The organism is Sphingobium lactosutens DS20, from assembly GCF_000445105.1.
Classification (GTDB): domain Bacteria; phylum Pseudomonadota; class Alphaproteobacteria; order Sphingomonadales; family Sphingomonadaceae; genus Sphingobium; species Sphingobium lactosutens.
In genome coordinates this window covers 57,391-114,466 of record NZ_ATDP01000092.1, presented here as the reverse complement: position 1 = coordinate 114,466, position 57,076 = coordinate 57,391, and the positions used below count along the sequence as shown (strand labels likewise).

At 64.1% G+C, this 57,076-nt stretch carries 50 protein-coding genes and 1 tRNA gene (2 of these 51 running past the window's edge); 19 read left to right on the top strand and 32 right to left on the bottom strand.

Going from position 1 to position 57,076, the window contains the following annotated elements; genetic code table 11:
* The 3 genes in view from RLDS_RS42395 to crtY are tightly spaced (each overlapping or abutting the next) and all read right to left on the bottom strand, a layout consistent with a single transcriptional unit that may run on beyond the window.
* Nucleotides 1–220, bottom strand: partial view of an LOG family protein gene (locus RLDS_RS42395; RefSeq protein ID WP_021226493.1) — the start only. The gene continues 362 nt to the left of window position 1, outside the view; only the first 220 of its 582 coding nucleotides appear in the window; its start codon is at nt 218–220; its stop codon lies beyond the left edge, outside the window.
* Nucleotides 221–1,708, bottom strand: a complete 1,488-nt coding sequence (locus RLDS_RS42390; protein WP_021226492.1) for a phytoene desaturase — start codon at nt 1,706–1,708, stop codon at nt 221–223.
* Nucleotides 1,708–2,853, bottom strand: a complete 1,146-nt coding sequence (gene crtY, locus RLDS_RS42385) for a lycopene beta-cyclase CrtY (protein WP_021226491.1) — start codon at nt 2,851–2,853, stop codon at nt 1,708–1,710. The genes RLDS_RS42390 and crtY overlap by 1 nt, the downstream gene beginning before the upstream one ends.
* A gap of 88 nt (nt 2,854–2,941) precedes the next feature.
* On the opposite strand from crtY, the gene RLDS_RS42380 reads away from it, so the two are divergent.
* On the top strand, nt 2,942–3,214 hold the full coding sequence (locus RLDS_RS42380; protein WP_021226490.1) for a metal/formaldehyde-sensitive transcriptional repressor: 273 nt from the start codon (nt 2,942–2,944) through the stop codon (nt 3,212–3,214).
* Entirely contained in the window at nt 3,211–4,191 is a 981-nt protein-coding gene (gene dmeF / locus RLDS_RS42375) for a CDF family Co(II)/Ni(II) efflux transporter DmeF (RefSeq protein WP_021226489.1), read from the top strand. Before RLDS_RS42380 ends, dmeF begins: the two co-directional genes overlap by 4 nt.
* Nucleotides 4,192–4,200: 9 nt before the next feature.
* On the opposite strand, the gene RLDS_RS42370 is transcribed toward dmeF, so the two are convergent.
* The 5 genes from RLDS_RS42370 to RLDS_RS42350 form a co-directional block, all read right to left on the bottom strand.
* Nucleotides 4,201–4,629, bottom strand: a complete 429-nt coding sequence (locus tag RLDS_RS42370; RefSeq protein ID WP_021226488.1) for a TIGR01244 family sulfur transferase — start codon at nt 4,627–4,629, stop codon at nt 4,201–4,203.
* A 593-nt stretch (nt 4,630–5,222) separates the two neighbouring features.
* Nucleotides 5,223–6,995 (bottom strand): DNA helicase RecQ, encoded by a 1,773-nt coding sequence (recQ, locus tag RLDS_RS42365; protein ID WP_021226487.1) that lies wholly within the window; start codon nt 6,993–6,995, stop codon nt 5,223–5,225.
* Nucleotides 6,996–7,093: 98 nt separating this feature from the next.
* Nucleotides 7,094–8,608, bottom strand: coding sequence for an RNA polymerase factor sigma-54 (gene rpoN, locus RLDS_RS42360; protein WP_021226486.1), 1,515 nt, complete (start codon nt 8,606–8,608; stop codon nt 7,094–7,096).
* 45 nt (nt 8,609–8,653) lie between these two features.
* Complete coding sequence (lptB, locus tag RLDS_RS42355; protein ID WP_021226485.1) at nt 8,654–9,439, bottom strand: LPS export ABC transporter ATP-binding protein; 786 nt, start codon at nt 9,437–9,439, stop codon at nt 8,654–8,656.
* Between the two features lie 109 nt (nt 9,440–9,548).
* The gene (locus RLDS_RS42350) at nt 9,549–10,022 is read right to left on the bottom strand and encodes an Lrp/AsnC family transcriptional regulator (RefSeq protein ID WP_021226484.1); all 474 of its coding nucleotides are present in this window, start codon (nt 10,020–10,022) and stop codon (nt 9,549–9,551) included.
* A gap of 94 nt (nt 10,023–10,116) precedes the next feature.
* Between RLDS_RS42350 and phhA the strand changes: the two genes are divergently transcribed.
* Nucleotides 10,117–10,986, top strand: coding sequence for a phenylalanine 4-monooxygenase (gene phhA, locus RLDS_RS42345; RefSeq protein ID WP_021226483.1), 870 nt, complete (start codon nt 10,117–10,119; stop codon nt 10,984–10,986).
* Nucleotides 10,983–12,050, top strand: a complete 1,068-nt coding sequence (gene hppD / locus RLDS_RS42340; RefSeq protein WP_021226482.1) for a 4-hydroxyphenylpyruvate dioxygenase — start codon at nt 10,983–10,985, stop codon at nt 12,048–12,050. The genes phhA and hppD overlap by 4 nt, the downstream gene beginning before the upstream one ends.
* A 148-nt stretch (nt 12,051–12,198) precedes the next feature.
* On the opposite strand, the gene RLDS_RS42335 is transcribed toward hppD, so the two are convergent.
* The 6 genes from RLDS_RS42335 to araD1 all read right to left on the bottom strand — a co-directional run bounded on the left by RLDS_RS42335 (nt 12,199) and on the right by araD1 (nt 21,386).
* Nucleotides 12,199–15,024 carry a TonB-dependent receptor gene (locus tag RLDS_RS42335; RefSeq protein WP_021226481.1) on the bottom strand — a complete coding sequence of 942 codons (2,826 nt, stop codon included), beginning with the start codon at nt 15,022–15,024 and terminating at the stop codon, nt 12,199–12,201.
* A 254-nt stretch (nt 15,025–15,278) separates the two neighbouring features.
* A complete protein-coding gene (locus tag RLDS_RS42330; RefSeq protein ID WP_021226480.1) occupies nt 15,279–16,706 on the bottom strand; it encodes a glycoside hydrolase family 43 protein in 1,428 nt (475 codons plus the stop codon).
* 34 nt (nt 16,707–16,740) lie between these two features.
* Nucleotides 16,741–17,781, bottom strand: coding sequence for an arabinan endo-1,5-alpha-L-arabinosidase (locus tag RLDS_RS42325; RefSeq protein ID WP_021226479.1), 1,041 nt, complete (start codon nt 17,779–17,781; stop codon nt 16,741–16,743).
* Between the two features lie 93 nt (nt 17,782–17,874).
* On the bottom strand, nt 17,875–19,440 hold the full coding sequence (locus tag RLDS_RS42320) for an alpha-N-arabinofuranosidase (RefSeq protein ID WP_021226478.1): 1,566 nt from the start codon (nt 19,438–19,440) through the stop codon (nt 17,875–17,877).
* A 21-nt stretch (nt 19,441–19,461) separates the two neighbouring features.
* Entirely contained in the window at nt 19,462–20,388 is a 927-nt protein-coding gene (locus RLDS_RS42315) for a Gfo/Idh/MocA family protein (protein ID WP_021226477.1), read from the bottom strand.
* A 5-nt stretch (nt 20,389–20,393) separates the two neighbouring features.
* Complete coding sequence (gene araD1, locus RLDS_RS42310; RefSeq protein WP_021226476.1) at nt 20,394–21,386, bottom strand: AraD1 family protein; 993 nt, start codon at nt 21,384–21,386, stop codon at nt 20,394–20,396.
* 183 nt (nt 21,387–21,569) lie between these two features.
* Between araD1 and RLDS_RS42305 the strand changes: the two genes are divergently transcribed.
* Nucleotides 21,570–22,334, top strand: coding sequence for a FadR/GntR family transcriptional regulator (locus tag RLDS_RS42305; protein ID WP_021226475.1), 765 nt, complete (start codon nt 21,570–21,572; stop codon nt 22,332–22,334).
* Nucleotides 22,335–22,422: 88 nt separating this feature from the next.
* Here RLDS_RS42305 and RLDS_RS42300 read toward each other — a convergent pair whose 3' ends face one another.
* Nucleotides 22,423–23,730 carry a sugar MFS transporter gene (locus RLDS_RS42300; protein ID WP_021226474.1) on the bottom strand — a complete coding sequence of 436 codons (1,308 nt, stop codon included), beginning with the start codon at nt 23,728–23,730 and terminating at the stop codon, nt 22,423–22,425.
* 124 nt (nt 23,731–23,854) lie between these two features.
* On the opposite strand from RLDS_RS42300, the gene RLDS_RS42295 reads away from it, so the two are divergent.
* The 4 genes from RLDS_RS42295 (at nt 23,855) to RLDS_RS42285 (ending at nt 27,049) form a co-directional block, all read left to right on the top strand.
* On the top strand, nt 23,855–25,003 hold the full coding sequence (locus tag RLDS_RS42295) for an aldose epimerase family protein (RefSeq protein ID WP_021226473.1): 1,149 nt from the start codon (nt 23,855–23,857) through the stop codon (nt 25,001–25,003).
* Entirely contained in the window at nt 25,003–25,860 is an 858-nt protein-coding gene (locus tag RLDS_RS42290; protein WP_021226472.1) for an SMP-30/gluconolactonase/LRE family protein, read from the top strand. Before RLDS_RS42295 ends, RLDS_RS42290 begins: the two co-directional genes overlap by 1 nt.
* A gap of 350 nt (nt 25,861–26,210) precedes the next feature.
* Nucleotides 26,211–26,372 (top strand): hypothetical protein, encoded by a 162-nt coding sequence (locus RLDS_RS56300; RefSeq protein ID WP_021226471.1) that lies wholly within the window; start codon nt 26,211–26,213, stop codon nt 26,370–26,372.
* A gap of 83 nt (nt 26,373–26,455) precedes the next feature.
* On the top strand, nt 26,456–27,049 hold the full coding sequence (locus RLDS_RS42285; protein WP_031298315.1) for a nitroreductase family protein: 594 nt from the start codon (nt 26,456–26,458) through the stop codon (nt 27,047–27,049).
* Nucleotides 27,050–27,092: 43 nt separating this feature from the next.
* Here the strand turns inward: RLDS_RS42285 and RLDS_RS42280 are convergent, their stop codons facing one another.
* The 9 genes from RLDS_RS42280 to RLDS_RS42240 all read right to left on the bottom strand — a co-directional run bounded on the left by RLDS_RS42280 (nt 27,093) and on the right by RLDS_RS42240 (nt 38,582).
* The gene (locus tag RLDS_RS42280; RefSeq protein WP_021226469.1) at nt 27,093–28,499 is read right to left on the bottom strand and encodes an efflux transporter outer membrane subunit; all 1,407 of its coding nucleotides are present in this window, start codon (nt 28,497–28,499) and stop codon (nt 27,093–27,095) included.
* Nucleotides 28,500–28,510: 11 nt separating this feature from the next.
* Nucleotides 28,511–31,696 carry an efflux RND transporter permease subunit gene (locus tag RLDS_RS42275; RefSeq protein ID WP_021226468.1) on the bottom strand — a complete coding sequence of 1,062 codons (3,186 nt, stop codon included), beginning with the start codon at nt 31,694–31,696 and terminating at the stop codon, nt 28,511–28,513.
* Between the two features lie 87 nt (nt 31,697–31,783).
* Nucleotides 31,784–33,046 (bottom strand): efflux RND transporter periplasmic adaptor subunit, encoded by a 1,263-nt coding sequence (locus RLDS_RS42270; protein ID WP_021226467.1) that lies wholly within the window; start codon nt 33,044–33,046, stop codon nt 31,784–31,786.
* Nucleotides 33,043–33,435 (bottom strand): hypothetical protein, encoded by a 393-nt coding sequence (locus tag RLDS_RS42265; RefSeq protein WP_021226466.1) that lies wholly within the window; start codon nt 33,433–33,435, stop codon nt 33,043–33,045. Before RLDS_RS42265 ends, RLDS_RS42270 begins: the two co-directional genes overlap by 4 nt.
* Before the next feature lie 374 nt (nt 33,436–33,809).
* Nucleotides 33,810–34,418, bottom strand: coding sequence for a TetR/AcrR family transcriptional regulator (locus RLDS_RS42260; RefSeq protein WP_021226465.1), 609 nt, complete (start codon nt 34,416–34,418; stop codon nt 33,810–33,812).
* A 111-nt stretch (nt 34,419–34,529) separates the two neighbouring features.
* The gene (locus RLDS_RS42255) at nt 34,530–35,267 is read right to left on the bottom strand and encodes a peptidase (RefSeq protein WP_031298313.1); all 738 of its coding nucleotides are present in this window, start codon (nt 35,265–35,267) and stop codon (nt 34,530–34,532) included.
* Between the two features lie 76 nt (nt 35,268–35,343).
* Nucleotides 35,344–36,216, bottom strand: coding sequence for a transglutaminase family protein (locus RLDS_RS42250; RefSeq protein WP_021226463.1), 873 nt, complete (start codon nt 36,214–36,216; stop codon nt 35,344–35,346).
* Nucleotides 36,217–36,235: 19 nt separating this feature from the next.
* Entirely contained in the window at nt 36,236–37,168 is a 933-nt protein-coding gene (locus tag RLDS_RS42245; protein WP_021226462.1) for an alpha-E domain-containing protein, read from the bottom strand.
* A 4-nt stretch (nt 37,169–37,172) separates the two neighbouring features.
* Nucleotides 37,173–38,582: a circularly permuted type 2 ATP-grasp protein gene (locus RLDS_RS42240; protein ID WP_031298311.1), complete on the bottom strand. Its 1,410-nt coding sequence runs from the start codon at nt 38,580–38,582 to the stop codon at nt 37,173–37,175.
* Between the two features lie 274 nt (nt 38,583–38,856).
* Between RLDS_RS42240 and RLDS_RS42235 the strand changes: the two genes are divergently transcribed.
* A tRNA-Met gene (locus tag RLDS_RS42235) sits at nt 38,857–38,933 on the top strand.
* Between the two features lie 96 nt (nt 38,934–39,029).
* Nucleotides 39,030–40,256, top strand: a complete 1,227-nt coding sequence (locus RLDS_RS42230) for an NAD(P)/FAD-dependent oxidoreductase (protein WP_021226460.1) — start codon at nt 39,030–39,032, stop codon at nt 40,254–40,256.
* A 185-nt stretch (nt 40,257–40,441) separates the two neighbouring features.
* Here the strand turns inward: RLDS_RS42230 and RLDS_RS54580 are convergent, their stop codons facing one another.
* Nucleotides 40,442–41,533, bottom strand: coding sequence for an aromatic ring-hydroxylating dioxygenase subunit alpha (locus RLDS_RS54580; RefSeq protein ID WP_084514827.1), 1,092 nt, complete (start codon nt 41,531–41,533; stop codon nt 40,442–40,444).
* 343 nt (nt 41,534–41,876) lie between these two features.
* On the opposite strand from RLDS_RS54580, the gene RLDS_RS55360 reads away from it, so the two are divergent.
* Nucleotides 41,877–42,683: a helix-turn-helix transcriptional regulator gene (locus tag RLDS_RS55360; RefSeq protein ID WP_152528059.1), complete on the top strand. Its 807-nt coding sequence runs from the start codon at nt 41,877–41,879 to the stop codon at nt 42,681–42,683.
* A 100-nt stretch (nt 42,684–42,783) separates the two neighbouring features.
* Here the strand turns inward: RLDS_RS55360 and smc are convergent, their stop codons facing one another.
* From smc to RLDS_RS42205, 4 genes are all read right to left on the bottom strand, one after another.
* Entirely contained in the window at nt 42,784–46,227 is a 3,444-nt protein-coding gene (gene smc / locus RLDS_RS42220; protein ID WP_021226458.1) for a chromosome segregation protein SMC, read from the bottom strand.
* Between the two features lie 74 nt (nt 46,228–46,301).
* Nucleotides 46,302–47,033 carry a DsbA family protein gene (locus RLDS_RS42215; protein WP_021226457.1) on the bottom strand — a complete coding sequence of 244 codons (732 nt, stop codon included), beginning with the start codon at nt 47,031–47,033 and terminating at the stop codon, nt 46,302–46,304.
* Between the two features lie 42 nt (nt 47,034–47,075).
* Nucleotides 47,076–47,741 (bottom strand): thioredoxin domain-containing protein, encoded by a 666-nt coding sequence (locus RLDS_RS42210; RefSeq protein ID WP_021226456.1) that lies wholly within the window; start codon nt 47,739–47,741, stop codon nt 47,076–47,078.
* 55 nt (nt 47,742–47,796) lie between these two features.
* Nucleotides 47,797–48,339: a DUF721 domain-containing protein gene (locus tag RLDS_RS42205; RefSeq protein WP_021226455.1), complete on the bottom strand. Its 543-nt coding sequence runs from the start codon at nt 48,337–48,339 to the stop codon at nt 47,797–47,799.
* A gap of 26 nt (nt 48,340–48,365) precedes the next feature.
* On the opposite strand from RLDS_RS42205, the gene RLDS_RS42200 reads away from it, so the two are divergent.
* From RLDS_RS42200 to RLDS_RS42185, 4 genes are read left to right on the top strand one after another with little or no spacing between them, the layout of a single operon-like run.
* Complete coding sequence (locus RLDS_RS42200) at nt 48,366–49,436, top strand: A/G-specific adenine glycosylase (protein ID WP_021226454.1); 1,071 nt, start codon at nt 48,366–48,368, stop codon at nt 49,434–49,436.
* A complete protein-coding gene (gene nudC / locus RLDS_RS42195; protein WP_021226453.1) occupies nt 49,414–50,331 on the top strand; it encodes an NAD(+) diphosphatase in 918 nt (305 codons plus the stop codon). The genes RLDS_RS42200 and nudC overlap by 23 nt, the downstream gene beginning before the upstream one ends.
* Nucleotides 50,332–50,374: 43 nt before the next feature.
* On the top strand, nt 50,375–51,721 hold the full coding sequence (locus RLDS_RS42190) for a TldD/PmbA family protein (RefSeq protein WP_021226452.1): 1,347 nt from the start codon (nt 50,375–50,377) through the stop codon (nt 51,719–51,721).
* Nucleotides 51,708–52,505 (top strand): inositol monophosphatase family protein, encoded by a 798-nt coding sequence (locus RLDS_RS42185; RefSeq protein WP_021226451.1) that lies wholly within the window; start codon nt 51,708–51,710, stop codon nt 52,503–52,505. The genes RLDS_RS42190 and RLDS_RS42185 overlap by 14 nt, the downstream gene beginning before the upstream one ends.
* On the opposite strand, the gene RLDS_RS42180 is transcribed toward RLDS_RS42185, so the two are convergent.
* Together RLDS_RS42180 and purD are read right to left on the bottom strand one after the other, a co-directional pair.
* Complete coding sequence (locus RLDS_RS42180; RefSeq protein WP_021226450.1) at nt 52,502–53,065, bottom strand: hypothetical protein; 564 nt, start codon at nt 53,063–53,065, stop codon at nt 52,502–52,504. The two genes, RLDS_RS42185 and RLDS_RS42180, sit on opposite strands and share 4 nt — an antisense overlap.
* Nucleotides 53,066–53,132: 67 nt before the next feature.
* Nucleotides 53,133–54,416, bottom strand: a complete 1,284-nt coding sequence (purD, locus tag RLDS_RS42175; protein ID WP_031298307.1) for a phosphoribosylamine--glycine ligase — start codon at nt 54,414–54,416, stop codon at nt 53,133–53,135.
* Between the two features lie 7 nt (nt 54,417–54,423).
* Here purD and xseA point away from each other — a divergent pair, with 7 nt between their 5' ends.
* From xseA to RLDS_RS42160, 3 genes are read left to right on the top strand one after another with little or no spacing between them, the layout of a single operon-like run.
* Entirely contained in the window at nt 54,424–55,905 is a 1,482-nt protein-coding gene (xseA, locus tag RLDS_RS42170; protein ID WP_031298306.1) for an exodeoxyribonuclease VII large subunit, read from the top strand.
* 23 nt (nt 55,906–55,928) lie between these two features.
* A complete protein-coding gene (locus RLDS_RS42165) occupies nt 55,929–56,141 on the top strand; it encodes a DUF2093 domain-containing protein (RefSeq protein WP_021226447.1) in 213 nt (70 codons plus the stop codon).
* Nucleotides 56,138–56,989 (top strand): M23 family metallopeptidase, encoded by an 852-nt coding sequence (locus RLDS_RS42160; protein ID WP_021226446.1) that lies wholly within the window; start codon nt 56,138–56,140, stop codon nt 56,987–56,989. The genes RLDS_RS42165 and RLDS_RS42160 overlap by 4 nt, the downstream gene beginning before the upstream one ends.
* A gap of 6 nt (nt 56,990–56,995) precedes the next feature.
* Here the strand turns inward: RLDS_RS42160 and RLDS_RS42155 are convergent, their stop codons facing one another.
* Nucleotides 56,996–57,076: the final stretch of a hypothetical protein gene (locus RLDS_RS42155; protein ID WP_408021114.1), read on the bottom strand. Its footprint extends 420 nt past the window's final position; only the last 81 of its 501 coding nucleotides appear in the window; its start codon lies off the right edge, out of view; it ends in the stop codon at nt 56,996–56,998.

The following is a 57,076-nucleotide window of genomic DNA, read 5'->3' as shown; positions in this document are numbered from 1 at the left end:
CGACTTCCGCGCCGACCAGCGCTTCGGGAATCACCCCGATCACTTCGCCGCCCGCCTCCAGCGCCGCGTCCGCCACCGCGCCCATCAGGCCCAGCCTTCCGCCGCCATAGACGACGCCGATGCCCCGCTGCGCCAATGTGCGGCCGACATGGCGCGCCGCGTCGATAAAGGTGAGGTCGGCCGGGGTGGCCGACCCGCAATAGACTGCCAGTCTTTTCATTTAGGTCCTGCTCAAGTCATCCAGCATCAGCGCGGCGGTCGCCTTGGCGCTGCCCACCACGCCGGGGATGCCCGCGCCGGGATGGGTGCCGGCCCCTACCAGATAGAGGTTGGGAATGACATCGTCGCGATTATGCGCGCGGAAGAAGGCGCTTTGGGTCAGCAAGGGCTCCAGGCTGAAGGCGCTGCCCATATGGGCGGCAAGATCCCGGCCGAAGTCACGCGGCGTATAGTGGAACTGGGTGACGATGCGCGATCGGATGTCGGGGATCAGGCGATGCTGGATCTCGTCCAATATCCTTTCGGAATAGGCCGCGCCGAACTGATCCCAGTCGATCGGCAGTTTTCCCATATGGGGCACCGGCGCGAGGGCGTAAAAAGTCGAATGGCCATCGGGCGCCATCGAGGGATCGGTGACGGTCGGGTGGTGCAGATAGAGCGAGAAATCCTGCGGCAGCACGCCATGATCGTAAATATCGGTCAGCAACCCTTCGTAGCGCGGACCAAACAGGATCATATGATGCGGGATGCCCGGCCAGCTGCCCTTGATCCCGAAATGCAGCACGAACAGGCTGGGCGACCAGCGCTTCGCCGCCAGCTTTTCGCCCTGCTTCTGCCCGCGCGGATGATGGGCGAGCAAGTCGCGATAGCTGTGCATAAGGTCAGCGTTGGAGGCGACCGCATCGGCCTCGCCGCGCCAGCCCGATGCGGTGTGCACCGCCGTTGCCTTGTCGCCATAGGTTTCGATCCGCGTGACCGGATCACCCAGGCGAAGCATGCCGCCCAGCCGTTCGAAATGGGTGGCCATGCCCTGCACCAGGCGATTGGTGCCGCCTTTCGCAAACCAGACCCCGCCGTCTTTCTCCAGCTTGTGGATGAGGGCATAGATCGAGCTGGTTTTCATCGGATTGCCGCCGACCAGCAGGGTGTGGAAGGACAGTGCCTCGCGCAGCTTCTCATTCTTCACATAGGACGCGACGATCGAATAGACCGATCGCCAGGCCTGATGCTTGGCGAGCGCAGGCGCAGCCTTCACCATCGACGCGAAATCGAGGAAGGCAACATGGCCAAGCTTGCGATAGCCCTCTTCATACACACCGGCGGCATAATCGCAGAAGCGCTCATAGCCAGCGACATCGCCCGGATCGAGCTTGGCGATCTCGGCCCGAAGCGCGGGTTCGTCGTTGGAATAATCGAAATTGGTACCGTCGCGCCAGTTAAGCCGATAGAAAGGGGACACCGGCATCAGCGTGACGTCCTGCGCCATGTCATGGCCCGACAGCCGCCAGAGTTCGGCAAGGCAATCGGGATCGGTGATGACGGTCGGCCCCGCGTCGAAAGTGAAGCCGGCCTTTTCCCACATATAGGCGCGGCCGCCTGGGCGATCGCGCGCTTCCACCAAGGTGGTCTGGACGCCGGCCGACTGGAGGCGGATGGCAAGGGCGAGGCCGCCAAAGCCCGCACCGATGACGATCGCGGTTCGGGACATCAGGCGGGCGGGTTCAGCAAGGTGCGCATGGCGCTCCTTATGGGGACGGGCGGCTTGCCGCACAAGATGCGCAAACGGTCAGCCATGGTTGACTGGCCGGCATAGAATCTCTGGATGAGCGCGGGGCTGAGGCGGTAGAAGCGCGAGAATATCCGCCAGCGCTCCTCGGGCCGGGCTGCGCCGAACAGCATCTTGCCCAACATGCGGTAATAGCTGCCATCTCGCCAATGCGCCTTGGCATAGGCGCGAGTGGCGGCAGGCAGGCCGTCCAGCGGTTGACGGGCCAGCCAGAGCGCGAAGCGGACGGCGTCGGGCAAGGAATAGCCGGTCATTGGCTGGAACAGGCCGGCGCGCACGCCCGCGCGCGCGACGGGGTCGGATGCCGGCCAGTAGCGATCAAAATCGCCGCCATGGACGACCGGAAGCACGCCGTCTTCCCGATGGATGCTCTGGGCGGCCCATCCCTTCGCTTTGGCATAGGCGGCGATGCGATCGTCCAGCGCTGTGCCGTCGAGATCGGGCGTGTCGCTATAATAAGTGTCTTCGACGAAGATGGTGCGATCATCCCAGGGGAGCAGGTAGACGAAGCGGTAGCCGTCCATTTGATCGACGCTGGCGTCCATGATGACGGGCCGTGCGACGCCGTGCGGCGCAGCGCAGCGTAGCGCGTGCCCGACGAATTTCTGCCATCCGCAGCGCAGCGCGGCCAGGTCGCCTGGCCCGCGTGCGTCGAGCACCGCCTGTGCATGGATCGTGCGGCCATCGACCAGCGTGACATGATCGGGCGCAAGGGTTTGAACCGTCGCTCCCGCGAGCAGCCGATCGCCCAGCATCTTGCGTAGATGGACAGCGAAGGCGACGGAAGTCAGGCTGTTATAAGGGGTGGCCAGGTCGCGCTTGAAACCCGGGAAGACGACGGCATGGCCCTGTGCCCAGCGATGGGCGACCATGGGGTCCACCAGCCAGCGATCCTGCGGGGCGACGTCGCCGTCGAAGAAAGACCAGATATGATTGCCTCCCGGCTCTGCGTCGCGTTCGATCAGCAGCACGCGAAGTTCCGGCCTCAGGGCGGCCAGCGCGAGCGCAGCCAGGCCGCCGGCAAGGCCGCCGCCGATGATTGCGAGGTCACAGTCGATGGAATGCATAGGCCCCTCATAGGGGCTGGAGCGCGGCTGCGATAGCGTCCCTTCCGCCCCTTGTCGCAAAAGCGGATATAATATAGGGGGGTATAGTATGCATATTGTGGAAGACAGGGAAAAGCTGCTTGCGCGGACGCGTCGGATTGCGGGTCAGGTCGCGGCTGTCGAGCGGCAATTGGCGGGCGACGCCGATTGTTCGCAGACGTTGCAGCTGGTCGCGTCCGTCCGCGGCGCCGTCGGCAGTTTGATGGAAGAACTGATCGAACAGCATATGCGCGCGCATGTCGCGCGACCGGGGCTGAGCGACGCTGCCCGCGCGGCGGCGGCCGAAGAGATGCTGGCGCTTATCCGCCGCTACGGGAAATGATGATGCACGGCGATCACCATCACGACCATCACCATGACCACGCACATGATCATGACGCGCCGCCGCCTCTGCCCACCGCGACGCCGGGGGAGGCGGAGGAAAGCCATTATTTCGACCATATTTATCTGAGCGCGGGGCATGATCGTAACGCGCGGCGCACCATGTGGGTGGTGTGGCTGACCGCCGCGACGATGGTGGTGGAGATTGCCTTCGGCTGGCTCACAGGATCGATGGCGTTGCTGGCCGATGGATTTCACATGGCGACCCATGCCGGCGCGCTGGCGGTGGCGGCGGCGGCCTATGGCTATGCACGCCGCCACGCCCGCAATCCGCGCTTCACCTTTGGCACGGGCAAGGTTGGCGACCTGTCGGGTTTCGCGTCCGCTTTGCTGCTGGGCGTCACCGCCCTGTTCATCGCGGTCGAATCGATGCTGCGCTTCTTTGAGCCGGTGCAGGTGGCGTTCGGCGAAGCGACGCTGGTGGCGGTCATCGGCCTGGTCATCAACATCGCGAGCGCGCTGCTGCTGGGGCATGACCATAGCCATGCCGATGGGGACGCGCACGGCCATGTCCATGCGGACAATAATATGCGCGCGGCCTATATCCATGTGCTGACCGATGCGCTGACCTCGGTGCTGGCGATCGCGGCGCTACTGGCCGGGCGCTATATGGGTTGGTGGTGGCTGGACCCGGCGGTCGGCCTGCTGGGCGCGGTGGTCATTGCCCGCTGGGCCTGGGGGCTGATGCAGGACACGGCCGCGATCCTGCTCGATACCGCCGAGCCGGCGCTGATGGCGCGGCTGCGGCTGGAGGCAGAGGCCGAAGGGGCGATAATCCGCGACCTGCATGTCTGGCGGATCGGCCCGCATGCCCATGCCGCGATCCTGAGCCTTGCGCCGGGCGCCGATGGCGCAGCGGTGCGCGCGCGGATCAAGGCGCTGCCGCGCATGGAGCATGTTACGGTGGAGTGCGGATGAACCGCCCGCTTATTGCGGCTTGAGCGCGTCCATGATCTGGCGCACCGGGCTGATGTCATAGCCTGCCGCGGCCGCCTGCGCCGCCAGAACGTCGGGATGATCGCCCGCCCGCGCGCGGGTCAGCGCCCAGAGCAGCGTGCTGCGCGTGCCCGACCGGCAATAGGCCAGCATCTTGCCATCGCCGGTCTGGTCGAGCGCCTGCGCCATGCCATCAAGCTGCCAGGGGGCAAAGCCGCCATGGGCGACCGGCACGGCGACATAGGCGATGCCGGCGTCCTTCGCCGCTGCCTCGATCTCCGCGCCGTTGACCTGCCCCGGCTCCTCATCGTCGGGGCGGTTGTTGACGATGAGGGTGACGCCCTGCGCCTTCGCCTGAGCGACGTCCGCGATGCTGATCTGCGGGGATACGAGGATGCGGTCGGTCAATGGGCGGAACATGGGCGTCTCCTTTGCGGCTGAGCCATGCGACGCGGCGGGCGGGGTTGCAAGGGGGGAGTGTGCGATACGACTGAGAATGCGGCATAGTGATCAAAGCTTGTTCTTCAGCCGCCATTTGTTCATTTATATTGGATGCTACGCGCACTCGCAGGTCTCGTAACTTTAACTTTGATGACAGCAGGGAGCGTTGCTTACCCTGCAACCAAGTTAAAGCTTGCTCCGAAAGCAGTCGAGGCCTGTTTGGCGAAGGGTGGATCGGTGGTAAAGGTCGGGCTTACACAAGCTGAGGCTTGTATAAGAAACTTTCCTGACCGAGGTAAAAGATGCACCGGACCGTCCGACTGCGAAGGTGAGTGTCGATACTGGGATGATACCCGACCTCCGCCTCTGACGAATAAGTCTAGGCGCCATGGCCGGGTTCAGCCATCTCGAATGCCGGACATCGGAGCGAAGGTGTCAGGACAATGTCAGTGGACTTCTGATCCCTCCGGATGCCGCGCCACTGTCGTAGACGGCCGAGTTCAGGATCGTTTCTGCGCGGATTGAATTTGTGATCGCCAACGGGAGTCCACCTTCCCCCTTTGCGGCCCCCCTCACAAAAACGGCCGGATCGCCGCGAGAAACGCGTCGCCCCAGGCGTCGAGCTTTTTCTGGCCGACGCCGCTGATGTGGCTCATGTCGCGGATGCTCGACGGGCGCTGTTCGGCCATTTCGCGCAGGGTCGAATCGTGGAAGATGACATAGGGCGGCACGCCCGCCTCCTGCGCCAGTTCGCGGCGGCAGGCTCGCAGGGCATCGAACAGCGGATCGCCGACGGGGTTGGCGTCGCCGCCTGAACGGGCGTTGCGGCGGCGCTTTTCGCGTTTGGGGGGCAGGAGGATGCGGACCTCCTCCTCGCCGCGCAGGATGGGCCGCGCGTTGGGGCCAAGCATCAGGCCGCCATGCTCGGTCGTCTCCAGCGCGTCGCGGACCAGCAGCGCGCGCGAGACCGGGCGGAGCAGCGCGGTTTCCTCGCCATCGACGATGCCGTGGACCGAGATGCGGTCATGCCCGCGCTCGCGCACCTTGTCGTTGGGGGCGCCGGTCAGCACCGCCTCGATATGGCCCGCGCCGAAGCTCTGCCCGGTGCGATAGACGGCGGAAAGATATTTGCGCGCTGTTTGGGTGGCGTCGATGCTGGCGGGGGGGACGAGGCAATTGTCGCAATTGCCGCAGGTCGGCGGCGGGCTTTCGCCGAAGTGGCGCAGTAGGATGGCGCGGCGGCAGGTGGCGGTTTCGACGAGCGCGCCCAGCGCGGCGATGCGGGTGCGCTCCCCCTGCTGGCGGGCGGGTTCGAGTTCGGCGATCCGCATCCGGGCGCGGGCGAAATCCTCCGCCCCCCAGAAAAGATGCGCGACCGCTGGTTCGCCATCGCGACCGGCGCGGCCCGATTCCTGATAATAGCCCTCGATCGACTTGGGCAGGCCGGCATGCGCGACGAAGCGCACGTCGGGCTTGTCGATGCCCATGCCAAAGGCGACGGTGGCGACCATTACCATATCCTCGCTGGCGATGAAGGCGGCCTGGTTGGCGGCGCGGGTCGCCGGGTCCATGCCGGCATGATAGGCGCGCACGGCTCGCCCGCCGCGCCCCAGCGTCTCGGCGAGTTTTTCGGTCGCGGCGCGGGTCTGGGCATAGACGACGCCGGGGCCGGGGTGCTGGGCGAGAAGGTCGGCCAGCTGGCGCGTCAGCCCCTCGCGTGGGTGGACGGCGTAGCGGATATTGGGCCGGTCGAAGCCCGAGATGATGAGGCCGTCTTCGGGAATGCCGAGCTGGACCAGAATGTCGGCGCGGGTATGCGCGTCCGCCGTCGCGGTGAGGGCAAGGCGCGGGACGTGGGGAAATTCGTCGAGCAACGGCCGCAGCAGCCGATAGTCCGGTCGGAAATCATGGCCCCATTCGGACACGCAATGGGCTTCGTCGATCGCGAAAAGCGCGATCTTTGCCGAACGGAGCAGGTTGCGGAAATTTTCCTGGCTGGCGCGTTCGGGCGCGACATAGAGCAGGTCAAGATCGCCACCGCGCAACCGGTCCTGGGTTTCGCGCCAGTCTTGGTCCACGCTGGTCAGGCTGGCGGCGCGCAGGCCCACCGCATTGGCGGCGCGCAGCTGGTCGTGCATCAGGGCGATAAGCGGTGACACGACGATGCAGCAGCCATCCAGCGCGGCGGCGGGAAGCTGGTAGCAAAGCGATTTGCCCGCACCCGTGGGCATGATGGCCAGTGTCGGGCGGCCCGCCATGACGCGATCCACCACCTGTTCCTGAACTCCGCGAAAGGCGGTGAACCCGAAAATATCGTGGAGAAGCGTGGGGATGTCGCGCGCCATGGCGCGGCCTTAGCGACTGGGGAAGGCAAGGGCTAGAGCGCAGCGCGGGGGAAGGCCGGAATGTCCGCCGGGCGCGGGCGCGAGCTCTCAGGAAATGGTCAGGCGGCCTTGCCTTTGAGCGCCTTTTGCCGGCGGCGCTGCACAGACGATCCGATGCCCATGGCTTCGCGATATTTGGCTACCGTGCGGCGGGCAATGTCCATGCCCTTTGCCCGCAGCATGTCGACCAGCGTGTCGTCGGACAGGATCGCCTGCGGGTCTTCGGCGGAAATCAGCGCCTTGATGTGGCTTTTGACCGCTTCGGCCGACACCGCGCCGTCGCCGCTCGAGGCCGCCACGCCGCTGGTGAAGAAATATTTGAGTTCGTACAGCCCGCGCGGGCAGGAAAGATATTTGTTCGTTGTGACGCGGCTGACGGTGCTTTCGTGCATGCCGATCGCGTCGGCCACGGCCTTCAGCGTCAGGGGCTTCAAATGCGCGACGCCCTTTTGGAAGAACCCCTCCTGCTGGCGCAGGATTTCGCTCGCCACCTTGATGATCGTCTTCTGTCGCTGATCGAGCGCCTTCACCAGCCAGTTGGCGCTGGCCAGGCAGTCGGCGAGCCAGGCCTTGCTGTCCTTGTCCTGCTTGCCGGTCGACAGTTCGACATAATAGCTGCGGTTGATCAGCACGCGGGGCAGGGTGGCGCTGTTGATCTCTATCGCCCAGCCGTCGCTGGCCGGGCGAATGAAGAGGTCGGGCGTCACCGGCGCGGCGGTGGAAGAGGAAAAGCGCAAGCCAGGCTTGGGATCATAGCCGCGCAATTCGGCGATCATGTCGGCCATATCCTCTTCGTCCACACCGCAGATGCGGCGCAGCTGGGGCAGCGCGCCCTTGGCCAAAAGGTCCAGATTGACGAGCAGCCGCGCCATGCACGGATCGTGGCGATCCGCCTCCTTCGCTTGCAGCGCCAGGCATTCGGCCAGCGATCGCGCGCCAACGCCCGTGGGATCAAAGCCATGGATGACGTCCAGCACCCGCTCCACCTGATGAAGCGGCACGCCCAGGCCATGGGCGGTCGTCAGCAGGTTCGCTTCCAGATAGCCCGCTTCGTCGATCTGGCCGATCAGCTGCGACGCGATCAACAGGTCCATCCCCGCCAAAGCGGCGCGTGCCTGATCCATCAGATGCTCCTGCAAGCTGATATCGGGGGCAGCGAAGCTGTCGAAATCGGGAGCATCGTCGGCATAGCCGCCGCCAAGGGGTTCCACACCGCCGCTGGCGCCCATTGCCGACGCGATCCGGTCGCCCGGACCATCGTCTATGAAGGTTTCCGCACCATGATCGACGTCCAGCGGGCTGTCGGCCGCGCCAAGGCCCTGCGCGATCAGATCGTCGCTGGCCCCGCTTTCGGCCGCAAGCGCCGGGGCCTCGACAGCGCGGTCAATGCCGTCGGCCGGGATGGGCGCATCATCCGCGCCGGTGTCGAGCAGCGGGTTTTTTTCCAGTTCGCTTGCGACAAAGGCGTCGAGTTCCAGGTTGGACAGCGCCAGAAGCTTGATCGCCTGCTGCAATTGCGGCGTCATCACCAGAGACTGGCTCTGGCGAATGTCGAGGCGCGGCCCCAGCGCCATCAGCCGGGCGCCCGATCAACAAAGAGAGGCCGCCCCCGACCCATCTTACAACTGGAAATTTTCGCCCAGATACAGGCGACGGACTTCGGTGTTGGCGACCAGTTCGGTGGGATTGCCGGCAAACAGCACCTGACCGCCATAGATGATGCAGGCGCGATCGACGATTTCCAGCGTCTCGCGCACATTATGGTCGGTGATGAGCACGCCGATACCCCGGTTCTTGAGGTCCTTTACCAGATCGCGAATGTCGGCAATCGACAGGGGGTCGATACCGGCAAAGGGTTCGTCTAGCAGCACGATCGAGGGGTTGGCTGCCAGCGCGCGGGCGATTTCGCAGCGCCGACGCTCGCCGCCCGACAGCGCCATGGCCGATGAATCGCGCAGCCGGGTGAGGCCGAATTCATCGAGCAGCTGTTCCAGTCGCGCCGCCCGCGCCGCCTTGTCCGGTTCGGCCAGTTCCAGCACCGCGCCGATATTCTGCGCGACGCTCAGGCCCCGGAAAATCGACGTTTCCTGTGGCAGATAACCCAGGCCCAGGATCGCGCGGCGATACATGGGCAGGCCGGTGATATCCTGACCGTCCAGCACGATGCGGCCGCGATCGGGGCGGACCAGCCCCATGACCGAATAGAAACAGGTCGTCTTGCCTGCGCCATTGGGACCGAGCAGACCGACCACTTCGCCCTTGCCCACGGTCAAGGACACGTCGGACAGCACCACGCGCTTGTCGTAGCTTTTGGCGATCGAGATGACGGACAGGCCATCGCCCACTTCCTGCGGGGCGAGGGGGTGGGCCGGGGTCGGCCGGTCCTGAACGGTCACGTCATGCATCCTGTCATCCTTGGCGAGCCATGGGTTCGCGCGCATAGATTGGCAGTCCTCGCGCGGCTGGCAAGCTTTGTGCATGGTAACAGGATGGGAGCAAGAGTAAAATCCCGGCTCAGCGGATCGGCAAGGCTGTCTCATATTTGGTCGTCGACAGCGCAAATTGCGACGATGCGCCGGCGACCGACGGATGTTTGAGCAAGGTGCGCATCAGGAAATGTTCATAGTCCGCGACGTCGGACGCGACGACGCGCAGCAGATAATCCCATTCGCCCGACATCGAATAGCATTCCATCACCTGTTCGTGGGCGCGCACGAAATCCTCAAACGCGGCAATGGCTTCGGCGGAAAATTCCTTCATCCGGACATGGCACAGCACGATGACGCCTTGCCCCAGCGCGCTGGGATCGGCGATCCACACCGCGCGGCGCAACAGGCCCTGATCCTGCATCGCGCGGACGCGCCGCCAGCAGGACGGGCCGGTGCTGCCGACCCGTTCGGCGAGTTCCGCGTTGCTGAGCGTCGCGTCGCGCTGCAATTCCGAAAGAATACGGCGGTCTAGCAAGTCCAGGCTGGATAAATTCGTCATGCGATTGGCATATCACGAAAAAGGCTTTCAGTCAGGCCGAACGTGGTCGGGATTTTGAAAAGCATTTTCGCGCGTCATTTGCGATGATCATCATATGGAGAGGGACGCCCAAAATCCGCCCGCCGGCGCGGCAGCCGACTGGACAATTTTGCAGGATTGGACCGCCTATGGCGCGGGCGATCACGCCATGTGGGACCGGCTGTTCGAACGACAGGCGGCGATGCTGGAGGGGCGGGTGGTCCCGGAATTTCTCCAAGGCCTCGACATTTTGCGCATGGACCGCCCGGGCATACCCGAATTTGCCGCGCTCAATGAGCGGCTTCGCGCAGCGACAGGCTGGGAAGTGATCGCGGTGCCGGGACTAGTGCCCGATCGTGTCTTCTTCGATCATCTCGCCAACCGGCGTTTCCCGGCCGGGCGGTTCATCCGTACGCCCGAACAGGAGGATTATCTCCAGGAACCGGATATTTTTCATGACGTCTTCGGTCATGTCCCGCTGCTCGCCAATCCGGTCTTCGCCGACTATATGCAGGCTTATGGACGCGGTGGCCTGCGCGCGGACGGAATGGGCGCGATCGCGAAGCTCGCGCGGCTTTACTGGTATACGGTCGAATTTGGTCTGATCCAGACCGATGCCGGCCTGCGCCTTTATGGGGCGGGAATCGTGTCGTCCAACGCGGAATCGCATTTCGCGCTGGAGGACCCGTCGCCCAACCGCATCGGCTTTGACCTGCGGCGGATCATGCGCACCCGCTATCGCATCGACGATTTCCAGCAGAGCTATTTCGTCATCGACAGTTTCGAACAATTGCTGGAGCAGACGACGCAAACGGACTTCGCGCCGCTTTACGCCGATCTGGCCGCGCTGCCCGATCACGACACCGACACCATCGCGCCTGAGGATCGCGTGCTGACACGCGGAACCCAGGCCTATGCCCGACAGAAGGAAGAGGAGCCTTTATGACCGCCACCATGCTGGACCAGCAATCCGACATCGCGTCCGCCAACCCGCTAGGCCTTAACGGGTTCGAATTTGTCGAATTCACCTCGCCCGATCCCGAAGCGATGGCTGCGCAGTTCGAGGCGCTGGGCTTCACCGCGACGCATCGCCACCCGACCAAGAATATCACCCGCTACAAGCAGGGGCGCATCAACCTGATGCTGAACCGCGACGATGCCGGGCGCGTCGCGGCCTTTCGCGGGGTGCATGGTCCGTCCGCCAGCGCCATGGCCTTCCGCGTCGCCGATCCGCAGGCGGCGCTTGCCTGGGCGCTCGACCATGGGGCCAAGGCGACGGAAGAGGATGACACGGTGATCGAAGGGATCGGCGGCGCCTATCTCTACTTCATTAAGGATGGCGAGGACCTTTATGCCAATTGGGCGGAGATGCCCGGCTGGCGTGAGAAAGAGGCGGCCAACAGTGTCGGGCTGGAACTGCTCGATCACCTAACCCACAATGTCCGGCGCGGCCAGATGCGCGTCTGGAGCGAATTCTACCGCACGCTCTTCAATTTCGAGGAGCAGAAATTCTTCGACATCAAGGGGAAGGCGACCGGCCTCACCAGCCAGGCGATGATCGCGCCCGACCGTGCAATCCGTATTCCCTTGAATGAAAGCCAGGACGACAAGAGCCAGATCGAGGAGTTTATCCGCGACTATCATGGCGAAGGCATCCAGCATCTCGCGCTCACCACCGACAATATCTATGAGACGGTGGAAAAGCTGCGGGCGCGCGGCGTGCGACTGCAGGACACGATCGAAACCTATTATGAACTGGTCGACAAGCGCGTGCCGGGCCATGGCGAGGATCTGGAACGCCTGCGCCGCAACCGCATCCTCATCGACGGCGATGTAGAGAGCGAGGGCATATTGCTCCAGATTTTCACCGAAAATATGTTCGGTCCGATCTTCTTCGAGATTATCCAGCGCAAGGGCAATGAGGGCTTTGGCAACGGCAATTTTCAGGCCCTGTTCGAAAGCATCGAACTGGACCAGATTCGCCGCGGCGTCATCAGCGTCGATAGCTGACGCATGCGGTTCCCGCGCTGCATGGCGCGGGAGCGTGCTGCGCTGTTCTAACAAATAAAATGGCGGCCGGTTCGGGATTGGAGAAAATCCCGGTCCGACCGCCATTGGAGCAAAGCGCGATGAGGAGACACCGCGCTTTGCCGGGCACTCAGTCGAATTTAAAGCGGACACCTACGGCAAAGGTGCGATCGATCAGCAGCGTGTTGCTGTTGAATTCAGTTGGATTGCCGACATCCCCGAATTTGTAATAGTCCTGCTGCTTGGCCTTAGTCAGGTTAACGGCATCAAAGGTGATGCCGATGTCGTCATTGACGTTCCAAGTCAGCTGGAAATCCAGGCTTTTTTCCGGTGCGCGCCAGAAGCCAATCGGGTTGGCGAATGATCGGGCTTCGTTACGCTGCAGGAAGCCTTTGCGCCAGATATAGGACAGGCGCGCGCCGATCGGGCCATTATCATAGGCTAGGGTCGCATTATATGACAGCTTGGATACGCCGAAGAAGGCGGATTTGGTGGTGCCGGTGATTTCGCCAGCGTTGTTGACGACCGGGATGGTCTGTTCGGAATCCAGGATCGTCGCGCTGCCAGTAAAGCCGAGGCCGTCAAGCACACCGGGCAGATAGGACGGGAAATAGGTCAGCCCCAATTCTACGCCCTTGAGAGTACCGTCAGACGCATTTTCCGGACGGGTAATATTGAAAATTTCAGTATAGGTTTCGTTGCGCGGAAGATAATTGTCCGGGATGAATTCACGGGCTGTCAACGGTACGACAAGGCCGTCGATCTTTCGCTGGAACGCTGTCACATAGATCGCGCTATTGCGTTCGAAATACCATTCGAGTGCCAAGTCGATATTCTTCGAATGGGTGGCCCGAAGATTGGCATTGCCCGCAGTGCCCGTGCCAAACCCGACGCGCGACAGGTCGCCGCCCAGAACAGGGTTCGGATTGAGATCGCCAAAGGCGGGACGGCGCAGTGTTTCACCATAGTTGAAGCGAACGCGCAGATTATCGGTGATATTGTAGCGCGCGGTGAAGGACGGCAGGAATTTCTCCGACCCCGTCGAAACCGTGGTCCGGGCGAAATCATCGCCCCGATCGAAATAGTCATACAAGGTGTCGATCGCGACGAAGCGTACGCCGGCCTGCAGCTGGAGTGGTCGTCCGAAAAGCTCCAACTCCCCATCTGCAAGGATATAGGCGGCAAGGTTGGATTCGTTAATGCTGAACACGCGCCCGAACGTCATCTGATCCGACAGCAGAAGGCCCGGCTCGACGGCGCGATACAGCTGGCGAACGGCATCCTTGTTCATGCTGCGCGGATCGGCCAAGACCCAGCTGGTAGGAATGTCGGCGCGGCCGTCGAAGAAGCCGCTATTGGTAAACGGAGTGCCTTCGCCAAAAGCATTCAGGGGCACACCCAGCCCTCCCGCGCCCTGGTCGCGAACGAAGCTGTCGGCCTTGCGATCATCATAGCGGAAGCCCGCCTTGATGCGGCGCAGGAAGCCGTCATCCCACTTATACTCGCCATCAAGCATGAAGGTAAGCGCGCTGCCGGTATTCTTGGTGCCGCTGTCGAACAAATTGCCTACGGTCCACTGACTTGCGTCCGTCAGGACCTCCTGATTGCCGAAGCTGTAAGCGGGCAAGCCACCCCCGGCGTTGAAATCGACATCCAGATCAAGCGGACCGCGATCGGTGCGGATGGCGAAGAAGGAGGTTTCGTTCTTGCTGTCCTGATAGGCGACGTCGGCGGAAATCTTCCCTTGGGATCCGACGTCCCATTTCGCGTTCACGGCATAGACGTAGCTATCCGTGCGATTGGTTGCCATGTCGCCGCTGTTGAAGCCGGCGACCGAACCCATCCGTCGCGACTTGATGATGTTCGTGCCGTCATACAATTCGAAGCTGTTCGCTACGTCGGCCGGCAGGTCGCCCCACCAGTCGGCGAAGCTGAAATGCAGGCTGTTGAACGTTTCGCCGCGAAAGCCGGTGTAGAAAATTTCGGCAGTATAGACCGAGCTGTCGTTGGGCGCCCATTGCAGCGCGGCGTTGATCGATGGCCGCTCGCGCTTGCCATAGAGGTCCGATGCGATGACGGCGTCTCGCGAGAGATAATAGGGGGTTTCGACGCCATTGATATTGAGCGTCGATCCCGGCGCGATGGGCAAGCCGGCATCGAGGCCCGGTGTCCAGTTTTGGTTGCGATCCCCCGGGAAGATGCGCTGCAATGGGGTGAGGCCCGATCCCTCTGGCGGATTTTCCGTGGCGAAGGGCACCATCGCGCCCGCCTGGAGATTCTGGTTGCGATATTCTGCGCGGGTGAAGCTGGCATTCACCAGAATGCCGATGTCGCCAATCCCGGTTTCCCAGCGATCGCTGACCAGCAGCGCCACATTGGGATTCACCTTGTCCGCCAGCTCGGAATAAATGCCGCGCGCCAAACCGGAGATGGTGAAGCCGTCAAAGTCGAGCGGACGACGCGTCTGCACGTCGATCTGGCCCGCCAGGCCGGTTTCCAGCTGGTCGGCCGAACGCGTCTTATAGACGTCGACGCGGCTGACGAGGTTGGCCGAAATGTCCTGAAGCGCGAAGGACGTGCCGGCTGCCGTGAAGATATTGCGGCCGTTGAGGGTGGTGAGCGGATCAGTGAGGCCGCGGATGGTAATCGTTGCCGCCTCGCCACCTGCGCGATCGGTGACCTGGATACCGGTCACGCGCTGAAGCGCTTCGACAACATTATTGTCAGGCAGTTTGCCGACATCTTCGGACACGATCGAATCGACGATCTGGGTCGATTCCTTGCGGACGTTGAGCGCGCCCACGATCGAGGCGCGCACGCCGGTCACGACGATTTCGTTGACCTCGTCCTCTGCCTGCGGCGTAGCGTTTGCAGAAGCGGTCTGCGCCTGCGCAGCGCCTGCCAGCATCAGCGCGACCATCGAACTGGAACCGAAAATGAAGGGCTTCAAGGCCATCGAACAATCCTCCCCGGGGGCTGGCGCATACGCCATGCCTGAGCTTCAATTACTCCGACTAATTATTGCTCCGACAAATGGAGCGCAAGCGGAAAGTTGGTCGGCCGCGCAACTCAAGCCCGGGTTGTGACATATATGCTGCATTTTTTGGGAACGGTCGGCCCCATGGGTCGCAGAAATGGACAAGAAAGGGCAAGCGACACGGATGAGTCGCCAGCCCTTAGGACCATCATTTTGTCAGACTTTGTCGGGCGTCAATCCGCCCGCCAATAGGCGCCGCTGTCGCGACTTCCCACCAGCACAACCCGCCCGTCGACCATCCCGATGGCCTTGCCCGGAGCGGCGACGGCGGCGAACCGCAGCAATCCCTGCCCCTTTTCCTCCAGCCGCACAAACTGGCTGCGCAGCGAAAAGTCCGCACTTTTGCTGTCTGGCTGCAAGGTGACGGTGCCGTCCTTGCCGGCGACCAGATAATGGTCGGGCATCAGGATGGGCGAGAGCATGACGCTGTCCTTCCCCGCGCGACCCTTCGTCTGGCGAAACTGCGTCTGCGCCAATGAGGGGTTGCCGCCGACCAGTCGCGCGCCGTCATGCGCCAGCAGGGCGGCTGGATTGGCGGCGGACACGAATCGTTCGGGCAGGGGGCCGTTGCCGACCGGAACGCCGAAGTCGGGCGTACCGTCGGCTGTGTAATAGAGGCGCTGGACACGGGTGTGGCGGTCCGGGTTGAACAGGGGATCGCCCTTGATCGCCTCATAGTCGCGGCCGTGATAGACCAATATGTCGCGGCCCTGTTCGTCGACCGTGAAGCTGTTATGGCCGGGCCCGTAGACGCTGGTCTGGGCGTTGGTGACGAACACCGGTTGCTTGGACTTGGTCCAGCTTTTGGGGTCCATCAGATCGGCATTTTCGTCGGCGCTCAGCAGCCCCAGGCAGTAGCGCGCATCGGTCGCGCTGGCCGAATAGGTCATGAACAGGCGGCCGTTGCGATGAAGGATGGCAGGCGCTTCGGCGACCTTGTACCCGCGCACTTCCCAGTCGAGCGTCGGGACGGTGAGCCGCGCGGGCTGCGCACTGAACGTCAGCGGCGTCTTCATCGGCGCGATATAGAGATTGGAATTGGTGTCGATGCCGGGTTCGCGCTGCGCCCAGGCCATGTAGCGCACGCCCTTGTGCACGAAGATCGTGGAATCGAGATTGAAGCTGTCCCACGGCGTCTGCAATTCGCCCAAGACGCGCCATTTGCCGGTCATGGGGTCGGCCCCGTCGCATACCACGGCATAGGTGCGGATGCGGAATACATCGTCCCCGCCGCCGCTTGGGCCAGCGGCGAAATACATATACCAGACGCCGTCAATCTGTTGCAGTTCTGGCGCCCAGAGGAAGCCGGAGCGTGGCCCGTTGGCCTCATGCCGCCACAGCACCGCTTCCTTGGCGGTAGCGAGGCCTGCGATCGTCTTTGAGCGGCGCAGCACCAACCGGTCATATTCGGGAACCGAGCCGGTCATGTAATAATAGCCGTCCTCGTGGCGGAAGATCTGCGCATCTGCGCGGTTCTTGACCAGCGGATTGACCGGCACGGGCGCTCCCGCGTCGGCCTTGGCCGCGCGCACCACGGCCGGAGCGGCCGACAGGGCAGCAGCGCTGCCGATGAAGCCGCGACGGGACAGGGCGAAAGACATCAGGAACTCTCCAGTTAAGTCAGACTAATAAGGATCAATATTGCGCCACGGGCCAGCCGTCAGCCCCCCATGTCACCGGCGCTATGCGGAGCGTCGGCGCGCCATCGGCCTGCTTGTCATAGGCGTGATAGACGACATAGTCTCTGCCGTCCTCGTCATGCAGCCAGCCGGCATGTCCGGGGCCGCGCCAGCGCTGCTGTTCCTGCAAGTCGGCGCGCAGGAAGATGGTGCCGCCCCCTTCCATCAGCTTGCTGCCATCCTTGCCCAGATAGGGGCCGGTGATTGTCTTCGATCGGCCGATGACCGTGTAATAGGTGCTGTTCACGCCCTTGCAGCAATAATCATAGCTGACCATCAGCCAGTAATAGCCGCCATGGTCAATGATGAAGGGAGCCTCCACCGGGGCGGGGCCGCCGGCCGGCGCCGGGCGGCGGGCAATGCTGATGGGCGTGGCCTTCGGGTCCATGGGCTTGCCGGTCGCCGGGTCCAGTTCGAACAGCTTGATGCCACCCCAGAAACTGCCCAGCGTCAGCCAATGGCGGCCATCCCGGTCGATGATGAAATTGGGGTCGATGGCGTTATAGTCATCGTCCTTGGTCGACATGACCACCATGCCCTCGTCGCGCCATCCATAATCTGGTGAGGCGCGGTCCAGCGTCTTTGACGTAGCCAGGCCGATCGCCGAGCGGTTGGAACCAAAGGTGGAAACGGAATAATAGAGCCGGTAGCGGCCATCGACGAAGCTGATGTCGGGCGCCCACATGCCGTTGCTGCCGGGGATCGCCTCGCTGGCCCAGGCTGGCAGGGCGGTGAAAACGGGATCGCCGGCCTCCCAGTTTACTAAGTCCGTCGACATACGCGTTTCGATCAGGCGCTTGCCATGGCCCGTGCTGAATACATGATAGGTGTCGCCTTCGCGGATGATGACCGGGTCATGGGTGGGGACCAGATCGCCTGCCAGGCGGCTGTTGAGCGACGCCTGGGCGGGCTGCGCCGCCGGCTGTTGCGCCACGGCGGGCAGCGCGGCTGCGACCAGGGCAATGCCGGTCAAGGCAGAGATGATCCGTCGGGTCATAGTGACCTCTCCATTGGTAGCCGGCGTGCTCACGGCACTGGCCGGAAAGGGATGGAGCGGGCGGCGATTCCACCCTCCGCCCGCTCCAAACTGTCATTGCAGGTCGAGCACCACGACCGACTTGGGCGGCAGGGTGACGCTGAGCGTCCCGCCGCTGACCTGCGCCCCGGTGAAGGGGGCGGGCTTGATGGCTTCGGGTGCATCGAAGCTGTTGTGCGCATTCATCGCCGACGCCGTCAGGATGCGGCCGGACACGGTTGCCGCGTTGAGGCCATCCAGCTTGACGGTGACAGTGTTGGGCTGATTGGGGTCCAGGTTGGACAGGCCCACATGCACCCTGCCGTCCTTGCCGCGCACCGCCGAACCGCTCACCGCCGGCATGGTGAACTGCCCCTTGCCATACCAGGGCGTGTCAAGCTCGATCGGCAGCACGGTCGCGTCCTGCCAGGGCTTGTACATTTCAAACACATGATAGGTGGGGGTGAGCACCATCTTGTTGCCGTCGGTCAGGATCATCGCCTGAAGCACGTTCACCATCTGGGCGATGGCGGTCATGCGCACGCGGTCGGCATGTTTGGCGAAGATGTCGAGATGGACCGATGCGACCAGCGCGTCGCGCAGCGTATTTTGCTGCCGCAGGAAGCCGGGATGGGTGCCGGGGTCCTGCGCATACCAGGTGCCCCATTCGTCGACAGCCAGGAAGACGCGCTTCTTGGGATCATATTTGTCCATGATCGCGACATGCTTGGTGATAAGCTCGTCGATATGGACGGCTTTGGCCAGCGTATCGGCCCATTCGGCTTCGCCGAAATTGACCGGATCGGCCTTGGGGGGCCAGCCGCCCTGGGGCAGGGTGTAGTAATGCAGCGACAGGGCGTCCAGCTGATCGCCCGCAACCCGCATCATGGTTTCGGTCCAGCTATAATCGTCGGAATTGGCGCCGGCCGCGATTTTGAGGATTTTCGTGTCGCGCGGAGCCTTGATGAAGGTGGCGTAGCGGCGTGTCACGTCGGCGGCATATTCGGCGCGCATATTGCCGCCGCAGCCCCATAGTTCGTTACCGATGCCGAAATAGGGCACAGCATAGGGTTGCTTGTGCCCATTCTTCGCGCGCTCATCCGCCAGGGTGCCGGCGGGCGCGGTCATATATTCGACCCACTCGGCCATTTCCTGCGGCGTGCCGTTGCCGACATTGCCCGCGACATAGGCTTCCGCGCCGACCTGGCGCAGCAGTTCGAAAAATTCGTCGGTGCCCACGCTGTTGGGTTCGGTCACGCCGCCCCAATGGGTGTTGACCTTGACCGGGCGCTTCGCCTTGGGACCGACGCCTTCGCGCCAGTGATATTCGTCGGCGAAACAGCCGCCGGGCCAGCGGATGACGGGAACGGACAGGTTTCGCAGTGCCGCGACGACGTCGTTGCGAAAGCCGTTGGTGTTGGGGATGGATTTGTCATTGCCGACCCACAGGCCGCCATAGATGCCATTGCCAAGATGTTCGGCAAATTGGGTGAAGATCCGCCGGTCATAGACCGGGCCGGGCGTGTCGGCGTGGATGGTCGCGCTGGTCGGCGTGCCGTCGGTGTCGGCGACGGCCGAGGCCGCCAGCGCGCTGGTCGCCAGTAGCAGCGCGGCGGTCGCGCGGCGCAAATAACTGATCATGTCGGTCCTCTCCTGTTGCAATCAGTCGTGAAAAGGGTCGGTGGTTTCGCGGCGGCCGCGCAGGAAAGCGTCGGCGACGAGGCGGAGCGGCGCTGTATCGACGTCGCTGCGGCCGCCCCGGATCAACGTGGCGAATCGGCTATAGAGTCCGGCATATTCGATATCGTCGCCATGTTCGGTGCCGGTGGGCAGGGTCAGCACCGCGCCGCCTTGGCTGAGGCGGAGCGTGCCGGCGTCGGTTTCCACCACGATGTCCCAGCTTTGCGGGCCGGTCTGCCGCCAGTCCAGATCCATATGAATCGGCGCGCCGGCCGTGTCGCGAAAGACCAGATCGGCCGCGATCGGGGCGGCGCGGTTTTCCGGCAGCACCAATGTCGCGTCCTTTAGGAAGAAGGGGCGCGGCAGGATATGGGTGACGATGGAGAGGGCGTTGATGCCCGGATCGAAAACGCCGAGCCCGCCCGGCTGCCAGATCCATGCCTGCCCCGGATGCCAGACGCGCACATCCTCCCGCCAGATGATCGAAACCTTGTCGATGCGACGCTCGGCCAGCCAGGCGCGCGCGGGGGCGACGCCGGCGGCAAAGCGGCTGTGCCAGGCGGCGAACAATGTGGCGCCGACCTTGTCGGCCTGGGTCTTCAGCGCTTCCACTTCAGCGAGCGTGGCGCCGGGCGGCTTTTCGAGGAACACATGCGCGCCGCGACCCAGCGCCTGCGCGGCCAGATCATAGCGGACCTGCGGCGGGGTGCAGAGCGCGACCGCATCCACCGCCGGCCCCTGTGCCAGCAAGGCGTCCAGGCTGGCGTGATGGGGCACGCCGGGCAGGCCCGCATCATGCGGGCTGACGGTCGCGGCCAGGCTGAACGCGCCATTTCCCCGGATCGCCGGCACATGCTGGTCGCGCGCGATCTTGCCGATGCCGACGATGGCGATGCGGATCGGGTCCATGGGGATCAGAGCGTCTTGACGGCGACCTGGACAGGTGCAGCGCGCGTGAGCGCGTTGCGAACGGGCAGCGTGAAGGGCGCGGCGAGGATTTCGAACACGTCGCCTTCCTGGCAGGTCACGCCATCGCTGAAGGACAGGGTGGCGGTGCCGAAGAAATGGACATGGACGTCACCAGCCCGGCGGAACAGGTCATATTTGAAGTGATGATGTTCCAGATTGGCAAAGTTGTGCGACATATTGCCTTCGCCCGAAAGGAAGGGCTTTTCCCAGATCACCTCGCCATCGCGCAGGATGCGGCTTGATCCTTCGATATGTTCGGGTGGCGCGCCGACCAGCAATTCCGGACCCAGCGAGGCCTGGCGCAGCTTGCTATGGGCAAGCCAGAGATAATTATGCCGTTCGGTGACATGGTCGGAAAACTCATTGGCGAGCGCCAGCCCCAATCGATAGGGCGTGCCGTCTTCGCCGATCAGGTAGATGCCGGCCAGTTCCGGTTCCTCGCCACCATCCTGGGCAAAGGCGGGCATGGTGAAGGGCGCGCCGGGATCGACCAGTTGCGACCCGTCGCCCTTGTAGAACCATTCGGGCTGTTGCCCGACCTCGCCGGCCGCCGGCTTTCCGCCTTCCAGTCCTTCCAGGAACATGCGCATGGAATCGGTCTGCTTTTCCGCTGCGGCCGCTTCCCGGTGCATCTTGTCGCGACCTTCGGCCGATCCGAGATGGGTAAGGCCGGTTCCGGTCATCAGCACATGCGCGCCGTCGTCATGGTCGATCGGAGCCAGCAGGCGCCCTGCTTCATATTCCGCCGAAATGTCGATCGCACTGCCCTGACCGGCATTCGCCACCGCCTGCGCCAGGTCGATTCCCTGGGCGATCGCGTGGAGCGCCAGTGCGCGAATGCTGGTGAAGCCCGGAACGAAACAGGCGGTATCACCTTGCGCCGCGATGACGGCGCGCTCGCCCGAATCCGAACGATGCTGCAACAGACGCAATGACATGAAGCTCTCCTCCCGCGCGCCCTGCCGGCGCTGGTCCCGACCAAATAGCTGCTGCCCGAGCGACGCAACGCCGCCCGCGCAATGAAACTGAATTACTCCGACATATTGCAAGGCGATGGCAAAGGCAATGATTGTATTTTACAGCAAACTATGCCTCAAAGGATCGAGGTGGGAGGAGCCCGAATGGTGAAGCAAAGTCCGTCGTTGCAAGCGGAAGAGGCGGTTGGCAACGGCAGGGACCGGGCGACGCGAGGGCCGGGTCGACGGCTGCACGGCGCGATCGCCCACAAGCTGGGCACGGCGATCTTGTCAGGGCAGTATCAGCCCGGAGATACGCTGTCTGGCGAAGTCGCCTTCGCCGAAGAACTGGAAGTGTCGCGCAGCGCCTATCGTGAGGCGATTCAGGTGCTGACTGCCAAGGGGCTGGTGGAAAGCCGGCCCAAGGCGGGCACGCGCGTCCTGCCGCGCACGCGCTGGAACCTGCTGGACCCCGATGTCCTCGCCTGGGCCTTTGCTGGGGAGCCGGACATTCAGTTCGTGCGCGACCTGTTCGAATTGCGCGCCATCGTCGAACCGGCCGCGGCACGGCTGGCGGCGCAGCGGCGTGACAAGGATGACCTCAAGCTCATGAAGGAGGCGCTTGCCGCGATGCGTCGTCATACGCTGGCGACCGAGGCGGGGCGCGCGGCCGACCGGGATTTTCACAATGCGATCCTCAATGCGACGCGTAACGATGCGTTGCTGGTGCTGACCGCCAGCATCGGTGCGGCGGTCAACTGGACCACCCAGTTCAAGCAGCGCGCCCGCGCCCTGCCGCGCAATCCCATTCCCGACCATGTCCGCGTCTATGATGCCATCGTCGCGGGCGACCCGCAGGCCGCGGCAGAGGCGATGGGCGTGCTCGTCGATCTCGCGCTGGAAGACACGGCCAGCGCGATGGAGCGATAGAAGCGCAGAAAGCGGGACGAAAAAAGGGCCGGCGCATAGTCCTCGCGCCGGCCCTTTTTCCTGTCCGATGGTGCGACCCCTCGGCTCGTTACGCCTCGATTTGCTGGTCCGGCAGCGCGTTGGTCGTTTTTGACCCCCACAGCGCATAAAAGAGTACATAGAGTTCGCAGGCTGCGGTCAGCAGGAAGCTGGTCTGCAGGCCATAATGGTCGGCCAGCCAACCCTGCACCACCACCAGCGCACCGCCGGCAATCGCCATGATGAGCAGGCCCGATCCTTCCTCGGTCAGGGGACCCAGCCCCTTGATACCGAGCGTGAAGATGGTCGGGAACATGATGGAGTGGAACAGGCCAACCAGGATCAGCGACCACATGGCGATGGGGCCGGTGGTGAAGACGGTAACCAGCATCACGATGAACGCGCCGATCGAGAAGGCGGCCAGGACATGGCCGGCATCAAAGCGCTGCATGATCGCGGAGCCGGCGAAGCGGCCGACCATCATGCCGCCCCAGAGGAAGGTCAGATAGTTGCCGGCCTGCTCATGCGTCAGGTTGGCGATCTGCGGCTGGCTGACGAAGTTGATGAACAGGTTGGCAACCCCGATTTCCGCGATCAGGTAGATGAAGATCGCGGGAATGCCGAACACCAGGTTGCGGTGCTTCCACAGCGAATGCTTCTTGCGCTCTTCCTTGTTGTGGCGCTGCGTCGCATTGCCCATGGCGGGCAGGGGAAAGCGGGCAATCACCACGGCCAGCACGGTCAGCACGATCGCCACCAGCACATAAGGCAGGATGACCGACTGCGCATCGGCCAGCCGCTCGGCCTGGGTGAGGACAACCTCGCCCTGCGCGGTGCCCCCCTTTGACCGGCCCAGGATCAGATAGGCCCCGAACATCGGCGCCAGCATCGTGCCCGCCGAATTCATCGCCTGCACAAGGTTGAGGCGCGAGGAGGCGGTTTCCGGCTTGCCGACGACCGCGACATAGGGGTTGGCCGCGACCTGCAACAGCGTGATGCCGCTGGCGATCACGAACAGCATGACCAGCGTCACACCATAGGATGGGATAGACGCCGCCAGTGTCATGCCCAGCGCGCCCGCCGCCATGATGAGCAAGCCGATCACCATCGACTTTTGATAGCCCACCCGTTCGATCAACTTGGCCGACGGAATGGAGGCGAAGAAATAGGCAATGAACCAGACTGATTCGATCAGCGTCGTCTGGGTGTAGCTTAGATCGAACACGCTGCGCAGATGCGGCAGCAGCGTGTTGTTGATGACGGTGATGAAGCCCCACATGAAGAAGAGGCTGGCAAGCAGCGCGAGGGCGGGGCCGTAGCGCGTGCCGGGATTATGCGTTGCGGCCGGCGCAGCGCCAGACGAGATCGGTCCTGCCATTCATCCTTCTCCAGTGCAGTTCCAGGCGGCGGGCGACCGATCAAGGGTTGCGCACGCCAATTTTGTCGGAGTATATCCCGCGAAACCGCCCGTCAATGGGCGCACGTCACCGGGAGGAAGTCCAATGCGAAAGGTCGTCACGTTGAAAACAGCGTTGTCATATGCGCTCGCCCTCAGCCTCGCAAGCGGAACAGCGCTTGCCGCCGAAGCGAGCCGCGCGCCGGCCGGCACGATCGACGGCGCGGCCATCGAAACACTGACGCTGACCAACGGCAAAGGCGTGACGGCAAAGATCCTGACCTATGGCGCGACGCTTCAGTCGTTGATGGCACCGGGCAAGGATGGGCAAATCGCCGACGTGCTGCTCGGCTATGACGACGCCAAGGATTATGCCGACCATCCCAATTATTTCGGCGTCACGGTCGGCCGCTACGCCAATCGTATTGCTGGTGGCAAGTTCAGCCTGGACGGCACGTCCTATCAGCTGCCGGTCAATGACAATGACGTCAATTCGCTTCACGGCGGCGGCAAGGGCTTTGACAAGCAGGTCTGGAAGGTCGTGTCGATCAAGAGCGGCCCGACTGCCAAGGCGGTGCTGGCGCTCACAAGTCCTGATGGCGACGCGGGCTATCCCGGCAAGCTCGACGTGACCGTCACTTATACCCTCGACGAAAACGGCAATCTGGGCATCGCCTTCGACGCCAAAACCGACAAGCCAACCATCGTCAACATGACCAACCATGCCATCTTCAACCTGGCGGGCGAAGGATCACCCGAAGGCGCGCTGGGTCATGTGCTGACCATCCCCGCCAAGGCCTTCACGCCGGTTGACGCCAACCTCATCCCGACGGGCGAATTGAAGCCGGTCGATGGCAGCGTGTTCGATTTCCGCACGGCCCGCCGCGTTGCTGACGGCATTCGCGACGGTCGCGACCAGCAGATCGTCTATGGCCGGGGCTATGACCATAATTGGGCGCTCGACAAGGGCGCGACCCGGACGCCAGAATTGGCCGCGCGGCTGGAGGACCCGGTGTCGGGCCGGGTGCTCGAAGTGCTGACGACCGAACCGGGCGTGCAATTTTATGCCGGCAACTTCCTCGACGGGACGCTGGTCGGCAAGGGCGGTCATCTCTATCGCATGGGCGATGGCATCGCGCTGGAACCGCAGAAATTCCCCGACGCGCCGAACAAGCCGGCCTTCCTGTCGGCGCGGGTCGATCCGGGCAAACCCTACCATCATCAGATGATCTATCGCCTCTCGGTGAAGCGCTGATGCCGCAATGGCGGATGATCGCGCGGGAAGGCGCGGATATATTAGGGGAGGGGACATTGTGGTCGGCGCGGGAAAACGCCGTCTACTGGGTCGACATTCTTGCCCCGGCGCTCAACCGCCTGTCGCTCGATGACGGGGCCGTCACCCGAGTCGCCATGCCGGAGCCGCTCGGCTGGGTGACAGAACGGCAGGCGGGCGGTTTCATCGCCGGCTTCCAGAGCGGCTTTGCCGAAATCCAACTGGATCCGCTGACGATCACGCCGATCGGCGACCCCGAGCCCCATTTTCCGGGTAACCGGATGAATGACGGCAAGGCGGACGCGCAGGGTCATATCTGGTGCGGCACGATGGACATGGCGGAGGAGCATGACCGCGGCGCGCTGTACCGCCTCGCGCCCGACCGCAGCTGGACGTGCGTCGACAGTGGCTATCGCGTGCCCAACGGCCCCTGTTTCTCGCCCTGCGGACAATGGCTCTATCATAGCGATACGGCCAGCCGGCAGATGTACCGCTTCCGCCGGACGGAGGAAGGCGCCACGGATCGCGAACCCTTCATCCAGTTCGCAGAGGCGGACGGCTATCCCGATGGCATGACCGTCGATGCTGACGGACATATCTGGGTGGCGCATTGGGGCGGTAGCCGGATCAGCCGCTTCACGCCTGAGGGCCAGCTAGATCGCGCGATCGCCTTGCCGGCGCGGCAGGTGACCAATATCTGCTTCGCCGGCCGCGATCTTGATCGCATGTTTGTCAGTTCAGCGACGGTCGGCCTAGACGACCCGTCGGAGCATGATGGCGGTTTTTTTGAAGTCGACTGCGGCGTGAAGGGCTTGCCCACGCATCTGTTCGCGGGCTGAAAAAGGGGCAAATTTCAAGGGAAAATCGGGAGCGGCGGGCCATTGCCCACCGCTCCCTTTTTCATTCCATCCACAGCGTATCAGCAGACTTGCAATTTGGGTCAAATGCCTCTATCACGCTTGGACAACGTTGTCATTTCCCTCTCCAAGGCAGACGACGTTGCGCCCGGACAGCCTTTGGCGAACTGCACGCGTCCACAGGCTGTCCGGGTCGATTTTACCTCCATCTCGATCTCCTCTTTGGCGATGTTGCTGGGCAAGCATTTCTGTCTGCGCGGCGAACATTGCTTGCCCGGCTTATCTCTATCATAATGATAGTAAGCCGCGACGAGTCGGCGCGAAGGAGAGCCATGACCCATATCGAGCCAGAGGCAGCCCCATCCTGGTGGACGCGCCTGACACAGGCCCTGATCCGCGATCCCGCGATCATCCTGCTCGACACGCATGATGATGATAGTGACGCGGACACCGTGCTGCGCGCGCCGTTGCATGTCGGTGAAAGCGTCGACTGAACGCTATGTTGCCAATTTAGGGCTTCGTTTCGGCGCGATGGCCGGGCATGGATGGCGCGACGTTCATCCTTATGAGGCAAATCATGGCAACAGACCCGCGCGCCGTTTCCCGTCCTGTCGACCCCCTGTTGCTGGAGCGCTGGTCGCCGCGCGCCTTTGACGGTTCGGCGATGCCGCAGGAGGATCTGGATACGCTGTTCGACGCAGCGCGCTGGGCGCCGTCCGCCTCCAATTACCAGCCCTGGCGGTTCCTTTATGCCCATCGCCACAGCGCGGACTGGCAGCGGTTTCTGGACTTGCTGGTGCCGGGCAACAGCGTCTGGGCGAAACAGGCGTCGGTGCTGATGATGGTGCTGTCCGACACGTTGACCTCAGCGCCGGGGTCCGATGAGGTGAAGCCCTCGCACAGCCACAGCTTCGACGCGGGCGCAGCCTGGCTGGCGCTGGCGTTGCAGGCGACCCGCATGGGCTATCACACGCACGCCATGGCGGGCGTCGATTTCGATCGCGCCCGCACCGAACTCGCGGTGCCCGACCGCTTCCGCCTGGAAGCCGCCGTCGCCATCGGCCGCCAGGCGGACAAAGGCATCCTGCCCGATCATTTGCAGGCCCGCGAAATGCCGAGCGGCCGCAAACCGATCGAGGAGTTCGCCTTCGCCGGCAATTTCCGCCACTGATGGCAGGACGGAAGGCAGGGATGTGCGCCCCGCCTTCCGGGCTTTAACCCTCCGTCCAGCCGCCGCCCAGTGCACGGAACAGGTCGACCTGCGCGAAGGCGACGGTGCGGTCCGCGCTCGCCAGGTCTGCGTCGGCCGCTGCTTGGGTGCGCAGCGCGTCGAGAACGGTCAGGAAATCGATCCGCCCCTCCCGCTGGCGCGCCGTGCTGATGCGCGCCGCCCGCGCGGCTTCGTCCCGCGCGGTCTGGAGCGCGGCGCGCCGGGACAGCGCTTGCGCATAATTGGATAGCGCCGTTTCCGTTTCCTCCAGTGCGCGCAGCACCGTGCCATCGAAGCTGGCGAGCGCGGCGTCGCCATCGGCGCGCGCCGCGGCGATGCGGGCGCGATTGGCCTCCTGGTTGGGGAAGGCCCAGCTGATCAACGGTCCCAGCAACCAGTTCAACGGGCCGCCGCCAAACAGATTGCCGCCGCCAATCGCCGTCGTGCCGACCGATCCGCCCAGCGTGATGCGGGGATAGAGATCGGCGGTCGCCACGCCGATCCGCGCCGTGTCCGCCGCCAGCCGCCGCTCCGCCGCCCGGACGTCGGGCCGTCGCGCCAGCAGCGCGCGGCCGTCGCCGACCGGAATTGGCTGTGTCAGGTCGGGCGTCTGCCGCGCCGCGCGCACCGCGTCCGGCAGGTCCTGCGGCGTGCGGCCGGTCAATGTGGCAAGGCGGAACAGGGCGGCGTTGCGATCGGCCTCCAGCGACGGGATGAGCGCGGCCTGCTGATCGCGCAGCGACGTCACCCGCACCACGTCCAGCCGGTCCGACCGGCCGACGTCAAAGCGGGCCTGGGTGATGCGTAACGACCGGTCGAGCAAATCCACCGTCTGACGGGCAACAGCGATCCGTTCGGCCGAGGCGGTGGCGTCGACATAGGCGCGCACCGTATCGGCCACCACTACTACCCGGACGGCGTCGGCATCGGCGGCGGCCGCCGCAGTGTCGCCGCGTGCCGCCTCGATCGACCGTTTGACCCGGCCGAACAGATCGACCTCATAGGCGACGTTCAGTCCCATATCGATGGTCCAGTTTTCCCGATCCATGCCGGGCAGCGTCTGAGCCTGGGACGCGCGGCCATAGGTCGGCGATCCGCTGAGCGTCGTGCTGGGCAGCCGGTCCGATCGCGCGCCGCGCAACTGGGCGCGGGCGCGCTCCAGCCGGGCGACCGCGACGCGGATGTCGGTATTGGCCGCCAGCGCATCCCGCACCAGCGTGTCGAGCAGCGGATCGTCATAGAGCCGCCACCAATGATCCTGCGCCGGGCTTTGTGCGACCGCCGGGTCCTCCGCTCCGATGAAAGGGGCGGCCGCACTGGTGCGCGTTACGGGCGGGCGATAATCCGGCCCGGCGGCGCAGGCGGTCAGCGCGCTGGCGCCAAGCAGCAGGGTGATGAAAGTCCTTGTCATGATTTACGTCCTCATTCGGCGGGCTGGATTGCGCTGGCGTCCGCCTGCCCGGGCCGGCGACGGGCGAAACGATCGCCCAGCGCGCGGCACACGACATAGAAGGTGGGGGTGAAGAGCAGGCCGAAGGCCGTGACGCCGGTCATCCCGAAGAAGACCGCCGTGCCGAGCGCCTGGCGCAATTCCGCGCCCGCGCCGCTCGCGATCACCAGCGGCACCGCCCCCAGGATGAAGGCGAAGCTGGTCATCAGGATCGGCCGCAACCGGGTCTGCGCCGCCTGAACTGCCGCCTCGATGGGCGACAGGCCCTGGTCTTCCTCCGCCTGTTTGGCGAATTCGACCACCAGGATGGCGTTCTTTGCCGCCAGCGCGATCAGCACGACCAGGCCGATTTGCGTCAGGATATTATTGTCCATCCCCCGCAGGTTCACGCCCAGCATGGCCGCGAACAGACACATCGGCACGATCAGGATGATCGACAGCGGCAGCGTCAGGCTTTCATATTGCGCCGCCAGCACTAGGAAGACGAAGAACACCGCCATGCCAAAGACGAGGCCTGCGGTATTGCCCGCGCTCTTCTGCTGGAAGGCGACGCCCGTCCATTCCGCGCCATAGCCGGACGGCGCTTGTGCCGCGAGCTTCTCCATCGTCATGAGCGACTGGCCCGACGAATAGCCCGGCGCCGTGTCGCCATCGATTTCCACCGCGGGCATCAGATTGTAGCGCACCACGCGATAGGGACCGGTCTTGTCCTCGAAAGTCGCGACAGACCCGATCGGCACCATCTGCCCGCTGTTGGAGCGGGTCTTGAGGTTCGCGATATCCGCCACTGATCCGCGATGGTCCGCATCGGCCTGCGCGGTGACGCGATAGGTGCGGCCGAGCAGATTGAAATCGTTGACGAAGGCGGAGCCGAGATAGACCTGCATCGCTTCGAAGATGCGTTCGGGCGGCACGCCCAGCAGGTCGGCCTTGCGGCGATCGACATCGGCATAGACGCGCGGGGTACCGACGTCGAACAATGTGTAGACCATCGACAGGCTGGGCGACTGGTTCGCCTTGGCAATCAGGTCATTGGCCTGTTTGTTGAGGTCGGCATAGCCGCGCCCCTCCCGGTCCTCCAGCATCATGCGATAGCCGCCGGCGGACCCGATGCCCTGGATGAGCGGCGGGGGGACTAGCAGGATGCGCGCCTTGTCATAGCCCGCGACAGCCTTGTTCGCCTGCTCCATGATGCCCGCATAGGTGACGCCTTCCTTCTCCCGCTCGGCAAAGCTGTTGAACGGGAAATAGATGGCGGCGCTGTTGGGGGCCTGCGTCTGCGACGGGCCATGGAAGCCGGCGAACATCACCGCGCCGCGCAGGCCCTTGATCGGCAGGATCTTCTCCGCGACCTCGCGCGTCACCTTGTCCGTGCGCTCCAGCGACGCGCCCGAAGGCAGCTGGACGACGGCCAGGAAATAGCCCTGATCCTGCGCCGGGATGAAACCGCCGGGCGTCACCCAGAACAGGGCGATGGTGGCGGCGATCAGGCCCGCATAGGTCAGCAGCATCTTCTTGGGCCGTGCGACCAGGAAGCGGGTTAGCCGGCCATAGCCCGCGCTCATCCGGTCGAACCCGCGATTGAACGCGTCAGCGCCCTGGCCCAGTTTCTGCCGCCAGACCGGATCGCCGCTGCGGTCGCGGGGGCCATGTTTAGGTTTGAGCAGCAGCGCGGCGGCCGCCGGCGACAAAGTGAGCGAGAGGATCAGCGAGATGACCGTCGCGGTCGAGATGGTGACGGCGAACTGCTGATAGAAGGCGCCTGAAATGCCGGTGATGAACAGCGTCGGCACGAACACCGCGCACAGCACCAGCACGATCGCGATCAGCGCGGTCGACACTTCGTCCATGGACAGGCGCGCGGCCTCCAGCGGCGACAGGCCGTTTTCGATATTGCGCTCGACATTTTCGACCACGACGATGGCGTCGTCGACGACGATGCCGATCGCCAGCACCAGCCCGAACAGCGACAGGTTGTTGAGGCTATAGCCCAGCCCCGCCAGGATCGTCGCGGTTCCGATCAGCGATACCGGAATGGCGATGATCGGAATGATCGCCGCGCGCCAGTTCTGCAGGAAGACGAGGATCACCAGCACCACCAGCAGCACCGCTTCGATCAGCGTGTGATAGACGGCGTCGATCGACTGGCTGATAAATTCGGTGGGATTGTAGATGACGCTATATTCCAGCCCCTTGGGGAAGCGCTGCGACAGCTGATCCATTTCCGCCTGCACCTTTTCCGCCGCGTCGAGCGCGTTGGAGCCGGGCCGCTGCATCACCGCGATGACGACGGTGGGCTTGTTCGACAGATAGGTGTTGATGCCATAATCCTGCGCGCCCAGTTCGACGCGGGCGACGTCGCGCACGCGCACTTGTCGCCCGTCGGCGTCGCTGCGGATGACGATGTCGGAAAATTGCTCGGGCGTCTTGAGCCGGCCCTGCATTTCGACACCGATCTGGAAGGCTTCGCCCCGGTCGTAGGGCGGCTGGCCGATTGACCCCGCGGACACCTGCACATTTTGCGCGCGCAGCGCCGACACGATCTCGCCCGCGGTCAGGTCCAGCGCGGCGGCCCGGTCCGGGTCGATCCAGATGCGCATCGCATAATCGCGTGACCCGAACAATTGCACATCGCCCACGCCGTCCAGCCGCGCCAGCCGGTCGCGCACCTGCGTCAGCGCGTAGTTGGACAGGTAATTGCGATCGAACGTGCCGTCGGGCGATTGCAGGTTCACGACCATCAGGAATTCGGGCGTAGTCTTGCGCGTGACGACGCCCAACCGCTGCACCTCTTCGGGCAGGCGCGGCACGGCAACCGCGACGCGGTTTTGCATCAGCACCTGCGCGGCGTCGAGGTCCGTGCCGATCTTGAAGGTGACGGTGATCGTCACCTTGCCATCGCCGGTCGACTGGCTGCTCTGGTACAGCATGTCGTCGACGCCGTTTATTTCCTGCTCGATCGGGGCAGCGACGGTCGATGCAACCGTTTCGGCCGATGCGCCGGGATATTGGGCGGACACCGTCACGGTGGGCGGCACGATGTCGGGATATTGGCTGACCGGCAGGCCGATGAAGGCCAGCGCGCCGACCACGGTGATGACCACCGCGATCACGGCGGCGAAGATCGGCCGGTCGATGAAGAAACGGGAAAAGCGCATCGGATCGTCCTTTGCGAGCGAAAGGGATGCCGCGCGATCCGGCGGGGCCGGATCACGGGCTTTGGAATATCGGGCAGTTACGGACGCTTATCGGGCGAACGTCGCCTGCGCAGCGGCCGGGGCCACGCTGTCGACAGGGGTCACGGGCGCCGGCGCAGGCCGGATCGTCGCAGGCCGGGTCGCGACCTTGGCGCCGGGCATGGCCGCCTGAACATTGGTGATGACGACGCGGTCTTGCGGGTCAAGGCCGCTGCGGATGATGCGCAGCCCATCGACAACGGGTCCCAATTCGACGGGCTTGGCGGCAACGCTGTCATCCTTGCCCACGACCAGCACCGTCTTGCGCGCCTGATCGGATTGGATCGCTGCGTCCGGCACCAGCAGGGCGTTCGCCTTCCCGCCATTGGCAAGGCGCATATTGCCGAACAGGCCCGGCGTCAGGAAATTGTCGGGATTGGCAAAGACCGCGCGAATGCGGATGGTGCCGGATCGCGGATCAAGGCCATTGTCGGTAAAGTCGAGCCTGCCCTTGTGGCGATAATCGGCCTCATGCTGCAATCGCACCTCGACCAGGCCACCATCGGCCTGATCCCGCTGCGACTTGAGGTAAAGCGCTTCGGACGCGTCGAAATTGAAGTAAATGGGATCGAGCTTGTTGATCGTGGTCAACAGAGTCGCACCATTGCCCTCCGCCCCCGACACCAGATTGCCGATATCGACGCGGCGATCCGACACGCGGCCGGAAATGGGCGCGCGAACCTGCGTAAATTCGACGTCGAGCGCGCGGCTGCGTTCGCGCGCCTGCGCGCCCGCCAGCTCCGCCTGGGCCGCCTGCAACCGGGAACGCAGGGCATCGACTTCGCTTGCGGAAACCGCTTCGTCGCCGGTCAGGCGCTGGACGCGGGCATAGTCATTCTGCGCCAGCAGCAGCGCGCTGCGCGCTGATGCGACGCTTGCCCGGGCTTCGGCCAGCGCGGCGCGGAACGGACGCTGGTCGATGGTGAAGAGCAGCTGGCCCTCGCGCACATAATCGCCGTCCTGAAAATGAATGGCGGTCACGGCGCCCGACACGCGCGGGCGAATGTCGACGGTCTGGCTGGGGGCGAAGCGGCCGACATAGTCGTCCCATTGCGTCACGGCGCGTTGCAGCGGCGCGGATATGCCCACCGTGGCGATCTGCGCCGCCTGCGCCTGCGCTTGCGGTTTGTCGACCAGCTTCCACACGCCGCCCAGCGCCACTACCAGCGCGATTGCGGCGATCCCTCCCTGACGGCGCGACCAGTGCCGGCGCGGCCCATGCGAAGTTGCATCGTGCGCGCCGTCCGTCGTGATTTTGGTCATCTGGTTCATGCAAAACTCCGGCGTGGGCGGGCATGACGGCCCGCGCTGATGGTGGCGAGCAGCAGTTCCAGCTGCGCGGTGGAAAAGCCGGCCGCGCGGAAGGCGGCCAGGGCAGAGAGCGATACGGCATAGCCGCGGTGCCAGGCTTCGACGGCCAGGCGGCGCAGCGCCTCCAGCCTTTCGCTGGCGAGCGTCAAATTGGTGTCTTCGCCGAAAATCCAGCGGCGCAGGCGGACGAAGCGCCCCGGTCCCTGCAGTGACCGTAGGCCATCGGTGCGGGCCAGCGCGACGATCTGCCATTCTTGCGGGGTGAAGTCGGTGGGGCCGGCAACCGCTTGCGCTGTTGACGCGACCGGAGCGGGGCCGGCCATGGGTTGGCTGAAATCAAGGAAAGCCATGAGGATGCTCCTTCCTGTCCCTGTTGAGAACCTGCCTGAAGCGGACGCGCGGCCTTATCCCGGGAATCACGCTGGTAGCGTCCCGCGGCTTGCGCCCGAATTTTGCGCAGACCGTCCCGTCTGACCGCGCGGCTGCACGTCAGGGGAACAGGCTGTGATGATGAAAATGGTGCGACCGGGCGGACCCGATGCGCGCCACTAGCCCGCCGTCAGCGACAGCGGATGATGATGGGAATGCTGTTCAAGATTGACCTCCCCGGGCCAGCGCCCAGTTCCTTCTATACCAGGCGGTATATATTAACCGGAGCTGTCCGGTCAAGAGGCTTTTCTGTACCGGTAGGTATTTTATTTGCGATGCGGCATGGGAGCGGACCTCAGCGTCCCGGCCACATCGACAAGGTGGTGTCGATCAGTGCTTCCAGTCGTTCGACCGCGACACCCGCGCCGGCCTGCACGGCCATGCCCTGCAACACCGTCGACAGATAACAGGCCAGAGCAGCCGGATCGACATGGTCGGGCAGGTCGCCTTCATCCCGCGCGCGTTGCAGCCGCGCGACCAGCGCACGGTCCGATGAGGCCCGCCGGGCCAGGATTTCGTCGCGAATACATTCGGAATGGGCAGTGCCGCCCACCGCGCTGATGACGCCCATGCACCCCTTGGGATCGGTGCTGTTGGTCTGGATCGCCAGGGATCCGCGCAACAACCGCTCGGCCACGTCCCGCGACGTCGGCGCATCCAGCGCGGATTTCATATAGCACAGCTTGTCGCGCTCGTAGAGGTCGAGCGCCTTGCGAAAGAGCGCTTCCTTGTTGCCGAAACAGGCATAAAGGCTGGGCTTGGTGATGCCCATGGCCTCGGTGAGTTCGGCCAGCGACGCCCCTTCATAGCCGCGACGCCAGAACACCTGCAACGCAGCCGACAGCGCTTCTTCGGGATCAAACTCCCGTGGTCTGCCCCTCCCGCTTTGTGTCACCGTTTCCATACCGATCGGTATATAGGTCGTCTGACCAAGATGTCCAGTGCCGCGGGCTTCGGGCAAATGGCTTCGACCTGTCGCTTTTGCTGTCGAAATATGTCGTCAGGGCCGGCGGCGTCAGCCCAGCACGTTGGGCAGATCCTCAAATCCCTTGCGCAGGGCGGCGCTCCAGCTTTGCGATATGCGGGCGAATTCCTCATTATCCGCTTCGATGCGGGTGCGGACGCGAAAATCGAACATGTCGGTCGGGATGACGACCAGATCCAGCGGCATGCCGACCGACAGGTTGGAGCGCAGCGTCGAATCCATCGACACCAGCACCGCCTTGGTCGCGTCCTCCAGGCTGGTTTCGCGGGCGATGATCCGGTCGAGAATCGGCTTGCCATATTTATGCTCGCCAATCTGGAAGAAGGGCGTGTCTTCGGTCGCCTCGATGAAATTGCCGGCCGAATAGACGAGGTAGAGGCGCGGCTTGCCGCCCCGGCGCTGGCCCGCGATCATGATCGACGCGCTGGCGCCCGATCCGCCCATTTCAATATTTTCGCGATAGCGCTGCTGCATCGCCTGCATCGCCGCGCCGACAATCTGCGCCACGCGATACATGGTGTCGCAATTGAGGATGGTTTCGACATCGGGGTCGAAGGCCGATTCCTTAATCGCCTTGCTCAGCATCGACTTCACCCCCTGGGTGATCGACAGATTGCCCGAACATAGCAGGGTGATCGCCCGCTCGCCGGGCACATGATAGGTAAAGCTCTTCCGAAAGCGTGCGATATTGTCCATGCCCGCATTGGTGCGGGTGTCGGACAGCATCACCAGCCCCTGGTCGACGCGCACGGCCACACAATAAGTCACGGCCCCCCGGCCTCCCGATGCAATTGACCCGATCGACGAATCGTCGGACCCTCCATCCGACGTGCGACCGCCATTTTCAACCTGCTGCTTGGGGTGGGGGTGTGCTTTGTTGCTGTTGCCGCTGCAATTGCCGTTCCTCCACGCCCTCGTGCGCCTGCGCGATGCGCACGTCGGCGTCGATCCAGATGTCGCCCGTGACCGTCACCGATCCGCGGATCGGCGCGGCGTCGTCGGCGTCCAGGCCGCTGGCGACGCGCAGATAGCGTTCGGTGACGCAGACGCGATTGGACGGGTCAAAGCCGATCCAGCCCAGGTCCGGAAGCCAAGCCTCCGCCCAGCCATGGGTTTCGTGCAGCGTGTCGCCTTCGCCCGCGAGCAGATAGCCTGTGACATAGCGGGCCGGCATGCCGATCGTGCGGGCGGCGGCGATGAAGACCTGCGCATGGTCCTGGCACACGCCTGCGCCCAGCGCGAAGGCGTCGGCCGCGCATGTGTCGGCGGTGGTGACGCCGGCGCGATAGTGAATGGCGTCGCTGACCGCGGCCGATAGCGCATGCAGAGTCCCAAGCGGAGTGCCGTCGGCCGGCAAGGACCTGGCCATTGCCGCTATCGCCTCGGACGGGCGGGTAAGGCGGGTGTCGCGCAGGAAATAGCGCGGATCGACCTTGCTGCCCAGATGCCCCTGCACGCCATGGCGCTCCTGGGTTTCGACCAGCCCTTCGGCCACGATGACGGCATGGTCCAGCCGGTCGTGCCGCACCCAGATCGCTTCCATTTCGCCATAGCTGTTGGAGCGAAAGCTGGTGAGCGGCTCCTCGTTCACGGATACCTGCCAGTCCAGCACGCGCTGCGCGGGCGTATCGACCGGCATCAGCTTCAGCCGCATGGCGACGCGGCCAGCGGCTGCGGCATAGCTGTAGATGGTCTGGTGGCGGACGATCAGCTTCATGATGGGGTCATCCGCGCTATCAGCCGAAATGATAGGTCTGGGCGATCTCTGCCCCCAGCCTGTTCGTCACCATCAGGCCATGCTGCACGGTCTCATGCAGACCCTGTCGGAAGATTTCGCCGCTGTCCTGGCTTTCCAGGCCCGCCACCATGTCCTTGACCGTGTCGTGACACGGCCCCTTGGCATCATGCCAGCCGGCCAGGCGATTGAGCCGGTAGGCCAGCTGGTCGTAGCAATAGGCGACGCTGCGCGGGAACAGGCGATTGAGCATCAGGAAGTCGGTGATCTGCCAAGGGGTATAGGTGCCGCCATAGACATGATGATAGGCGCGCGCGCCCGACAGTGCATAGAGCACCGAGGTCCATTGATAATGATCGCGATTGCCGCCGATGACTTCGGTTTCGGGCAGCAGGACATAATATTTGACGTCGAGCAGGCGCAGCGTCATCTGCGCCCGCTCCAGCGCCGATCCGCAGCGCAGGAAATCATGGCCTTCGTTGCGCAACTGGCCCGAATGGGCCGCGCCGCGAAAGGTCATGACGCGGGTCTTGACCCAGTCGATCAGGCTGGGCAGCTGTTGGCGCGCTTCAACCACGTCATAGCTGTCGAGCTTGCGCCAGCCCTCGTTGAGTGCTTCCCACATATCCTGCGTCAACATGGTGCGGGCGGACTTGGCATTGGCGCGCGCCTTCAACAAACAGGACCGGATCGAGCTGGCATTGTCGAGGTCCAGCATCAGATAGGCGACGGCGTCGCTCTCGGTCACGGTCGAGCCTTCTGGAAAGCGATATTCCGCCCCCGTCGCGCGCACCACCGACCGCCATTCGTCGCGATGATGCGCGCCCGGCAGTATCGCCATGCGCTGCCCCATGGTCAGCAGCCGCGCAGTGGCTTCGGCGCGTTCCATGTAGCGCGCCATCCAGAAAAGATTTTCGGCGGTCCGGCTCAGCATCGCATCATTCCTGCAGCACCCAGGTATCCTTGACCCCGCCGCCCTGGCTGGAATTGACCACCAGTGACCCTTCGGTCAGCGCGACGCGGGTGAGGCCGCCGGGCACGAGGCGGATCTGCTTGCCGACCAGGCAATAGGGGCGGAAGTCGGCATGGCGGCCCACGACCGATGCCGGGCCGAGCGTCGGGACGGTCGACAGGTCCAGCGTGGGCTGGGCGATGAACTCGCCCGGATTGGCCTTGATCCGCTCCGCATAGGCTTCCACTTCGGCATGGCTCGCCTTGGGGCCGATCAACATGCCATAGCCGCCCGATCCATGGACTTCCTTGGCGACAAGTTCGTGCAGATGGTCCAGCACATATTTCAGCTCGTCCGGCTTGCCGCACTGCCAGGTCTGGATATTGTCCAGGATCGGCTTTTCACCCAAATAAAAGCGGATCATCTCCGGTACATAGATATAGACCGCTTTGTCGTCGGCGATGCCGGAGCCTGGCGCCGAAGCCAGCGTCACGCCCCCATTGCGGTAGACGTTGAAGATGCCGGGCACGCCCAGCAGGCTGTCGGGACGAAAGACCAGCGGGTCGATATATTCGTCGTCGATCCGCCGGTAGATGACATCGACCGCTTTCGGGCCCAGCGTCGTCTTCATCCACACGCGATCATCGTCGACGAACAGGTCCGCCGGTTCGACCAGCTCGACGCCCATCAGATCGGCGAGGAAACTATGCTCATAATAAGCGCTGTTGAGCGATCCCGGCGTCAGAACCACGACGACCGGGTCACCCTTGCAGGCGGGTGGGGCGACTTCCTTCAGGCTCTTGAGCAGTTCGGCGGGATAATCGTCGACCGGCGCGACCACGCCCTGGGCAAACAGTTCGGGGAACATGCGCGTCATGATCTCGCGATTTTCGAGCATGTAGGACACGCCCGAAGGCGTGCGGCAATTATCCTCCAGCACTTCGAAGCTGCCCGGCCCGGTCCGCACGATGTCGATGCCCACTATATGGCTGTAAACTTTGCCGGGCGGCGTGAAGTCGGCCATTTCGGCCAGATAGGCGCTGTTCCTGTAAATGATGTCGGCCGGCATGATGCCCGCCTTCACGATTTCGCCGCGATGATAGACATCGTGCAGGAAGGCGTTCAATGCACGGGCGCGCTGGCGGATGCCCTTGTCCAATATGCGCCATTCATTGGCGGTGAAGATGCGCGGCAGCAGGTCGAAGGGGATGAGCCGTTCGGGATCGCCGCCTTCGCCATAGACGGCGAAGGTGATGCCGATGCGCCGGAAAATCGCCTCCGCCTCGTCCATGCGTCGGTTGAGCCCGGCGATGCCGGTGCGGTCCACCCATTGTTGCACTTCGTCATAACAGGGGCGGATCGACCCGTCGGGCTCAAACATCTCATGGAAGGGCAAGTGGACGATCCTCCCTCGGCCGGCGGCCGGTTGTGCATTGCAATATTAGTGCGCCGCGCCGTGGTGAATGCAAGGCAAAAGTGGCGAGCGGCAAAAAGGTTGCCAGAGCGTTGACCCTAAATGGCGGAAAAGTCGTTTATCTTCGTTTTTGCTCGGGATTTTGAGAAGCGTATTGCGTGCTGGCCAAATTTTTCGCGCGCCCCGTTGACCGGTCGACCGCCGCTGCGTATAGCGCCGCCTCACCGTCGGCCATGGCGCCGCGCGATGCCCATGGGGCGGAGTAGCTCAGCTGGTTAGAGCAGCGGAATCATAATCCGCGTGTCGGGGGTTCAAGTCCCTCCTCCGCTACCATTTCACCCGTTTTTTCGCATATCTTCCTTGCCAGCGCGGACAAAGCGGGCCAATCAGCCCCGCAAAAGGCGGCAAGGTGAAGAGGATTGCGGGCATATGAGCCTTTATGACGTTCTGATCGTGGGTGCGGGCCATGCCGGCGCCCAGGCGGCGATTTCGCTGCGGCAATCGGGGTTTGAAGGGTCGATCGGCATGATCGGCGACGAAAAGGACCCGCCTTATGAGCGTCCCCCGCTGTCCAAGGAATATTTCGCCGGCGACAAGCCGTTCGAGCGTATCCTGATCCGCCCCGCCGCCTTCTGGGAAGAGCGCAATATCGACATGCTGCTGGGCAAGCGGGTGAAGAGCGTCGATCCGGCGGGCAAGTTCGTGACCGTGGGGGGGAAGGAGATTGGCTATGACAAGCTGATCTGGTGCACCGGCGGCAGCCCGCGCATGCTGACCTGCAATGGCGCGGAAGCCGATAACGTTCATGCCGTGCGACGCCGCGCCGATGTCGATGCGATGATGGCCAAGATGGACAGCGTCCGCCATGTGACCATCATCGGGGGCGGTTATATCGGGCTGGAAGCGGCGGCCGTGCTGACCAAGTTCGGCAAGACGGTCGTGCTGCTCGAGGCGCTGGACCGTGTGCTGGCGCGCGTGGCGGGCGAGCCGCTGTCGCGCTTTTACGAAGCGGAGCATCGCGCCCATGGCGTCGACCTGCGCACCGGTGCGCGGATGGATTGCATCGAGGTCGCTGACGGCAAGGCCACGGCCGTGCTGATGGCTGATGGCGAGCGGATCGAAACCGACATGGTGATCGTGGGCATAGGCATCGTGCCTGAAACCGGCCCCCTGATCGCGGCGGGCGCGGCCGGTGGCAATGGCGTTGACGTCGATGAATATTGCCGCACATCGCTGCCCGACATCTATGCGATCGGCGATTGCGCCGCGCACGCCAATCGATTTGCCGGGGGCGCGACGATGCGGCTGGAATCGGTGCAGAACGCCAATGACCAGGCGAAGACCGCCGTCTCGCACATCGTCGGAACGGGCGAGCCCTATAATGCGGTGCCCTGGTTCTGGTCGAACCAATATGATTTGAAGCTTCAGACGGTCGGTCTTTCTACGGGCTTCGATGATGTGGTGGTGCGCGGCGATCCCGACAGCCGGAGTTTTTCCGTCGTCTATCTGAAAGGCGGGAAGGTGATCGCGCTCGACTGCGTCAATGCGGTCAAGGATTATGTGCAGGGCCGCGCCCACGTCCTGTCCGGCGCGGCGCTGGATAAAGAACAACTGGCCGACCCCACCATTCCGCTAAAGGAAGTGGGGCTGGCCTGACGCGCGACCTTCGGTCCAGGGGCGATGTCGAAAATCTTGCTGCCTCTACGCTGCAAGCCACATGAATATTTGGCAAATTCCGACGGTACTTAACAAAATGGGTCCTACAGCCGATGCAGCAGGACCCATTCTGAACCGGCTATTTTGCCGAACGAGCGATTTTGCGATTAACGATTGCACCCTCATCAAGGTACGAGGGCGGATTCCTGCTCAGCCGCTGCCATTCTGCTGAACATCCGTAATAGCTGAATGCCGCCCTTATCCGTCCTGATGATCTTTTCACGAAAGTCCGGGCGATGATCGCGCCTGTAAACTTCTTCGATATCCTCCAATACGACCTTGTCTTCTTCAAAAACTGCGGCGCCCACTTGCTGCATTGTGTTGGCGAACGTGTCGTCGTGAAGAACGGCGTCATACGCAATCGCCCAGAGATAATGCATTGTATTGGCGGTTTCGGGCGTCAATATATGAATGATATGCTGAACATCTTGTTTGGGTGGATTTGAATTGTCGGTGGTCCGGGTCAGCCCTTGATGCAGTCCCGGAATTTTGACAGTCTGACTGACAAACATGGTGAACGGGCCGGTCATTCCCAATTTCTCCATCCGCTCAGCAGGCGGCTCCGCATTTTCGTGAACCTCCTCCTGAACGATCATGTCGTCCTGTTCCTTGAGGACAGGGCGATCCAGGATGTGTTCCGGCTTTACGATGTTCCATTTTCCATGCGTGAACAAGAAATGCGTCAGGTCCATCAGGTTTTCATGAAGGCCGAGATAATTTGCCTTCACATACATGGCGCCTTTCACAAAAGCCCATTGCGGGGATGTGCACCATTCCATCCGGACGAGTCGGCTATAGTCCGGGGCAGAGGCGTCGCCCATCCATATCCATGTGAGGGGACCGTCTTCTTCCAGGGGGTATCGATCGAGGCGAATGGCGGGAGGAGCAGTTCCAAGAGAAGGCACATGGCCGCACGACCCATCCGGATTGAATTCGATGCCGTGATAGTTGCAGACGATGCGGTCGCCCTTGAGGAAGCCCTTGTGCAAAGGAAAAGACCGATGCGGACACCGGTTTTGCATGGCCACGGGCAAGCCGTCTTGCGTGCGGTACAACAGGATATCTTCGCCCAATATCGTCCGGCGGATCGGTGTCCGGGTAATCTCGTCCGAAAATGCCGCCACATACCAGTAATCGCGTAAAAATGGCGTGTTTCGGTCAGCAATTCCTGGCCCTTTGCTGGGGACATCCGCTCTGGGTGCTACGCTGTTGGTCATGATCTCTCCTCTCTTATTTTGCTATCGGATCGCGGATCGAGGGCAGGTCGTTCGATCCGCAGTCTTCACAGTGCGAAATATTGCGGATAGATTATGACGTCTGGGTCCAAAGCCGTCTGTCCCCCTTGTCGTGGGACAATGGGGCGATCACCATCCCTTTTTGCGATCAGCCAAATGCTCGTGTGTCCGCAGCATGTAAGCCAAGAGCCAGACGGCAACGGTTTTGTGAAGATACGAATGTCTTTAAGGTTCGCGCAGATGAGATTAGCATTTTTGGCGCGTGCTCAACATCTCTGCGGACTGCTGATTCGTTGACAAATGTCGAAAAAGGGGCGTTCAAGACGTGGAAGACAATTCCTTGATGCACTCTTCCCAAATCAGTGCGACCCCGGCCCCTGTTGCCAGCAACCTGATAATGGCATTGGGGACGCCATCCTTTTATTATGAACTTAGGTCAGCCCTCTCCGGTTTGTTTCGTGCCGATTTCTGTTCGGCATTCCTCATTGGCCAATCGGCAGCGCCACAATATCTTTTATCCATTGGAAGTGGGCCAGTTGTCGACGAAACCACCGCTAAAGCGGCTAGAGAGTATGCCGCACACTATTGTCATCTCGATTTCAATCTCAAGAAGGCCATACCATATTGCATGAAAAGCGATCAGGCCGTGATCGGAAGGCTTGATATTCCAAATATATTAGATCCTGAATTTAAATCTGTATATGATCGTTATAATGTCATAGAAAGAATATCGGTATACATTAGCCATTCAAATAATATAACAATGTTGAATTTTTATCGTTTTGATAAAAATAGTTGCTTTGAACGTGACCAAGTTGAATGCATTTCTGCATATGGCGATGTCTTTGCGTCGTTAATCAGTAAGCATGCAGAGTTTGAGGCCGCAAAAATCCCGCGGCATCCACCGGTCGCGCACATTGTTCAGAAATTGCTCGGTACCGATATGAGGCTTAGCCCACGCGAAGCTCAAATATGCGCACTGATTATCACGGGACGAAACACGAAACAGATCGCAAGGATAGCTGGTGTCAGTCCTGAAACAGTCATCACCTATCGCCGGCGCGCTTACAGCAAAGTCGGTGTTGCGGATCGTAATGGCATGGAACGGTTCTACGATGGCATTCAGCCGTGATGACCGATAACGGTGCGTGACGGCCCGCAAATGACAGGCTGGTCATGATGTGCGCACTGCATAAGCTTTCGCATGGTCGCGATCGAAACAACCGTTGGCCCTATTCCGCCGCCAGCAGCGCTTCGGCACCGTGCAGATTGACGGACACCAGGCGGCTGACGCCGGGTTCGACCATGGTGACTCCGAACAGGCGGTGCATCCGAGCCATGCTGACGGCATTGTGGGTGACGATGAGGTAGCGGGTGTTGGTCTGCGCGACCATCGCGTCGAGCAGGTCGCAGAAACGCTCGACATTGGCGTCGTCCAGCGGCGCGTCGACCTCGTCCAGCACGCAGATCGGCGCCGGATTGGTCAGGAACAGGCCGAAGATCAGCGCCACGGCGGTCAGCGCCTGTTCGCCACCGGACAGCAGCGTGAGCGCAGCGAGTTTCTTGCCGGGCGGCTGCGCCATGATTTCCAGCCCCGCCTCCAGCGGATCGTCGCTGTCGATTAGTTCCAGATGTGCTTGGCCGCCATTGAACAGGGTAGTGAAAAGGCGGCGGAAATGGCCGTCCACCGCCTCGAACGCAGCGAGCAGGCGCTGACGGCCCTCCCGGTTGAGGCTGCCGATCGATCCGCGCAGCTGGTGAATGGCTTGGGTGAGCTCGGCGCTTTCGGCCCGGCTGCTCGCCTGACTGGTTTCCAGCTCGGCCAGTTCCTGCGCGGCGACCAGATTGACCGGCCCGATCCGCTCACGGTCGGCGACGAAACGGTCATGCTCCGCCTGTTCGGTCTGGGCGATGCGGATGTCGGCGCTGGCGAAGCCAAGCTTTTCGGGCAGCACCGGGGGTGGGCATTCGAAGCGTTCGCCCGACAGGCGGTTGGTTTCCCGTCGGCGTTCATCGGCCGCTTCGGCGCGGGCGACGGTGGTGGCGCGCGATTCTCGGGCAGCGGCGAGCGTTTCGCCAGCCTGCGCCGCCTGGGCTTCGGCTTGGCGCAGCGCCGCCTCCGCAGCCAGTTCTGCCCCGCGTGCTTGGTCGGCGGCCTCGGTCAGCGCCGATCCTTGCGTTTCAAGCTCGGCAATCGCCTGGCCGAGGCGGTCGGGCATGTCCTCGATTTCCGTCCGTTCTTTCGCAATGTCATCGCCGCGCGCAGCCATGGCGGCGATGCGTTTGGCGGCCTCGCCAGCGCGGGCACGCCAACTCTTGATCTCCGCATCGGCGGCTGCCTGCCTGTCGCGATCGCTGTCCAGTGCGCGATCGGCCAGCGCCTGATCGGCCTGTAACTGGCTGACGGCGGCGCGCGCTTTCTCGCTGGCCTGGGTGAGGGCAGTAACAAGCTGACCGGTTGCCGCGCCATCGGGCATCGAAGTGCGCGCGGCCTGCGCCTTCTCCTGCTCGGCCTGTGCGCGCAGCAGGTCGGCGCGCGCGCCGGCGAGCCGTTCCTCCGCCGCTTCGCGCCGCCCGGCAAGCCGCTCCAGCGCCGTCGTGGCTTCATCGCCTGCACGCAGCGCCGCGCGAAGCTTCTGGTCGGCTTGGGCGAGCGCGGTGCGCCCGATCGACAAGGCAGCGACCGCCGCTTGCTCGCGCGCTTTGGCTTCATCCTGCGCGTCGGCGGCATCCTCCACCTCCACTTGCGCGGCGGGGCGCGCGAGGGCGATCGCATCCAGCCGGTTGAGGCGGATCAGCCGTTCGGCCGCCGCAGCTCCGCCTTCCAGCGCGACATAGCCGTCCCAGCGGCGCAACTGACCGTCGCGCGTGACGAGGCGCTGTCCGACCGCCAATGGCTGGCCTTCGTCGCTATCCATCACGGCAATCTGCGCAAGGCGGCGGGCCAGCGCGGCAGGGGCCGTGACATGATCGGCCAGCGGGGTCGCGCCGGTGGGAAGCGCAGGGTCCTGCGCGGAAGGCTCTGCGCCGGACCAGCGGCGCTTGCCCTCCATAGCGACCGGGGCTTCCAGATCGTCCCCCAGCGCGGCGGCAAGAGCGCGCTCATAGCCGGGCGCAGCCTTTACCTGATCCAGAGCGCGCGCCTTCGCGCCTGCGCCGCCATCGACCGCGCGCTTGAGCGCGGCGGCTTCGCTGTCCAGCGCGGCGAGTGTCGCGCGGGCCGATGCCAAGACGGCTTCCGCCGTCGCGCGCGCATCGGCGGCGGCCTGTCTATCCTGCTCAGCGGCCTCGATCGCGGCTTCGGCGGTATCGCGGTCATCCTGCGCCCGAGCCTGGTCCGCCTGCGCACTTTCGTGCTTGGCCATCAGCGGATCAGGATCGGGCAGGGCAGCCGCGTCGGCTTCGATCCGCGCCATCTCCCGTTCCGCCCGATCGCGCTGGTTGCGGGCAGCGGCGAGCGCGGCCTCGGCGACGCGCAGTTCGGCCTGTTCCGCCGCCTGCGTCGCCATGGCGCGGGCCAAATCGAGTTCGGCGTCGCGCGCTTCTCCTTCGGCCTTCGCAATGCGTGCGGCAAAATCGGGGCGCAGCTTTTCGGTTTCGGTGATGCGGGACTTGAGCATCCCAATTTCGGCGGTCAGCCGCGCGATCGCGTCGGCGGCGTCATTGGCAAGCGTGCCTTCGCGCGCGCGATCCTCCTCCAGCCGACTGGCCTGTTGTGTGAGATCGGCAAGGCGACGAAGAACCGATTCCCGTTCGGTGCGCAGGGCGGCGAGCCGGTGGCCCGCCTCGCTTGCGGCATCGCGGGCGGCCTGCGCCGCCACCCGGCATTCCCCCAGCGTGGCAAGGGCGGCCTGCGCATGGGCCGCGGCGGCGAGGTGTGCTTCTTGCGCGGCGGCGACGGCAGCGTCGGCTTGGCCTGCCTCGGCGCGGGCCGCTTCCGCGCTGGCATGGGCCTCTCGCCAGCGCGCGAAGAGAACACGGCCTTCCGCGACGCGGATCTGGTCGGACAGGCGGATATAGCGTTCCGCGGCCTTCGCCTGCCGCCGCAGGGCGTTGGCGCGCATATCCATGTCGAGCAGGATTTCGTCCAGGCGCGCGAGATTGGTTTCGGCCGCGCGCAATTTCTGTTCGGCATCCTTGCGCCGAACGTGCAGCCCGGCAATGCCCGCCGCCTCCTCCAGCATCGCACGGCGTTCCTGCGGCCGCGCCGCGATGACGGCGGCAATGCGCCCCTGGCTGACAAGTGCGGGACTATGCGGGCCAGTAGCCGCGTCAGCGAAGACCAGCGCCACATCCTTGGCGCGCACATCCTTGCCATTGGCGCGATAGGCGCTGCCCGCGCCGCGTTCGATCCGGCGAGTGACGTCCAGTTCGCCATCGGCACCGACGTCCACCGCGTTGAACAGCTCGCCCTGCTCCTGGATGGTCAGCAGCGACACTTCGGCAAAGTCGCGCCGGGGCCGGCTGGCGGTGCCGGCGAAGATCACATCCTCCATGCCCGCGCCGCGCATGGATTTGGCGCTCGATTCGCCCATGACCCAGCGAATGGCTTCCAGCAGGTTGGACTTGCCGCAGCCATTGGGGCCGACGATACCGGTCAATCCCGGCTCGATCCGCAATTCGGTGGCATCGACGAAACTTTTGAAGCCGGAAAGCTTGAGCCGCTTTATCTGCATGGCGGCGATCCAGGGCAGCGCGCCGCCCCGGCTCCCCTTCGGTCAGGCGGCGATGTCAGCCCCCCGCCGCGCAATCAGAGACCTGCTTCCTTGAGACGAGGTTCGAGCGAGGCCCAGTTGGCGGCGTTGTCCACCAGTACTCCGTTGATGAGGAAGCTTGGCGTGCCGGTGATCTGATATTGATTGTTCGCCGCCTCGACGCCCTTTGCCAGCTTTTCGGCGGTGGCGGTGTCGGCGAGGCACTGTTTGGCCTGATCTTCGGAAATGCCGCGCTGCTTGGCAAAGTCGATCAGCCCCGCGATCTGAGCAATGGCGACCGGGCGCTGCGCGGGCGACAATTGCTCCACGCCCTTGAAGGCGTCGTCCTGGCCCTGCACCTTTTCGAACATCGCGCCCTGATTGGCGAAAAACTGTTCGGACAGCGGATAGAAGACGTCCTTGCCGCCGCAGCGTGCGAGCAGGGCGGTGGTCAGGTCGATGGGATCGCGCACATAGGTACGGAATTCATAGCTCATCTTGCCCGTATCGACGAGCTTGCGGATTTCCGGCGAAGCGGTTTCGGCAAATTCGGCGCAATGGCTGCAGGTGAAGGAGCCATATTCGACGAGCTTCACCTTCGCGTCGGGATTGCCCATCACGAAATTGCCCTCGGGCGTTTCGTTCACCGTCGCAGACCATGTCGTGCCGGCGGGCGCGGGTACGGCGGCCACTGGCGCGCCGCTGGGCTTGGCTGCTTCCTCGCTGCTGTTGCAGGCGGCAAGGCTGAGGCTGACGGCGACTAGGGCAAGACCGGTAAAGGCTTTCACGACGGGCAGGGCTCCGATGATTGGCGATGGGCGTGGTGTAGATCAGCGGGCGGCGGGGGGCAATGCGGCCTTGACCGTGGCCCAGTTCGACCCGTCCACCTTCGTCCCGTTGATGGTGAAGCCGGGCGTTCCGGTAATCTTCACCTTGGTCCAGGCCTCGTCGGTCATCGCCAGCACTTGCTTCATCGATTGCGGGTTGGCGATGCAGGCGTTGAGCTGGGCGTTCGTGAAGCCGCGCTTGTTCATCAGCGCATAGAGACCGGTCTTCTGGCCGATATCCTGTAGCGCGGGGATCTGATCGGCGGGCTTTTGCGCGTCGCGGTCATAGCTTTCGACCTGCGTGATCCAGGCGCTCTGGTTGGCGAAAAGCGCCTCATGATTGCCCATGAACTTCGCCGGTCCGCCGCAGCGCGCGAGCAGGGCGGCGGTCAGGTCATATTTGTCGCGCACGGCATTGCGCACCTCGACCCCGACCCTGCCGCCCTTCACATAATCGGTGCGCAGCGGCGCGCTCGCCTCACTGACGAAATGCGCGCAGTGCGAGCAGGTGTAGCTGACATATTCGACCAATTTGGTGGGCGCGGCGGGATTGCCCATATAATGGCCGCCGATCGGCGTCATGGTGACGCGGCTGACCCAGTTGGCAGCGGGCGCTGCGACAAGGGCGGCGGGAAGGGCAAGCAGGCTGAGCGAAAGAAGCTTCTTCATGGGCGCGCGTCCAAAAAAGGCTGACATAGACGGGGTAGGCTGAACCACGGCTAAACTAGCTGACCTTGGGCAGACCACTGCTGTTGGCGAGTCCCTGCGCCAGCGATTCAAGCACCGCGCGCAATTCGGGATCGCCAATATCGCGCAGCGAATCGCCCAGCTCCACCGGAATGGGCCGCAAATTGCGCGGCGGTGGCCGGCGTTCCGCACTGATCGAAGCGATCTGGCCCTGGCGCATCGCGACCTTGGCCACTGCGGCATAGCCGAAAAAGCGGTTCACCCGTTCGATGATGTCGGGCAGCACATGCTGGATCATTGGCGCATGGCCGCTCATCACGGTCAGTTGCAGCGTGCCGCCGGCCTTCTTGCCGACAGGGAAGCGAATCGATTCAGGCGCGGACACCGCCGCATAATGGGGGCCGACAATTTCGGTCCAGCGGGTGACGATGCTCGACTGGACGAAACCGAACTTGCGGAATGCGGCGCGCCCGATGTCGGGCATCAGGTCCGCGATCTGGCGTGGCGCGCCGACGCGCGGGCGTTCCTCGGCAGGCACTTTGCGCATTTTCATTTTCGGGCTGGCCGGGCGTTCCGTCATGGCCCGCTTAATGGCATAGGGCTGCCATGCGCGTCGAGGGTCGAGAGTCAAAAATCGCGGGCGACCTGCTTGCGCATTACAATGTTCATGCGCGCCGCCTGCCGTGGCGCGCGCCACCGGGCGCCAATGCCAGCGATCCCTATCGGGTCTGGTTGTCCGAAGTGATGCTGCAACAGACGACGGTGGCGGCCGTCGGTCCCTATTTCGCGACGTTCACTGCCAGATGGCCGACGGTCGAGGATCTGGCGGCGGCGCAGGACGCGGATGTCATGGCGGCATGGGCTGGCCTTGGCTATTATGCGCGGGCGCGCAACCTGCTGGCCTGCGCGCGGGCGGTGGTGCGCGACCATGATGGGCGCTTTCCCGATACAGAGGAAGGGCTGCGCGCCTTGCCGGGCGTGGGCGCCTATACCGCCGCCGCCGTCGCTGCCATCGCCTTTGGCCGGCGGGCGGTGGTGGTGGACGCCAATGTCGAGCGGGTGGTCGCGCGACTATTCGCCATCGATACGCCGCTGCCAGCCGCGCGACCCGCGATCCGCGTCGCTGCCGACGCCATCACGCCGGACGCACGGGCCGGCGATTTCGCGCAGGCGATGATGGATCTGGGCGCGACCATCTGCACGCCGCGCAATCCCGCCTGCGGCATCTGTCCGCTACGGCAGGACTGCGCGGCCCTTGCCACCGCCGACCCCGCCGCTTTTCCTGTCAAGGCGCCGAAAAAGGCGAAGCCGCACCGGCTGGGCCATGGCTGGTGGATCGAGCGCGATGGCCATGTCTGGCTGGTGCGCCGACCGGACAAGGGGTTGCTGGGTGGAATGCGCGCGCTGCCAAGTTCCGATTGGAGCGCCACGCCCGAATGGACGCCGCCCGTCGATGCGAAATGGACCGGCCTTGCCGAGCCGATCAGCCATGTCTTCACCCATTTCTCGCTGGCGCTTGCGCTTCATCGCGCCCATCTGGACGCAGGCATGGAGCCAAAGGGGACGGGCGAATGGTGGCCGGTCGAGCGCATTGGCGAGGCTGGGCTGCCGGCGCTGTTTGCGCGCGCGGCCGACGCAGTGAGAAAGGACAAGGATGCACGGAACGCAACAGATTGAACGGCCGCTGCCCGGCTTTGTCGGCGGCACGCTGGACCGGGTCGACCATGTCCGCACCAATCCCGCGCTGCTGGCGCAAGCCTTTGCCGATCCGGCCGCGCGGCGGCTGGTGCTGGAGGGGCTGGAGCCGGTCGAGGCGGAGGGGCATTTGCTGCTGGAGCCGATCGGCGCGGGTGCGCAGATAGCCGACCATGTGCTGCTGGGCGTTGATCCGCAGGCGCGGCCGATCTTTGCGCGGCTGGTGACGGATCTTGGCCCCAATCTGGTGCCCACACCGCGCAGCCGCGCCATAGCGGGGCTGATCCCGGCGGAGGAAGTGGCGCTTTATGGCGCGGCGCGCAGCCTGGTGCATTGGCATGCGCGACATCCTTTTTGTTCGGTCTGCGGCGGATCGACGCGGCCGGTCAAGGCAGGTTGGTCGCGCCGGTGCGAAGCGTGCGGCGCGGAACATTTCCCCCGCACCGACCCTGTCGTCATCATGCTGGCGGAGCATGAGGGGCGGGGGCTGCTGGGGCGGCAGCATAGCTGGCCCGAAGGGCGCTATTCCGCGCTCGCCGGTTTTGTCGAACCGGGCGAGACGATCGAGGAAGCGGTGGCGCGTGAAATATATGAGGAAGCGGGCGTGCGGGTCCATTCGGTCCGCTATGTCATGAGTCAGCCCTGGCCCTTCCCATCGTCGCTGATGATCGCCTGCGTCGCGCAGGCGCAGGACGACGCATTGCGGATCGACGCGACCGAGATCGAACATGCATTCTGGTGCGATGCCGATGGCGTGCGCGCGGCGATGGCCGGCGATTCGAGCGCGCCCTTTATCGCGCCACCGCAGATGGCGGTGGCCTGGCATTTGCTGGACCATTGGCTGGCCACGGTTGTGAGCGCTGGCGCAAGCGCGTAAGGCCGTGCCTTCCTTTCCCCCGATCAAGGACTATCTTTCCTCCATGCTCAGCCTAGAAGAAGCCCAGTCACGCGCGCAGGATCTTGTGAATGCAGCGCGGAAGGCGGGCGCGGATGCGGCCGACGCCATTTATGCCTGCAACGCGTCGACCAATGTGTCGGTGCGCCTGGGCGCGCTGGAGGATGTCGAACGGTCCGAAGGCGAAGAAATCGGCCTGCGCGTTTTCATCGGCCAGCGGTCGGCCAGCATTTCCGCGTCGGACATGAATCCCGCAACGCTCGATACGCTGGTGGAACGCTGCATCGCGATGGCGCGCGAAGCGCCGGAAGACCCCTATGCCGGGCTTGCGCCCGAGGATCGGTTGCTGAAGCGGCGGCCGCCTTCGCTGGATCTGACAGACGAGGAGGAGCCCGAACCCGCCGCCCTGCGCGAGCGCGCCTTGATGGCCGAGGATGCGGCGCGCGGCGTGCCGGGCATCACAAATAGCGAGGGCGGCGGCGCATCGAGCGGGCGTAGCCAGGTGGCGCTCGCGACCAGCCATGGCTTTGCCGGCGCCTATGCCGGCACCAGCCATTCGACCTGGGCCAGCGTGCTGGCGGGCAGTGGGTCCGACATGCAGCGCGATCATGCCAGCCATTCGGCGCGGCATCTGCGCGATCTGGACCATGCCGACGCCGTGGGCGCGCGGGCAGGGCAGCGCGCGGTCGCGCGGCTCAATCCGGTCAAGGTCGGCAGCGGCGTCATGCCGGTGATTTTCGATCCGCGTATCGGGTCCAGCCTGATCGGCCATCTGGTGAGCGGCATTGTCGGCCCGGCCATTGCGCGCCGGTCGAGTTTCCTGCTGGATCAGTTGGGCAAGGCAATTTTCGACTCCAGCATCACGATCATCGACGATCCCCTGCGCCCGCGCGGCTTGCGATCGCGCCCTTTCGATGGCGAAGGCCTGCCGGTCGAGCGGCGCGCGCTGATCGAGGACGGTGTGCTGACCGGATGGCTGCTCGACAGCGCTTCGGCCCGGCAATTGGGGCTGGAGCCGACAGGTCATGCGAGCCGCGGCGGCAGCGGCGCGCCCGGCGCCAGCATCACCAACGTCCATATGGAAGCAGGCACGACGTCGCCGGGGGATCTGCGCTATGATGTGAAGCGCGGCATCTATGTAACCGAACTGATCGGCATGGGCGTTAACCCTGTGACCGGGGACTATAGCCGCGGCGCGTCCGGGTTCCTGATCGAAAATGGCGCGGTCATGAATGCGGTGTCGGAAATCACCATCGCCGGCAACTTGAAGGATATGTTCCGCAACATGACGCCGGCGAGCGACCTCTATTTCCGCTATGCCATGAATGTGCCCACTCTCCGCATCGACGGGATGACCGTTGCCGGAGGCTGAACTGCCGCTGCGCGCGATCGTGTCCGCCGTGGCGGATGCGGCCGACCATGGGCTGACCTTATGGGCCAATGGCGAAACGCGCGTGCGTCAGTGGGAAAAGGTGCCCGGCCATCCGGTGTGTGAGGCCGATCTGGCGCTGGACGTGATGCTGCGCGACAGCCTGACCGCGATTGATCCTACTGCTGGCTGGTTGTCGGAAGAGACGGCCGATACCGTCCACCGGCTGGGCCTGTCGCGCGTATGGGTCGTCGATCCGATCGATGGCACGCGTGACTATTTGCGCGGGCGGCGCGGCTGGGCGGTATCGGTGGCGCTGGTCGAGGATGGCGCGGTGCGATTGGGGATATTGGCGGCGCCCGCGCGCAACGAATTATGGGTGGCGCAGGCCGGGCGCGGTGCGACCCGCAATGGCAAGGCGCTGAAGGCAGGCACGCGCACGATGCTGCCGGGTGCGCGGGTGCCTGCCGACCAATTGCCGCGCGCTGACCGCGATCTGGTTGCGGTGGAAAAGCCCAACAGCATCGCGCTGCGCATGGCGCTGGTCGCCGCTGACGAGGCCGATCTGGTCGCTACGGTGCGCTGGGGCAATGAATGGGATGTCGCGGCGGCGGCGCTCATCTGCCAGGAGGCGGGGGCGATCGTGACCGATGCGATGGGCGATCCGTTGCGTTTCAACCGGCCGCAGCCGACCGCCTTTGGCTTGCTGTGCGCCGCGCCGGGGATTCACAAGGCGGCGCAAGATCGGCTGGCGCCGCGCGCGCAGGAAATATTGGGCCGGGGTTAAAGCTTGCCATATTTCGCTTCAAAGCCGGCGGTGTCGCCAGCGGCGAGATATTTCGCCTGATCCACCCATTGGTCGCGCACCGGGCGGCCCTTGAAATTGCCGAGCCGGGCGTCGATCGCGGCGATATCCGCATCGGTCCAAGCGGCAATTTGTTCGTAACGGGTCACGCCCAGTTCAATAAGCAGTGCCTTGAGCTTGGGACCAACGCCCTTGAGGCGGAGCAGGTCGTCGGGTGCGGCATCGCCTACCGGCGGAGCAACAGCGGGGGAGACAGGGATGGGTTCGGCCGCAACAGGCGGGGCTGGCTCGACGCTCGGCTCTACAGCCGCCACAGGCTCTGTTTTCTCGATCCTTTCGGCGGCGACGGGGGCCGGCGGCACTGCGACCGGATCGGCCAGCGGCGGCGCGGCGGTGGGGTGAGGCGCTTCTGGAGGCGTGATTGTCTCTGCCGGCGTATCCACATCCGACGTGCGCTTGCCGGACAGCAAGAAAACAAGGCCGATAAGGACCAGCAGCGCGATCAGCAGCCACAGGCCATAGTCCATCAAGAATTCCTGCATCGCGCCACGTCTCCCCTGTGTGTTTCGTCCTGCTATTTAAGGATGCTTTTTGCCGCGCCGCAAGGGTTCACCCCTGCTTGGCTTCGCGCTCCACTTCGCGCCAGCCAATATCGCGGCGGCAAAAGCCGGTGGGGAAGTCGATTGCATCCACGGCGGCATAGGCGGCTGCCTGGGCGGTGGCGACACTATCGCCGGTGGCGGTGACGTTGAGAACCCGGCCGCCAGTGGCGACGATCGTACCGCTCCTCTCCGCCGTGCCGGCGTGGAAAATCTTGGCGCCGGCCTGCTCGGCAACGTCCAGCCCCGTAATGCGCCCGCCCTTTTCCGGCGTGCCGGGATAGCCGTTGGCGGCCATGACGACGGTCAGGGCCGTGCGATCGGCCAGCGCGACCGGTCCCTGTTCGGCCAGCCGTCCCTGCGCGACGGCAAGCAGGAGTTCGGCAAGATCCCCGTCGAAACGGCTCATCAATACCTGGCACTCCGGGTCGCCGAAGCGGGCATTATATTCGATCAGCTTGGGTCCCGCGTCGGTGAGCATCAGACCGGCATAGAGGACGCCTGAATAGGGCATGCCTTCGTTCGCCAGCGTATCGACCGTGGGGCGAATGATCCTGTCCATCACCTGCCGTTCCAGGTCGGGCGTCAGGACGCGCGCGGGGCTGTAGGCGCCCATTCCGCCGGTATTGGGGCCAGTGTCGCCGTCGCCCACGCGCTTGTGATCCTGTGCCGATCCGAAAGACAGGATTGCGCTGCCGTCGGTCAGGGCGAAAAAGCTCGCTTCCTCGCCGGACATAAATTCTTCCAGCACGACTTCCTCGCCGGCCGCGCCAAAGGCGCCGGAAAACATTGAATCAAGGGCATCCAGCGCCTCCTGGCGGTTTTGCGCGATGATGACGCCCTTGCCAGCGGCCAGCCCGCCCGCCTTGATGACGACGGGCAGCGCGAAATCATCCAGCGCCGCGATCGCGCCATCCTTGCTTGTTACCCGGACATAGGCCGCTGTGGGGATATTCGCGCGCTGGCACAAATCCTTGGTGAAACCCTTGGACCCTTCCAGCTGCGCCGCCTTGCGGTTGGGACCAAAGACCGGCACGCCCATGGTGCGCAGATTATCGGCCAGCCCGTCGACCAGCGGCGCTTCCGGGCCGATCACCACCAGGCCGATCGAATGACGGATGCAGAAATCCACGACCGCGCGATGATCCGCCGCATCAAGGTCGACCAGCGTGGCGTGCTGCGCTATGCCCGGATTGCCGGGCGCGGCATAGAGCGTGTCGAGGCCGGGCGATTGCGCCAGCTTCCATGCCAGCGCATGTTCGCGGCCGCCGCCGCCAAGCAGAAGGATGTTCATGTCGCCCATGTCCCCGGAATTTGATGCCTATGACAGTTCGGGCCGCCTGTTAGCCGAGGAACGCGCAGGCGACAACGCGCCGCCGCTCAGCGTCAGCGAATTGTCCGGAATGTTGAAGCGCACGGTCGAGGACCGGTTCGGCCATGTCCGGTTGCGCGGCGAAATTTCGGGGTTCAAGCGCGCGGCATCGGGACATCTGTATCTGTGCCTGAAGGACGACAACGCCGTCATCGACGGGGTCATGTGGAAAGGCGGGGCGCAGCGCCTGGCCTTCGCGCCGCAGGACGGGGTGGAGGTGATCGCCACGGGCAAGCTCACCACCTATCCCGGCCGGTCCAAATATCAGATCGTGATCGAACGGATGGAACTGGCGGGCGAAGGCGCGCTGATGGCGCTGCTCGAAAAGCTCAAGTCCAAGCTGGCGGGCGAAGGATTATTTGCGCCCGAACGCAAGAAGCCGCTGCCTTTCCTGCCACGCACCATCGGCGTCGTCACTTCCCCCACGGGCGCGGTCATTCGCGACATCCTTCACCGGCTGGCGGATCGATGCTCGACACAGGTCCTGCTATGGCCGGTGCTGGTGCAGGGGCAGGGCGCGGCGGAGCAGGTCGCGCGCGCGGTTCGGGGCTTTTCGGATATGCCCGCCGATGCCGCTTTGCCGCGGCCGGACCTGGTGATTGTGGCGCGCGGTGGCGGGTCGATCGAGGATCTGTGGAGCTTCAATGAAGAGATCGTAGTGCGTGCGGTCGCGGAATGCAGCATCCCGATCATTTCGGCCGTGGGCCATGAAACCGACACGACGCTGTGCGATTATGCCGCCGATCGGCGCGCGCCCACGCCGACGGCGGCAGCCGAAATGGCGGTGCCGGTGCGCGCGGAATTGCTGGCGGGGCTGACTGACATGGGGCTGCGCGCGGGTCGCGCCGTGCGGCGCGGCGCGGCGCAGGCGCGCGAGCGGCTGGACATGCAGGCGCGACTGATGCCGACGCCCGACACGTTGCTCAGCCCGCAGCGGCAGCGGCTGGACCAGCTATCGGACACCTTGGTCAGTGGCCTGCGCCATCGCCTCGCCGACGCGCGCGCGCATCTGGGGCAGGCGAGCGGCGCGCTGCGGCCGGCGTTGCTGCGCCAGCAACTGACGCGCGCGGGCGAGCGGCTGGATCGGTTGCGGTTGCGGCCGGAAAATCTGGTCCGCGCGCAGCGGGATTGCGCGACCGCGTTCGATCGCGTGTCGCGGCATTTCGCATCGCTCGATCCCGACCTGCCGTTGCAGCGCGGCTATGCCCGGGTGATGGCGGGCGAACGGCTGGTCCGGTCGGTCGATGCCGCGCGCGCGGCCGGGCAGGTCGTCCTGCATTTCCACGATGGCGCGGTGGGCGCAGTGGTCGGAGAGGCGGGTGCGCAAATGGAGCCGGCGCCGCCTTCGCCGGCCCGTTCCGCGCGCAAGCCGCGTGATCCCGCCCTGACGCAGCAAGACCTGTTTTCCTGACCCATGAAGAAAGGACCGACACCATGTTGATGTCCAGCCGCGACCGGATCGCCCGGCTCCATTACCTGCCCTACAGCTTTCGCGTATTGAAGGCGGGTGATCATGTCCTGTGTGCCGTGACAGGGGAGCGTATCGCTTTGCAGGATTTGCGCTACTGGAGCATCGCCCGGCAGGAACCCTATGCCAGCGCGCAGGCGTCCGTGGAGGCGGAGCAAAAGGCTACTGGCGGGTTATGAAGGCGATTTTTCTGGCGACAATGCTGAGCTTGGGCGCGACGGCCGCCGCGCAGCCCGTCGCGCGGCAAGGGGTGGTAGCGCCGGCCTTCCAGCTTGAAGGCGCAGCGGCGCAGGGCGGCAGGATGCTTGGCACGGCGCCGGCTGGAACAGTGGCTTTGACGCTCGGCGATCAGCCAGTAGCGGTCGACCCTGATGGCCGGTTCCTGATCGCCTTCGATCGGGATGCGCAGCCCGAGGCGCTGCTGACGGCGCGCCTGTCGGACGGCAAGCTACTTACCCGGCCGCTGACCGTCGCGCCGCGCGACTGGCGTCTGGAGCGGATCAATGCGCCGCTGCGCGCGGGCAAGAGCAGCGATGCCTTCATGGCGCTGCGCCGCCCAGAGCTCCAAGCGATCGCGGCGGCGCGGGCGAAGGTGACGGATGCGCAGGGGTGGCGGCAGTCCTTCATCTGGCCGCGTGTCGGGCGTATCTCCGGCCTCTTCGGCGCGCAGCGCGTCTATCAGGGTGAGCCTGGCTCCTATCATGGCGGCGTCGATGTGGCGGGCGCCACGGGCGAACCCGTGCGCGCGCCGGCCGACGGCGTCGTCATCCTGGCGGCGATCGACAAGCCCTTTACGCTGGAAGGGCATTTGCTGATGATCGACCATGGACACGGTCTCAACAGCGCCTTTCTGCACCTGTCGCGCATCGACGTGAAGATGGGCGATCATGTCGTGCAGGGGCAACAGATCGGAGCGATCGGCGCGACCGGTCGCGCGACCGGACCGCATCTCCATTGGGGCATGAAATGGCAGGATGCGCGCATCGATCCGCTGCTGATCGCCGGGCCGATGCCGCAGGGGCGGTGATGGCGCTTAACTGACGCGCTTCATGCGGATGGTGCGCCCGCCTTCGATCTTGCCCATGAAGCTGCCCATCGCCGCGCGCTTGATTTC

What these genes read in the sequence shown, in the direction of transcription:
- RLDS_RS42190 (WP_021226452.1), top strand. Translation starts at nt 50,375, where the DNA reads ATGCTCAGCCTAGAAGAAGCCCAGTCACGCGCGCAGGATCTTGTGAAT.
- RLDS_RS42290 (WP_021226472.1), top strand. Translation starts at nt 25,003, where the DNA reads ATGCCGCAATGGCGGATGATCGCGCGGGAAGGCGCGGATATATTAGGG.
- RLDS_RS42260 (WP_021226465.1), bottom strand. Translation starts at nt 34,418, where the DNA reads ATGGAAACGGTGACACAAAGCGGGAGGGGCAGACCACGGGAGTTTGAT.
- purD (WP_031298307.1), bottom strand. Translation starts at nt 54,416, where the DNA reads ATGAACATCCTTCTGCTTGGCGGCGGCGGCCGCGAACATGCGCTGGCA.
- RLDS_RS42300 (WP_021226474.1), bottom strand. Translation starts at nt 23,730, where the DNA reads ATGGCAGGACCGATCTCGTCTGGCGCTGCGCCGGCCGCAACGCATAAT.
- RLDS_RS42380 (WP_021226490.1), top strand. Translation starts at nt 2,942, where the DNA reads ATGCATATTGTGGAAGACAGGGAAAAGCTGCTTGCGCGGACGCGTCGG.
- RLDS_RS42295 (WP_021226473.1), top strand. Translation starts at nt 23,855, where the DNA reads ATGCGAAAGGTCGTCACGTTGAAAACAGCGTTGTCATATGCGCTCGCC.
- RLDS_RS42320 (WP_021226478.1), bottom strand. Translation starts at nt 19,440, where the DNA reads ATGATCAGTTATTTGCGCCGCGCGACCGCCGCGCTGCTACTGGCGACC.
- RLDS_RS42160 (WP_021226446.1), top strand. Translation starts at nt 56,138, where the DNA reads ATGAAGGCGATTTTTCTGGCGACAATGCTGAGCTTGGGCGCGACGGCC.
- RLDS_RS42350 (WP_021226484.1), bottom strand. Translation starts at nt 10,022, where the DNA reads ATGACGAATTTATCCAGCCTGGACTTGCTAGACCGCCGTATTCTTTCG.
- dmeF (WP_021226489.1), top strand. Translation starts at nt 3,211, where the DNA reads ATGATGATGCACGGCGATCACCATCACGACCATCACCATGACCACGCA.
- lptB (WP_021226485.1), bottom strand. Translation starts at nt 9,439, where the DNA reads ATGCATGACGTGACCGTTCAGGACCGGCCGACCCCGGCCCACCCCCTC.
- RLDS_RS42285 (WP_031298315.1), top strand. Translation starts at nt 26,456, where the DNA reads ATGGCAACAGACCCGCGCGCCGTTTCCCGTCCTGTCGACCCCCTGTTG.
- RLDS_RS42250 (WP_021226463.1), bottom strand. Translation starts at nt 36,216, where the DNA reads ATGAAGCTGATCGTCCGCCACCAGACCATCTACAGCTATGCCGCAGCC.
- RLDS_RS42275 (WP_021226468.1), bottom strand. Translation starts at nt 31,696, where the DNA reads ATGCGCTTTTCCCGTTTCTTCATCGACCGGCCGATCTTCGCCGCCGTG.
- RLDS_RS56300 (WP_021226471.1), top strand. Translation starts at nt 26,211, where the DNA reads ATGACCCATATCGAGCCAGAGGCAGCCCCATCCTGGTGGACGCGCCTG.
- RLDS_RS42335 (WP_021226481.1), bottom strand. Translation starts at nt 15,024, where the DNA reads ATGGCCTTGAAGCCCTTCATTTTCGGTTCCAGTTCGATGGTCGCGCTG.
- rpoN (WP_021226486.1), bottom strand. Translation starts at nt 8,608, where the DNA reads ATGGCGCTGGGGCCGCGCCTCGACATTCGCCAGAGCCAGTCTCTGGTG.
- RLDS_RS42210 (WP_021226456.1), bottom strand. Translation starts at nt 47,741, where the DNA reads ATGAAGAAGCTTCTTTCGCTCAGCCTGCTTGCCCTTCCCGCCGCCCTT.
- hppD (WP_021226482.1), top strand. Translation starts at nt 10,983, where the DNA reads ATGACCGCCACCATGCTGGACCAGCAATCCGACATCGCGTCCGCCAAC.
- RLDS_RS42165 (WP_021226447.1), top strand. Translation starts at nt 55,929, where the DNA reads ATGTTGATGTCCAGCCGCGACCGGATCGCCCGGCTCCATTACCTGCCC.
- RLDS_RS42315 (WP_021226477.1), bottom strand. Translation starts at nt 20,388, where the DNA reads ATGGACCCGATCCGCATCGCCATCGTCGGCATCGGCAAGATCGCGCGC.
- recQ (WP_021226487.1), bottom strand. Translation starts at nt 6,995, where the DNA reads ATGGCGCGCGACATCCCCACGCTTCTCCACGATATTTTCGGGTTCACC.
- RLDS_RS42265 (WP_021226466.1), bottom strand. Translation starts at nt 33,435, where the DNA reads ATGGCTTTCCTTGATTTCAGCCAACCCATGGCCGGCCCCGCTCCGGTC.
- RLDS_RS42390 (WP_021226492.1), bottom strand. Translation starts at nt 1,708, where the DNA reads ATGTCCCGAACCGCGATCGTCATCGGTGCGGGCTTTGGCGGCCTCGCC.
- RLDS_RS42305 (WP_021226475.1), top strand. Translation starts at nt 21,570, where the DNA reads ATGGTGAAGCAAAGTCCGTCGTTGCAAGCGGAAGAGGCGGTTGGCAAC.
- RLDS_RS42330 (WP_021226480.1), bottom strand. Translation starts at nt 16,706, where the DNA reads ATGTCTTTCGCCCTGTCCCGTCGCGGCTTCATCGGCAGCGCTGCTGCC.
- crtY (WP_021226491.1), bottom strand. Translation starts at nt 2,853, where the DNA reads ATGCATTCCATCGACTGTGACCTCGCAATCATCGGCGGCGGCCTTGCC.
- RLDS_RS42280 (WP_021226469.1), bottom strand. Translation starts at nt 28,499, where the DNA reads ATGACAAGGACTTTCATCACCCTGCTGCTTGGCGCCAGCGCGCTGACC.
- RLDS_RS42325 (WP_021226479.1), bottom strand. Translation starts at nt 17,781, where the DNA reads ATGACCCGACGGATCATCTCTGCCTTGACCGGCATTGCCCTGGTCGCA.
- RLDS_RS42180 (WP_021226450.1), bottom strand. Translation starts at nt 53,065, where the DNA reads ATGCAGGAATTCTTGATGGACTATGGCCTGTGGCTGCTGATCGCGCTG.
- smc (WP_021226458.1), bottom strand. Translation starts at nt 46,227, where the DNA reads ATGCAGATAAAGCGGCTCAAGCTTTCCGGCTTCAAAAGTTTCGTCGAT.
- RLDS_RS42230 (WP_021226460.1), top strand. Translation starts at nt 39,030, where the DNA reads ATGAGCCTTTATGACGTTCTGATCGTGGGTGCGGGCCATGCCGGCGCC.
- RLDS_RS42205 (WP_021226455.1), bottom strand. Translation starts at nt 48,339, where the DNA reads ATGACGGAACGCCCGGCCAGCCCGAAAATGAAAATGCGCAAAGTGCCT.
- RLDS_RS42245 (WP_021226462.1), bottom strand. Translation starts at nt 37,168, where the DNA reads ATGCTGAGCCGGACCGCCGAAAATCTTTTCTGGATGGCGCGCTACATG.
- xseA (WP_031298306.1), top strand. Translation starts at nt 54,424, where the DNA reads ATGTCCCCGGAATTTGATGCCTATGACAGTTCGGGCCGCCTGTTAGCC.
- phhA (WP_021226483.1), top strand. Translation starts at nt 10,117, where the DNA reads ATGGAGAGGGACGCCCAAAATCCGCCCGCCGGCGCGGCAGCCGACTGG.
- araD1 (WP_021226476.1), bottom strand. Translation starts at nt 21,386, where the DNA reads ATGTCATTGCGTCTGTTGCAGCATCGTTCGGATTCGGGCGAGCGCGCC.
- RLDS_RS42270 (WP_021226467.1), bottom strand. Translation starts at nt 33,046, where the DNA reads ATGAACCAGATGACCAAAATCACGACGGACGGCGCGCACGATGCAACT.
- RLDS_RS42370 (WP_021226488.1), bottom strand. Translation starts at nt 4,629, where the DNA reads ATGTTCCGCCCATTGACCGACCGCATCCTCGTATCCCCGCAGATCAGC.
- RLDS_RS54580 (WP_084514827.1), bottom strand. Translation starts at nt 41,533, where the DNA reads ATGACCAACAGCGTAGCACCCAGAGCGGATGTCCCCAGCAAAGGGCCA.
- RLDS_RS42200 (WP_021226454.1), top strand. Translation starts at nt 48,366, where the DNA reads ATGCGCGTCGAGGGTCGAGAGTCAAAAATCGCGGGCGACCTGCTTGCG.
- nudC (WP_021226453.1), top strand. Translation starts at nt 49,414, where the DNA reads ATGCACGGAACGCAACAGATTGAACGGCCGCTGCCCGGCTTTGTCGGC.